At 53.0% G+C, this 50262-nt stretch carries 38 protein-coding genes, 1 tRNA gene, 1 rRNA gene, 1 other RNA gene and 1 pseudogene; 10 read left to right on the top strand and 32 right to left on the bottom strand.

What is annotated here, in order from left to right:
• Nucleotides 1-218: 218 nt before the first annotated feature.
• The 3 genes from QWY27_RS14475 to QWY27_RS14465 all read left to right on the top strand — a co-directional run bounded on the left by QWY27_RS14475 (nucleotide 219) and on the right by QWY27_RS14465 (nucleotide 5681).
• Nucleotides 219-2090 (top strand): potassium transporter Kup, encoded by a 1872-nt coding sequence (locus QWY27_RS14475; RefSeq protein WP_290199141.1) that lies wholly within the window; start codon nucleotides 219-221, stop codon nucleotides 2088-2090.
• 405 nt (nucleotides 2091-2495) lie between these two features.
• Nucleotides 2496-4346, top strand: a complete 1851-nt coding sequence (locus QWY27_RS14470; RefSeq protein ID WP_290199140.1) for a diguanylate cyclase — start codon at nucleotides 2496-2498, stop codon at nucleotides 4344-4346.
• 69 nt (nucleotides 4347-4415) lie between these two features.
• Entirely contained in the window at nucleotides 4416-5681 is a 1266-nt protein-coding gene (locus QWY27_RS14465; protein WP_290199139.1) for a sensor domain-containing diguanylate cyclase, read from the top strand.
• A gap of 69 nt (nucleotides 5682-5750) precedes the next feature.
• On the opposite strand, the gene QWY27_RS14460 is transcribed toward QWY27_RS14465, so the two are convergent.
• The 8 genes and pseudogenes from QWY27_RS14460 to QWY27_RS14425 all read right to left on the bottom strand — a co-directional run bounded on the left by QWY27_RS14460 (nucleotide 5751) and on the right by QWY27_RS14425 (nucleotide 15071).
• Nucleotides 5751-6200, bottom strand: coding sequence for a DUF1134 domain-containing protein (locus QWY27_RS14460; protein ID WP_290199137.1), 450 nt, complete (start codon nucleotides 6198-6200; stop codon nucleotides 5751-5753).
• Nucleotides 6201-6393: 193 nt separating this feature from the next.
• Nucleotides 6394-7102: pseudogene (locus QWY27_RS14455) on the bottom strand (nucleotidyl transferase AbiEii/AbiGii toxin family protein).
• Entirely contained in the window at nucleotides 7093-7698 is a 606-nt protein-coding gene (locus QWY27_RS14450) for a type IV toxin-antitoxin system AbiEi family antitoxin domain-containing protein (RefSeq protein WP_290199135.1), read from the bottom strand. The pseudogene QWY27_RS14455 and the gene QWY27_RS14450 overlap by 10 nt, the downstream one beginning before the upstream one ends.
• A gap of 273 nt (nucleotides 7699-7971) precedes the next feature.
• Nucleotides 7972-8048, bottom strand: a tRNA-Lys gene (locus QWY27_RS14445).
• Between the two features lie 45 nt (nucleotides 8049-8093).
• Nucleotides 8094-9395 (bottom strand): amidase, encoded by a 1302-nt coding sequence (locus QWY27_RS14440; protein WP_290199132.1) that lies wholly within the window; start codon nucleotides 9393-9395, stop codon nucleotides 8094-8096.
• A 66-nt stretch (nucleotides 9396-9461) separates the two neighbouring features.
• The gene (locus QWY27_RS14435) at nucleotides 9462-11630 is read right to left on the bottom strand and encodes a glycoside hydrolase family 31 protein (protein ID WP_290199130.1); all 2169 of its coding nucleotides are present in this window, start codon (nucleotides 11628-11630) and stop codon (nucleotides 9462-9464) included.
• A gap of 49 nt (nucleotides 11631-11679) precedes the next feature.
• Nucleotides 11680-13401, bottom strand: a complete 1722-nt coding sequence (gene mnmC1 / locus QWY27_RS14430) for an FAD-dependent 5-carboxymethylaminomethyl-2-thiouridine(34) oxidoreductase MnmC1 (protein ID WP_290199128.1) — start codon at nucleotides 13399-13401, stop codon at nucleotides 11680-11682.
• Nucleotides 13402-13403: 2 nt separating this feature from the next.
• Nucleotides 13404-15071: an AMP-binding protein gene (locus QWY27_RS14425; protein ID WP_290199127.1), complete on the bottom strand. Its 1668-nt coding sequence runs from the start codon at nucleotides 15069-15071 to the stop codon at nucleotides 13404-13406.
• Nucleotides 15072-15157: 86 nt separating this feature from the next.
• Between QWY27_RS14425 and QWY27_RS14420 the strand changes: the two genes are divergently transcribed.
• The 3 genes from QWY27_RS14420 (at nucleotide 15158) to mgtE (ending at nucleotide 18984) form a co-directional block, all read left to right on the top strand.
• A complete protein-coding gene (locus QWY27_RS14420; RefSeq protein ID WP_290199126.1) occupies nucleotides 15158-16354 on the top strand; it encodes a M20 aminoacylase family protein in 1197 nt (398 codons plus the stop codon).
• A 100-nt stretch (nucleotides 16355-16454) separates the two neighbouring features.
• Nucleotides 16455-17498 (top strand): YeiH family protein, encoded by a 1044-nt coding sequence (locus QWY27_RS14415; RefSeq protein WP_290199124.1) that lies wholly within the window; start codon nucleotides 16455-16457, stop codon nucleotides 17496-17498.
• A gap of 19 nt (nucleotides 17499-17517) precedes the next feature.
• Nucleotides 17518-18984, top strand: a complete 1467-nt coding sequence (mgtE, locus tag QWY27_RS14410; protein WP_290199123.1) for a magnesium transporter — start codon at nucleotides 17518-17520, stop codon at nucleotides 18982-18984.
• Here mgtE and QWY27_RS14405 read toward each other — a convergent pair.
• Nucleotides 18965-19597: a cysteine dioxygenase gene (locus QWY27_RS14405; protein WP_290199122.1), complete on the bottom strand. Its 633-nt coding sequence runs from the start codon at nucleotides 19595-19597 to the stop codon at nucleotides 18965-18967. The genes mgtE and QWY27_RS14405 overlap by 20 nt on opposite strands.
• 134 nt (nucleotides 19598-19731) lie before the next feature.
• Here QWY27_RS14405 and QWY27_RS14400 point away from each other — a divergent pair, with 134 nt between their 5' ends.
• Nucleotides 19732-20193, top strand: coding sequence for an Lrp/AsnC family transcriptional regulator (locus tag QWY27_RS14400; protein WP_290199146.1), 462 nt, complete (start codon nucleotides 19732-19734; stop codon nucleotides 20191-20193).
• A gap of 39 nt (nucleotides 20194-20232) precedes the next feature.
• Here QWY27_RS14400 and ydiK read toward each other — a convergent pair whose 3' ends face one another.
• The 3 genes from ydiK to QWY27_RS14385 all read right to left on the bottom strand — a co-directional run bounded on the left by ydiK (nucleotide 20233) and on the right by QWY27_RS14385 (nucleotide 25160).
• Nucleotides 20233-21288 (bottom strand): AI-2E family transporter YdiK, encoded by a 1056-nt coding sequence (ydiK, locus tag QWY27_RS14395; protein WP_290199121.1) that lies wholly within the window; start codon nucleotides 21286-21288, stop codon nucleotides 20233-20235.
• Between the two features lie 48 nt (nucleotides 21289-21336).
• Nucleotides 21337-24096, bottom strand: coding sequence for a preprotein translocase subunit SecA (gene secA, locus QWY27_RS14390; RefSeq protein ID WP_290199119.1), 2760 nt, complete (start codon nucleotides 24094-24096; stop codon nucleotides 21337-21339).
• Nucleotides 24097-24185: 89 nt separating this feature from the next.
• The gene (locus QWY27_RS14385) at nucleotides 24186-25160 is read right to left on the bottom strand and encodes a M23 family metallopeptidase (RefSeq protein ID WP_435433492.1); all 975 of its coding nucleotides are present in this window, start codon (nucleotides 25158-25160) and stop codon (nucleotides 24186-24188) included.
• A gap of 32 nt (nucleotides 25161-25192) precedes the next feature.
• Here QWY27_RS14385 and QWY27_RS14380 point away from each other — a divergent pair, with 32 nt between their 5' ends.
• Nucleotides 25193-25738, top strand: coding sequence for a DciA family protein (locus tag QWY27_RS14380; RefSeq protein WP_290199116.1), 546 nt, complete (start codon nucleotides 25193-25195; stop codon nucleotides 25736-25738).
• Here QWY27_RS14380 and lpxC read toward each other — a convergent pair.
• From lpxC to rnpB, 16 genes are all read right to left on the bottom strand, one after another.
• Nucleotides 25677-26600: a UDP-3-O-acyl-N-acetylglucosamine deacetylase gene (lpxC, locus tag QWY27_RS14375; protein WP_290199115.1), complete on the bottom strand. Its 924-nt coding sequence runs from the start codon at nucleotides 26598-26600 to the stop codon at nucleotides 25677-25679. The genes QWY27_RS14380 and lpxC overlap by 62 nt on opposite strands.
• 213 nt (nucleotides 26601-26813) lie before the next feature.
• Nucleotides 26814-27974, bottom strand: coding sequence for a cell division protein FtsZ (gene ftsZ / locus QWY27_RS14370; protein WP_290199145.1), 1161 nt, complete (start codon nucleotides 27972-27974; stop codon nucleotides 26814-26816).
• A 166-nt stretch (nucleotides 27975-28140) separates the two neighbouring features.
• Nucleotides 28141-29367 carry a cell division protein FtsA gene (gene ftsA, locus QWY27_RS14365; protein WP_290199113.1) on the bottom strand — a complete coding sequence of 409 codons (1227 nt, stop codon included), beginning with the start codon at nucleotides 29365-29367 and terminating at the stop codon, nucleotides 28141-28143.
• 4 nt (nucleotides 29368-29371) lie between these two features.
• Entirely contained in the window at nucleotides 29372-30178 is an 807-nt protein-coding gene (locus QWY27_RS14360) for a cell division protein FtsQ/DivIB (RefSeq protein ID WP_290199111.1), read from the bottom strand.
• Nucleotides 30179-30190: 12 nt separating this feature from the next.
• Nucleotides 30191-31147, bottom strand: a complete 957-nt coding sequence (locus QWY27_RS14355; protein WP_290199110.1) for a D-alanine--D-alanine ligase — start codon at nucleotides 31145-31147, stop codon at nucleotides 30191-30193.
• Entirely contained in the window at nucleotides 31144-32541 is a 1398-nt protein-coding gene (gene murC / locus QWY27_RS14350; RefSeq protein ID WP_290199109.1) for a UDP-N-acetylmuramate--L-alanine ligase, read from the bottom strand. Before murC ends, QWY27_RS14355 begins: the two co-directional genes overlap by 4 nt.
• A complete protein-coding gene (murG, locus tag QWY27_RS14345; protein WP_290199144.1) occupies nucleotides 32538-33611 on the bottom strand; it encodes an undecaprenyldiphospho-muramoylpentapeptide beta-N-acetylglucosaminyltransferase in 1074 nt (357 codons plus the stop codon). The genes murC and murG overlap by 4 nt, the downstream gene beginning before the upstream one ends.
• 2 nt (nucleotides 33612-33613) lie before the next feature.
• Nucleotides 33614-34804 carry a putative lipid II flippase FtsW gene (ftsW, locus tag QWY27_RS14340; protein WP_290199107.1) on the bottom strand — a complete coding sequence of 397 codons (1191 nt, stop codon included), beginning with the start codon at nucleotides 34802-34804 and terminating at the stop codon, nucleotides 33614-33616.
• Nucleotides 34801-36333 carry a UDP-N-acetylmuramoyl-L-alanine--D-glutamate ligase gene (gene murD, locus QWY27_RS14335; RefSeq protein ID WP_290199106.1) on the bottom strand — a complete coding sequence of 511 codons (1533 nt, stop codon included), beginning with the start codon at nucleotides 36331-36333 and terminating at the stop codon, nucleotides 34801-34803. The genes ftsW and murD overlap by 4 nt, the downstream gene beginning before the upstream one ends.
• Entirely contained in the window at nucleotides 36330-37502 is a 1173-nt protein-coding gene (gene mraY, locus QWY27_RS14330) for a phospho-N-acetylmuramoyl-pentapeptide-transferase (RefSeq protein WP_290199105.1), read from the bottom strand. Before mraY ends, murD begins: the two co-directional genes overlap by 4 nt.
• A complete protein-coding gene (gene murF, locus QWY27_RS14325; protein WP_290199104.1) occupies nucleotides 37492-40326 on the bottom strand; it encodes a bifunctional UDP-N-acetylmuramoyl-L-alanyl-D-glutamate--2,6-diaminopimelate ligase MurE/UDP-N-acetylmuramoyl-tripeptide--D-alanyl-D-alanine ligase MurF in 2835 nt (944 codons plus the stop codon). The genes mraY and murF overlap by 11 nt, the downstream gene beginning before the upstream one ends.
• Entirely contained in the window at nucleotides 40323-42053 is a 1731-nt protein-coding gene (locus QWY27_RS14320) for a peptidoglycan D,D-transpeptidase FtsI family protein (RefSeq protein ID WP_290199103.1), read from the bottom strand. The genes murF and QWY27_RS14320 overlap by 4 nt, the downstream gene beginning before the upstream one ends.
• A complete protein-coding gene (ftsL, locus tag QWY27_RS14315; protein WP_290199102.1) occupies nucleotides 42050-42325 on the bottom strand; it encodes a cell division protein FtsL in 276 nt (91 codons plus the stop codon). The genes QWY27_RS14320 and ftsL overlap by 4 nt, the downstream gene beginning before the upstream one ends.
• Nucleotides 42325-43392 carry a 16S rRNA (cytosine(1402)-N(4))-methyltransferase RsmH gene (rsmH, locus tag QWY27_RS14310; RefSeq protein ID WP_435433491.1) on the bottom strand — a complete coding sequence of 356 codons (1068 nt, stop codon included), beginning with the start codon at nucleotides 43390-43392 and terminating at the stop codon, nucleotides 42325-42327. Before rsmH ends, ftsL begins: the two co-directional genes overlap by 1 nt.
• Before the next feature lie 3 nt (nucleotides 43393-43395).
• A complete protein-coding gene (gene mraZ / locus QWY27_RS14305; RefSeq protein WP_290199101.1) occupies nucleotides 43396-43824 on the bottom strand; it encodes a division/cell wall cluster transcriptional repressor MraZ in 429 nt (142 codons plus the stop codon).
• 244 nt (nucleotides 43825-44068) lie between these two features.
• An RNA gene (gene rnpB / locus QWY27_RS14300) (RNase P RNA component class A) lies at nucleotides 44069-44477 on the bottom strand.
• A 90-nt stretch (nucleotides 44478-44567) separates the two neighbouring features.
• Between rnpB and QWY27_RS14295 the strand changes: the two genes are divergently transcribed.
• On the top strand, nucleotides 44568-46394 hold the full coding sequence (locus QWY27_RS14295) for an ATP-binding cassette domain-containing protein (protein ID WP_290199099.1): 1827 nt from the start codon (nucleotides 44568-44570) through the stop codon (nucleotides 46392-46394).
• 40 nt (nucleotides 46395-46434) lie between these two features.
• On the opposite strand, the gene pyrC is transcribed toward QWY27_RS14295, so the two are convergent.
• The gene (pyrC, locus tag QWY27_RS14290; RefSeq protein ID WP_435433490.1) at nucleotides 46435-47490 is read right to left on the bottom strand and encodes a dihydroorotase; all 1056 of its coding nucleotides are present in this window, start codon (nucleotides 47488-47490) and stop codon (nucleotides 46435-46437) included.
• Nucleotides 47491-47563: 73 nt separating this feature from the next.
• Nucleotides 47564-48751 (bottom strand): M20 aminoacylase family protein, encoded by a 1188-nt coding sequence (locus tag QWY27_RS14285; RefSeq protein ID WP_290199098.1) that lies wholly within the window; start codon nucleotides 48749-48751, stop codon nucleotides 47564-47566.
• 177 nt (nucleotides 48752-48928) lie between these two features.
• Between QWY27_RS14285 and QWY27_RS14280 the strand changes: the two genes are divergently transcribed.
• Nucleotides 48929-49321, top strand: a complete 393-nt coding sequence (locus QWY27_RS14280; RefSeq protein ID WP_290199097.1) for an SWIB/MDM2 domain-containing protein — start codon at nucleotides 48929-48931, stop codon at nucleotides 49319-49321.
• Nucleotides 49322-49409: 88 nt separating this feature from the next.
• Here the strand turns inward: QWY27_RS14280 and QWY27_RS14275 are convergent, their stop codons facing one another.
• Both QWY27_RS14275 and rrf read right to left on the bottom strand, forming a co-directional pair.
• A complete protein-coding gene (locus tag QWY27_RS14275) occupies nucleotides 49410-49766 on the bottom strand; it encodes a DUF4870 family protein (RefSeq protein ID WP_290199096.1) in 357 nt (118 codons plus the stop codon).
• 178 nt (nucleotides 49767-49944) lie between these two features.
• Nucleotides 49945-50057: ribosomal RNA gene (rrf, locus tag QWY27_RS14270) — 5S ribosomal RNA — on the bottom strand.
• Between the last annotated feature and the right edge of the window lie 205 nt (nucleotides 50058-50262).

Below are 50262 nucleotides of genomic sequence, written 5' to 3'. Positions count from 1 at the left end.
ATCACCAACAAGGTAAAAAACTCATACACAAAGTCTGATGGGAACATATTGAGCAATCCTTCTACCATTTATCTTCGTTAAATATTAGTACTGAAGCACTTAACCATAGAGTCTAATTTACCTAGATTACATCATTTTCAATTTGATACAGTCTATAGTTCTATTTCGTTAGTCAACACATAAGTTTTCGTTCACAGGATTGCCAAAGGGAGCGATTGTTGGATACCCAAAAAAAATCTGCGGGCCTCGGACTCGTGCTTGGTGCCTTGGGTGTCGTTTTTGGTGACATCGGCACCAGCCCCCTTTACGCCTTTGAGGCGGTCTTTGTAGATACCCTGCATCCAGTTGCCATCACGCCAGCAAATATTTATGGCGTCCTTTCGATGTTTATCTGGTCGCTGATTCTTATTGTCACGCTCAAATACGTACTCTTTATTATGCGTTTTGACAATGGCGGTGAGGGTGGCATTGTCGCGTTGATGACCCTGCTCTTGAACAAGACCGCCAAAAATAGCGGCCTGCGTCGCTGGTTCATGCCTCTTGGATTACTGGGTGCGGCACTTTTTTATGGCGATGGCATCATCACTCCAGCCATTTCCGTGGTGTCGGCTGTCGAAGGGCTCGAAACCATTTCTCCAAAGCTTAGTCCCTACGTCGTCCCAGTCTCTCTGGTCGTATTGATTTCTTTATTCCTGTTTCAAAGACAAGGAACCGACCGCATCGCCAAACTGTTTGGTCCCACTATGCTGATCTGGTTTTTAGTCATTGGGCTCATGGGTGTGCATGCGATCTTTCAGCATGCGGACATTCTCAATGCCCTCAATCCCGTCTATGCCGTAAAGTTCATTCAAACAGAATCACTGCTGAGTTTTTTTGTTCTCGGGGCTGTTGTGTTGTGCATGACGGGCGCCGAGGCACTTTACGCTGATATGGGACACTTTGGGGCGAGTCCCATCAGACGCGCCTGGATCCGTCTCGCCTTTCCAGCGCTAGTACTGAATTATCTCGGGCAGGGTGCTCTGGTTCTGCAGTCACCTGAAAATACGCATAATATTTTTTTCCGGATGGCCCCTGAATGGGCGCTACATGCACTTGTTATTCTTGCCACGTTTGCGACGGTCGTAGCCTCCCAAGCTGTGATTTCAGGCGTTTACTCGATGACACAACAACTCATGCAACTACGGGTCATCCCGCGCATGCGAGTGATTCACACCTCAGAACAAAAGTCGGGTCAGATCTATTTGCCAGCCGTCAACTGGCTAATGCTTGCGCTGGTGATTACGCTCGTACTGTACTTTCAGTCCTCTAATGCAATGGGCGCAGCCTATGGCATTGCGGTCACTGGCACCATGCTGATTACAGACTTTTTTGCGCTAGCCGTCGTCATGCATGTCCGTCGCTGGCCCTGGCTAATCGCCTCGCTCCTGATTCTTCCCTTCGTGCTGATTGACGGACTTTTCCTGGCGGCCAACACGCTAAAGTTTTTCCACGGTGGCTGGTTCACAGTCGGTTTTTCGCTGCTAGTCCTGTTCATCATCATGACATGGTTGCGCGGGGCGCGCAGCATACAGTCGCATGAAATCACGCACAGCAAGCTACTAACTGATTTCGTTCAAAGTCTGGACACTCTCAAACCCTATCGCGGAAAAGGCACAGCCGTTTGCCTGACAAGTGATGAACAGATCGCCCCGATGGCGATTGTATTAATGGCTGAACGTCTGCACGCGCTGCAATCAACAGTCATTTGTCTGAATATCAAAATCGAAGAAGTCCCAAGCGTTCCTGAAGACCAACGACAGCGGATACAAGACCTGGGGCATGGCGTCCACCTTGTTGTCCTGAAGTATGGCTACAGAGATCAAATCAATTTACCCAATGAGCTTGCTAAACTTTTTCCAACCGAAACGACCATTGACCGCTATGGCTATATCATCAACCGCTGGTCACTTGAAGTTGCACGTGGCAATGGATGGGCTGTTTGGAGAAAAAGGTTCTTCGCTCTGCTCGTACGTAACGCTACTCCTCAATCACGCATGTTCGAAATGCCGCCAGACAGAGTGATCGAAATCGGTGCGAGACTCATTTTATAGATCGTGAATCTTGTCAGTTATCGACAATAGTGATGACTATTTCGTCCGGTAGCAAAGTAATGCATGAAGCCTACTCTTCATGTTGGTTCCGCTACACCAAACACATAAATACAACATATTTCCTCAGTCTCAGACCCTCGGCGAGACCTTACAGCTGTGCTTATCGCTTTTGAAATAAGCCATTGAGCAATTATTTTCTCAAAACCCCACTCTTAAAAACTAGACACCTTAGTTCATTAGAATTAACTCCAGTAGTTACACAAAACTAACTAGAAAAAAGCTACTTATTTACTTCTGTTATTCAAAAAAAAACGTCTGTATATTGATCAGAGTTCAGTAAAACCAAAGGCTATAAATTACACGTTTGGGGGATTCCCGAACCATCCTTTTTCATCTGTACATAGTGTGAATACTGTACCTCTTACCCATCAAAAAAATCTTTCGTTTTTCTATGCCTTTGCGAACGTGGCAGTCGTGCTGATGATCGTCTCATTTGCAACAGCGATACTTTGGCAAGAAAAAAAACACAGCGAAAACGAAGCGAAGGCAACCACCCAAAAAACCGCCTCTCTACTTTCATATCAACTAAGTGGCATTTTCGATGAAGCAGAGACTTTGCTCAAAGCTGTTGACTCCCGCTACAGAGAAGACTTCAATCGAGGGGTGTTTGATCCTTCATCCTTTAATGCTTATTTAAAACAAGCCCTCTCTTGGACTGGTGCCTTCAGCAATATCGGTTTCCTGGATAGCCGAGGCATCTATCGCTATGGTGTTGACCATTTAAAACCCGTCAGCTTAGCGGAGCGTGACTTCTTTAAGGTGTTACGCGATCGACCAGAGTGGTCAGGCAGCGGTCAGACTTATTTTTCAGATCCAATCTTTACCGCGCTCAGCAATCGATGGGCAATTGTCTTGGCTAGCAGAGTGGAAAATCCTGACGGAAGCTTTGCGGGTGTTTTGTTTCTGCGCTGGGATGTCTCTCAACTCACTGAAATTCTTAAAAACATTCACCTCCCGAGTGACAAGAGCATCGCGCTTCTAACGGATAATCAGGTGTTAGTGAGTCGATATCCAAGCTCAAGAACGATTGATGCAGGGATTGGTTCACGTAACGTTTCGGAAGCTTTTGAGCAAACGCTTGAGCAGTCCCCAATAGAAGGCACTTACCGCACAGTATCTCCTCATGATCATACTGACCGAGTATTTTCATACAGCAAACTTCCTCACTACCCTTTTTATGTCTTGGTTGGCAAAGTTGCTGGTACGGGTTTACTGTCCAGTACCAATAACAAACTAGTTCTGATCCTCGCTAGTTTGATGATTCTGTTAACCACGATAGGTACTTGGCTAATTTACAGACAAATGAAAGCCCGGCTCAATGATCAACTCAATAATTATGCCAACAGGGTATTGGCCGCCTCACCTGTCGCGATGTTCATGCTGGATAAAAACAATACGATTTTGAATGCGAATCCAGCTGCCATTCAGTTGTTTGGTATGGGCAATCATTCCATGATTGGTCAGAAAGCAGACCACCTGAATGCGAACTCAGAAAATCATACGACCCCTGTGGATCTTCTAAATAGTTCAAGGGATAGCTCGCTGATTCGTGAAAATATTTTTTCACGTCCGGACGGGACAACTTTCACTGCCTTGAAATCCATTGCCGCGCTTCCTGATAGCGACAACAAAGTAGATTACTTTATAGAAACCGTCGTGGATGTCACAACACTCAAACTGACCCAAGAACAATTACGTCAAGAGGCTAATACAGACAAACTAACCGGACTGTTGAACAGGAATGCAGCGGAGTATGTGCTCAACCAACCTGTCAGAGAGTCCTTGAGCACCGACACTACTTTTTCAGTCATCATGTGCGATCTTGATCATTTCAAACGGGTTAATGATCAGTTCGGTCATGCTGCGGGTGATGTGGTGCTGAAAAATGTCGCAGCTGCGATGAAGGCTGCCGTGCGAGCAGGAGACTACTGTATCCGCTGGGGTGGAGAAGAGTTCATGATCGTGCTGCCAGGCTGCACGATCGCCATTGCCGTGAAATTAGCAGAACGCACACGGATGGACATTGAAAGCCAGGATCATGGCGAGATCGGCCAAATCACGATGTCCTTTGGTGTAGCGCAATGGGACAAGACCGAGTCCGTTGAGCAGCTCATTGCCAGGGCAGACGAGGCGCTTTATGAGGCCAAGCAGACAGGCCGTAACCGAGTTTGCGCGCATTCACACACTCACGCATGACCATCAACATCAAAAATTGCAATCCTATTTCAAGTTGATATTTTTTCAGGACTGACTAGGTGAAATGTGTTGTTAACTGATCAACAAAAATTACAAATATTGGAAGCTTCGTTTACTCAAAGCTTCAGCTCTATCGTCATTACAGATGCTGATTTTGAACAGGGAGGTCCGCATATCATTTTATGCAATGACTCTTTTTGCAAGATGACAGGCTATGACAGACATGAGCTGATCGGTCAAAATCCAAAGATATTGCAGGGACCCTTAACGGATAGGAAGGTCATTGATCGGCTCAGACAATGTCTCATTGATGGTGATTTTTTTCATGGTCGCGCGACCAACTATCGCAAAGATGGTAAGCCTTACGTCGTTGAATGGAACATCACCCCCATCAAAAACGAGCGTGGAAAAATCTGCTACTTCGTTTCGGTACAAACAAATCTTTCTTCACTCCTCATAGCAGAAAGAGAGCGGGACATTTTGGCCAAAGCTTTACAGGAAACAAGCGATTGTGTCATGGTCACTAACACTTCGGGCGATGTTATTTTTGTCAACCACGGTTTTGAAAAACTGACTTGCTATAACTCCTCAGAGATTATTGGTAAAAAACCGTTTTTCATATGCTCGGACACCTCTCAGGACGTCGATTCAGAAAAAACAACTTTCAATCTTGAAAACACCTCCTTTAAACAGAATGAGGTGATTGTCAGAAAGAGCGATGGTGAGCTGGCCTACCTCATTAAAGACGTCACGACCGTCCAGTCACAAGATGGGCTATTGACCTCTGATATTTGCATTGGCAAAGACATCACCGAGCGAGTCTTAAACAGAAAAAAACTCGAATCACTTGCTCAAACGGATCCACTGACGGGTCTACTGAATCGTCATGCGGGCGATACACTGATCGAGCATGTTCTATCTGAATCGAAGGCTAATCACGTTTTATTTAGTATGGTGATGGGCGATATCGATCACTTTAAAAAAATAAACGATCAATATGGTCATTTGACTGGAGATAAAGTTTTAATTGCAGTTTCAGCTCTCCTAAAGAAAACAGTGCGCGGGAGTGATTATTGCGTGCGCTGGGGAGGAGAAGAGTTCTTGATTGTCCTGCCAAACTGCTCAGGTGAGACCGCAGCGATTTTGGCGGAGCGTATACGCAACGACCTGACAAAGCTTGATCTTGAGCAAGTAGGCCAGATCACAATGTCCTTTGGTGTCGCCCAGTGGGACCAGACAGAGTCCGCTGAAAAACTGATTGCCCGAGCCGATGATGCGCTATACAAAGCAAAACACACAGGCCGCAATCGGGTTTGCATGGCGCATTCTGATTGACGAAAAAAAGGACTTACTGATGTAAGTCCTTTTTTCAATCTAGCTTAGTGAAACGCAATAGCGATCGAATTAATTCTCAAGCTTGACCTGAACACCGTTGGCGCTCAGATTGAATTGAAGACCCTCTTGAGTCGTATTGAGTTTCATCAAAACACCATGTTCGTTTTTCAGCACAGTGCCGCCCACGCCACCACCGATCGTGGCATTGCCATCAAGCTTGACGTAAGTACCTGGGAATTTAGAGAGATTGGGGAGGTCGTACACTTCACCGCTTGCAGAGACTTTTGATACGCCAATGTTGGCGCCTACGCTAAGCCCGCCAATCTTGAATTTGTGGGTTTTGCCTTGATAGCTCAACACACCGCCACCGATGCTACCGCCAATAATGAAGCCAAACTGTGTCTCGTCAATGGTGACCGTACCAGATGGCGCCTTATTAGTTTGCGCAGAGACTGAGCCGACTGTCACCAAACACAGTCCAAGAATAAAACTTGATAAAACTTTACGAAAACCCAACATTGCCCATCTCCATTAAGAAAAATTTAACATATTCATCTCGTTTGAGAAAAATATCATCATTTAGGTTACGTGATCTATTGGAAATGGACAAGAAAAAAATGGAAAAGCGGGATATTTATAGCGAGTGGATGTTTCGTGGAGATTTTTGCGTGGGATTACTTTTCGCATATCGTCCACTCAATTCAAAGCATCTTTAATTGAACGTAAAAGCAAATCTTTCGCGAAGATAGATCACAGTGTCCGCAAGTGATTCCGCTTTCAATTTATTTCGCCGCACGAATGCATCCCACAACGCAATACGAGTTTTGTCTTGCGCGAACTGATTACTCAATCCCGATGGAACATCGGTAGGCATCTTGGTACCTCTTCTTTTAAAAGTAGCTCGAACTGCCTGATCAAGAATTGCAGCTTCTAAAGCTGCATTACGCAGCAACACCCACAAATCAAAATAATCTTTCATACGACTGTTAGCCATACCCAACATCAACCTGAACGGTACATTTGGCACCGTCAATCGAGCCAATAAGAGTCACTCGTGTGCCTGAGTAATTTGCGTCTTTGCGGATTTCTGCTGCTTTGATGCTTGCCGGGTCAAAGTTGATTCCGTCTTCGACATTTATGGCGCATAAGTCCTCAAACACGTTGACCAAGTGTGGAATCTCTGCCATTCCAAATCCCAACAAGTCGATATCGCGTGTTGGTCGAAGTGGCACGTCATACCAGAGATCAAATAGCAGAGCACCCTTGAGCAAGAAGCTGTCACGATGCTCAGACACAGCCAATCGATACAAAATCCGTTCCAATGCGTAACGCGTTAACAAGAACTGTGTGTTGACGTTATCTACTTTGGATTTATTGCTGATCCTTGCTCGAACGGATGCGCCAATATTCTTCAACGCCATACAAGGCTCTCCAAATAGGGACGCATGACGTTTGCAACTCGGCAATGCTCCGCGGCTTGCCAAAGCTCATCCATTGTGACCTTCTTCTGCAGCCAAGCATCTCTCAGTGCATCAAGTGCAACGTCGAGTCCGATCTTGTTTCTAAACTTAAAGCAGTCTGCAATTGTCTTTGCGGCATCAGTGACAGGTATGTTGACTACGCCATCGACTGATACCGTGGTTACACCGTAGTAAATATCGCTCATACGCACGACACGCAGGGGCGGGTATTCCATACTTGGTGCACGCGCTTTCTGGCCTACAGCAACCCACACCTCATGTGGCAACTGGGTTGTCAGCCCGTGTAGCTGCAAAGCGGTCATCAAACAAAAAACTAAACGCGGATACTTAATTGCGATTGAACCTAGGTCGTCTAGTTCTGTTTGCTTTCGATCTGCTGGGACGTAGACCCCACGCCCGACTCTGACCAAACCACCAGTTTTGAGCAGTTGTTGAAGCGTACCGCCTGCGGCACCGATTAGCGCCAGCTCACGTGCGCGTACAAGCCCCCGCTTATTTGCAAGTTCGAGTGCTAGGTGCTGAGCTTTAGATTGCATGTGTTTATTTTACGTTTTCGTATGTACTTGTCAATAAGTACATACAATTTCGTAAACCATCATTTAGATTTTCAAACTTTCTCATGCCAATAAGCACAAATGTTGTGCGTCGCGGTTAAACGCTGGGTCAGATATGACTGATTTTTTCGTGTTGTTTTAAATAGCCTATATGGGCTAAAAAAGCACAATCAGTGTGTAAGCGGTGTGTAGGTAGAATTCGAGGCAAAAAAAAGGACTTACTTTTTCGTAAGTCCTTGATTTTACTATCTAAACTGGTGGGTCGGGCGAGACTCGAACTCGCGACCAACGGATTAAAAGTCCGCTGCTCTAACCAACTGAGCTACCGACCCCCAAGCCCGACATTATGACTTTTTCAGTATCGGCTGTCAAACGGACTAGCCCTTCGCCAACAAGGCCTCGATTTTTCCGCCCAAAGCAAGCAACTGATGGTCTTGGCCCTCGGCCGCAACGAGCTGCACAGCAAGCGGGAGTCCCTGATCGCCTTTGCCAAAAGGCAAGCCCAGGCAAGGCACGCCAATTGTTGTCCAGATACGGTTAAACATGGGCGAGCCTGTTCCCTGCTCCGTCAAAGGCGCTTCACCTGGAGAGGCTAGGGTCAAGACTGCATCCAGGCCTTTGGCTGCCTGAGCAAACATTTGACGGCAACGCTCGGCATGTTCGCGTTCGGCATTGAATTGCGCGGCAGTGATTTGGAGCCCGGACTCAATCATTGCGACCGTCAGATTACCCAGTGGTGCCTTATTGCGATAGAGTTTTTCGTAAAAATGTCCCGCTTCGTAATTCATGATGATACGGTTGGACTCTCCCAAAGCAATGATGTCTTTGGCTGGCAGCTCAAGGTCTACGAGCTCGACGCCGTTACGCCGCAGCACTTCTTTGGCTCGCTCAAGTGCTTCGCGCGCATCTGCATCCGCCAGCTGCGCCTCTGGACCTGGATACCAGCCCAGGCGAATCAGACCTGCCCTTTCACCCGCAGGCGTTGGTCCAAGCAGTACCGAGGCCAACAGCTTCACATCCTCCACCGAACGGCCAAACCAGCCCATCGTATCCAGCGTGGACGCTAGAGGATTGACACCTTCAAGAGAGATTTTTCCGCGTGTGGCTTTAAAACCCACAATGCCGCAATACGCCGCAGGCCGAATCGTCGATCCCGCTGTCTGCGTGCCCAAGGCCAGGCCGACCATGCCATCGGCCACGGCTGCAGCCGATCCACTCGATGATCCGCCTGGTGTGTGTGCAAAATTATGGGGATTGACTGTCGGGCCGGCAAACTGACTGGCAAACTCGGTTGTGACTGTCTTGCCCATCATCAGTGCGCCAGCGGCCTTGAGTTGCGTGACGATCGCGGCATCCTTGGCAGGACGATTGCCCACGAAAGCAGCCGAGCCATATTCTGTTGGCATGTCTGCTGTATCGATAATGTCTTTAATACCAATCGCGATACCCGCAAGTGGTAATTTTCCGGGACGAGCGGATACGGCAGCCAACTGTGCCCTGACGTTGTCCGCATCATGCCATTTGAAAGCGTGGACTGAGGGCTCGCGCGCAGCGATTCGACCGAGTTGCGACTCTAGCACCTGCTCGTGTGTTACCTCGCCACGCGCGATGCGTGCCGAAGTCTCTGTCACGGTTTGTGCGTACAGTGCGTGTGGATCTGCGCTGGGAATAGTCGACATGTCGTTAGGCTCCAATGAAAAATATTGAAACCCATCAGACACCAAGAAAGCGGTTATGGCAAGAGATTAGCGTGCGCGGGAGATTCGAACTTCGGCGCCTCGACGCTTGACCTCAAGACCTTCGGAGGGCGAAATCCGCAAACCTTCTAGGCCTTTGATGTAGCTCGAACCCTGCATTTGCATCACGCGTATCTTGTTGCGCATCACGACAGGGTTGTGGACAGGCATCCCAAACATCCAGACTTCGTCCAAAATTCTGGCGGAGTTGAACTCACCCGTGTGGTTGGCGGTCGGTCCCAGACAAAGCATGTGACCCTCACGCCCAAATACTGGAAGGGTGCCCAAGCCACAGGTGACGGTCAATACCGAACCACCTTCGTAGCGCCAGCCAGTATTGAGATCCCACCATGCCTCACCCTCAGGGAGGTAGACCTGGATATCCTCGCCAGGCTGCATCGCAGGTGCGACAAGTAAAGCGGGACCGAGCAAGTATTGTGTATCCCAGCGATGCGCTTGGCGATCAGCCGGAAAAGACAGCGCCATGGAACGCTGAACAGGAAGTCCTGTGCGCGCGGCGTCTTCAATGGCGCCGAGCACATAGGGAATCAAACGATAACGCCACTGCAGCCATGTCTGGACATGCGCTCGCGTTTGTTCATCAAACGCGGTGGGGACCAATTGTGGATGCGCCTGAAATGCGAAGTTGCCCGAAAAAACAGCCATACCCAGCCAACGCAGATACAACTCCGGCGTCATTGTTTCAACGGGAGCCAGTGCGTTGCCCAGCGCATGCATCTGAACAGGCAGGCCACTTGCACCAATCGCTAGCGCACTACGTAATGTCTGCTGTAAACCGGCCCAGGTATTGGGTACGCGTGGCGCGCTTTGCCAAAGTAGGCGCTGAGCGCCTGGAAACAAGTCCGAACTGAATACAACACCTTCTGGGGGGACTTTATGGCCTGCCGCAGCCTCAAAGAGCGCACGACGTGCCAAGGCGGGATAAAGCGCGCGCAACACGGCGCCACTTTCGCCGCCACGCGCCACGACGTTGTCGGGAATGTCGAACTGAACGTCACAGGCTGTGGCGCCTACTCCTTCTTCTGCAAGATGGCGATGTCGTTCAGACCAGGTATTGAGCACATCACGATGCGTCAGGTCGAGCAAAGCGAACGGCTTACCGGCAGTTGCTGGAACGCCTGGAAACACATGGGCTTCGCCCGTTTCGTTGCATAACAGCCAGCCGCGATCCTCAAGCTCGGAAAAAGTCGTCGTGTCAATCGCAACAGCAGGTAGGGTATGCATCCCAAGATGCGTCGCATGTTTCACGAAAGAATCGATGGCCTGCTTTGGACTGGGGAAGCGCTCGGCATCCCACTCGGGTAGAAGTTTGGAATCCTGGTAAGACCATGCAGACGGTGGCAACAACAGGACGCCATCGACTGCGATATTTTGTTTACGAAACTCAGCGATCAACTCAGCTGTTTGTGCGGCACTATGCGTATCGTGCTGCTCCACCCAAACCCCCATCGACCAGAGCGATGGCTGTCCCGCACGACCCGTCAGCTGCGTGTACTGATTGAGTATTTCCGCGGGCTCGGCTGCAAACAGGAACAGATCGAGCGTCTTGTCTTCTATGGCAATCAAATACTGAGAGGCGGACTCTGCACCCAGATCGTGCTCGACGCGTGCGAGCGTGTTGACGTAAACGCCCCAGCCCGACGGTCCCCAGGCTAAGGGCAACGCCCTGTGATCAGGGGCATCGGAAATAATCGTTTCTTTCCGGCGATCCAGATCGCCAGAGGTCTCGCCCAAACCAAAAATCTGTTCCTCTTGGGCCAGATCAAAACCAACCGTCCACAAAGCATCCACCAGCGCAATGCCACCCTCACAAAGGGACAGGGCTTTTTTACCTAAGCGATGCAACTGGAGTCTGAAGGGGTTGATCGTAATGTCGAGGGCGGTATCACCCTGCACTAAACGCCAACCTTTTGCAGGTCCAGATAGAGGCTCAAGAATCGCCTCACCAATCGCCTCAGGTCGCGCCAGCAAGACCTCTGCATGCGCACGCGCGCGAACGCCGGGCAAGATATCAGCAGCAACGGCCTCGGGCAGACCACAACGGATTCGGAATACACCGGGGGCATGAGGCTCGACGACCAATTTCATGCCCGCACCCGCGTCGAATACGATCCTCGAAGGTAACGTGTCGACAAGTTTTAGCGATTCTAGGTGCATGTTCAGCGCGAAGGGAAAAAGCGACTAAGGGCGCTATTTTGGATTTTGTCTAGGTTTGACTAATTTTGTCCATTATATCCCGTTCCAAAGGCAAGGGCTCGGCATTCAAGGCTGCAGCGATCAGATCCCCGGCCAAACTGGACCAAGTCAGGCCTCTCGAAGCAAAGCCGGCGGCTATCCAAAGCCCCTCCTGAGAGGTGACGGGCCCAATACCGGGCAGGCGTCCAGGCAATACGGCGCGCCAGCCTGCCCAACCCTTCAAGTCACCCGACCGAAAATTGTCAAACCGCTCCGGTAGATCAGCCTGTCCCAGCAAATTGGCTGCACGGCTCAAGTTCCCCGAAAGTCCCGCCAAACTGGGTTCAACCTGCTGGGCGCCATGAATATAGCTGCTACCCACCACACACAGCCCCCCAACTGACGGTAAAACATAGCCATCACCAGAGACTATGCAGCGGGGCCCGCCTGCCAAGGTCTGCGAGGGCAACAACGAAATTTCTCCTCCCAGCTGGTGCATCAAAGATATTCTTTCGCAAGGATCCAGTAGCGCACTGCGAAGTAAGAGCTCCTGAGTGCCTTGGGCAGCCGCCAAAATTAACTGGGGGGCTTCGCCAATGACCTCTCCAGTCGCATCGATGACCTCCCACTGTCCTCCAGTCTTTCTCACGCGTTCAACATGCGCATCCACTCGCTCAATGCCAGGCACGGTCAGTAGCGTGTCAATCAGTCTTTCAGGCTGAATGCGCGCCGCACCGGGAAAATACAACCCCCCTCGCGTCAACGGCATACCTGCGATCTCGCTCGCTTCGACTTCAGTGACATAGCGGACCCACTCTTGCGGAAAACGAAGCCCCTCGAGCACCCCTTTGAGATCCACAATTCGGCCACTCACCCGCTGAAGCTGGAGCGCTCCGCAACGCCAAACAATATCTCGACTCACCTGTGACCAACGGCTTTGGGCGCGCAAGCTTCCCGCTCGAGACAGTCGCGCGCGGATATCATCGTCACGTGTCACCATCGGTGTCAGTGCCGCAGCAAGGTGATCACCATGGGCTTGCTGGCGACGTTGTTGCACATCCAGCACCCGCACCTGCCAACCGCGCAAAGCAAGCGCATGCGCAACCCCCGCCCCCGCAATCCCCGCACCAATCACCAGAGCCCGCTTGGTGACTGACTCACCGAGTGCGTAACGGACCATCCGACTTGTGGGATCCAGTACGTCCCGATTATTGAGAGCCGCTGTGCCCGCAGTAGAGGGCAAACAGCCTTTTATGTACAGCCCTTCTTTAAAAGCTAAACGTATACCAGCCGGATCACGCGCGAGGCGGGGAAGCGACTCTTGCCACAGGTTGGTAAGCTCGTGTTGGGATTGTGCTTGCGATCCGCTAAACAACACAGCATCCAACGCTACAGCGAGACGGGGAATAGTCACTTCAACTGGACCAACCACTAGAGTCAGCGTCAGGGCGAGCGCTTCAAAATCCAGCCGGTGTGTCCCTGGCAAGTTGAGTGGCCATTGAGACGCCAATTGGTCGACCAGTCCATGCAGAGCTGCTGGCGTTTGCGCACGCAACCGAGTGCTGATCGTCTGCGACTCAACCACCGCAGTCATTAAGGCCACAACGTGCAGACGCTTGGGGCGCGCCGCATCTTTCCTCCAGCACTCCCAGAGCTTGACAAAGTTTAGGCCCTCGCCAAAGTCAGCCTCCAGCAAGGTGTACTGATTCAGGCCTCGCCATTGCTCTGGCAGCCCCAAACTGGCAAAAAGCATGGTCAAGCATCCCTCAACGCACGTCTTAAAATTTTCCCGACAGTGCTTTTGGGGAGCTCTTCTTTAAACTCAATGAGTTTCGGACACTTGTAGCGGCTCAAGTGCGTCTGACACCATGCATGGATTGCCACCTCATCCAATTGCGGGTCTCGTCGTACAACAAATAATTTCACCACTTCGCCAGACTGGGCGTCAGGCACCCCCACTGCGGCACACTCAAGCACGCCGGGGAGCTCACTCACAACAGCCTCGATTTCGTTGGGGTAAACATTAAAGCCAGAGACCAGAATCATGTCTTTTTTGCGGTCAACAATAAAGATATAGCCTCGCTCATCCATACGGCCGATATCACCCGTCTTTAAAAACCGCTCGGCGGTCATCACTGCGGCAGTCTCTGCCGGTGCATGCCAATATCCTTTCATAACCTGCGGCCCGCGCACTGCAACCTCGCCCTCCTGACCCTGACTCACCGGCTGTCCTTGGTCATCCACAATACACACTTCAGTAGAAGGCAAAGGCAGTCCAACGCTCCCAGAGTACTGGCTGGCATTGGTTGGGTTGGCGGCGACTACGGGCGAGGTTTCAGACAATCCATACCCTTCGATCAAGGGTCGGCCCGTGACACGCAGCCATTGTTCAGCCACTGCGCGCTGGATCGCCATGCCCCCACCAAAGGCTAAGCGCAAGTCCGAAAAATCAAGCTTCGCAAAACGCTCATCGTGGGCCAACGCATTAAACAACGTGTTGATACCCGGGAATACGTGTGGCGGCTCTTTACGTATTGCATAAATCAAGGACGCACGGTCTCTGGGGTTAATGACCAACACGCTTTTCATGCCCGCATGCATGGCGTAAAAACCGCAGACTGTCATGGCAAACACGTGATAAAGCGGAAGCGCCGTGAGCATCGTCAGCGGTTGTGCAAGCAGATCTTCCAGAGCAGGTCTGGCGACGGCTTCCACCTGCAAGACATTGGCCACCAAATTGCCATGCGTCAACATCGCCCCTTTTGGCTGACCTGTTGTGCCGCCGGTGTATTGCAAAACAGCCAGATCTTCCAAAGAAAGCTTCGGAGCCACCCAAGGATGGTGATGCCCTTGTTTAAGGACTGCACCCCACGACCAAGCATCGGGAATGGGTTTTTTAGGCCCAAGCTTGCGGACGTAACGCGCCCCCATATTGACTAAGCAACCCTTTATTGCACCTAACATCTCTCCCGGCGCGACCACCACGCGATGCCTGAGCTCAGGACAGTCCGTCACTTGCTCAAGGGTATGTGCGACACTTTCAAGCACCACGATGGTGCATGCTCCGCTATCACGCAACTGTACAGACAGCTCTCTGGGCGTGCAAAGAGGGTTGACATTGACAATGACATGTCCGGCACGAAGCGTGCCAAGTAACGCCACCAAATAAGGCAAGACATTGGGCATCATCAAGGCCACCCGCGACCCTTTTGGTAGAACAAGCGACTGCAGCCAGCCCGCAAACGCCTGCGCATTTCGATCGAGAGCCTGAAAACTCAAGGCTTCCCCGAACGAACTTGCAACAGTGCGCTGTGTATACTTTTCGCATGCGCGGTCGAGCAAATCCACAAGCGATACGTAGTCGTGGGCCGGAATATCGGCTGGAACGCCCGCCGGGTATTGATTGGTCCAAGGATATTGCATAATCGGGTTGCTGGTGAGGGTTATTCTTTAGTGGCAACTATTTAGATCCATAATACCGTTAGACATTATCTTTTAGAGTGATTTGCATGAAACTTCTAGAGCCCTTTCTCAATTGGCAGTCCGAAATTCAAGCAATTCGCCGAGATCTGCACGCCCATCCGGAACTGTGTTACGAAGAACTACGCACCGCGGATGTTGTCGCCAATGCCCTCCAAAAGTGGGGTATCCCGATCCACCGGGGTTTAGGCGGAACAGGCGTGGTGGGAATTATTGAAGGACGCACACCAGGCAGCCGAGCAATTGGTTTGCGCGCGGATCTGGATGCGCTCCCCATGCAGGAGCTCAATAATTTTGAGCACGCCAGCCGGCATCCCGGCAAAATGCACGGTTGCGGACATGACGGCCACACCGCGATGTTGTTGAGCGCCGCGCGTTATCTTGCCGAGCATAAAAACTTCGACGGTACGGTTTATGCCATTTTTCAACCCGCCGAGGAAGGTGGCGCAGGCGCCAAGCGCATGATGGAAGACGGCCTATTTGCCAAGTTTCCCATGCAAGCGGTGTTTGGCATGCACAACTGGCCAGGTCTGCCCGTTGGTCATTTTGGTCTGACTGCCGGACCGATCATGGCCTCAAGCAACCAGTTTCACATCACGGTGCGCGGCAAAGGCGCGCACGGCGGCATGCCTCATCTGGGCGTGGATCCAGTGATGACAGCCGTGCACATCGCCCAGGCCTTACAAAGCATCGTGACCCGCAACCGCCATCCCCTCGAGGCAGCGGTGTTGAGTATTACGCAGATTCATACTGGCAGCGCGGACAACGTCATTCCTACCGAAGCCGAGATGCGCGGTACGGTCAGAACGTTTACGGTCGAAACGCTGGACATGATTGAACAGCGCATGCGCGAAATCATCCAGCACTCTGCAGCCGCCATGGGTGCCGAAGCGGATTTTACGTTTGCGCGCAAATACCCACCAACAATCAATCATCCTAAAGAATCGGCCTTTTGTGCGGAGGTCATGCGTGAAATCGTGGGGGACAAACACGTCAACGACCACGTCACTCCCACCATGGGCGCCGAGGACTTTGCCTTCATGCTCGAAGAAGTGCCAGGTTGCTATGTGTGGATTGGCAACGGTTCGGGAGAACATCGTGAGTCTGGACATGGGTTGGGGCCATGCATGCTGCACAACGGCTCTTACGACTTTAACGATGATCTGCTCCCCCTTGGTGCCACGTACTGGGTCAAACTCGCTGAAAACTGGTTTAAACGCACCTAAACCACTATTTTGAAAATTGACGTAGCAAAACGATCACTTGGATTGGGTGGATGTTTCGGGTTAGTATCTCGGTCACTTTCAACCAGCTGACCGAATAGATATGTCTCACCCCGCAAGTGCTGTTGTTTCTCCCTGGCGTGACAGGATCAATGGCGTTCTTTTTGTCGGTCTGCTCGCCGCTGCAGTCACACAACTCGCAGGAGTGGCTTTTGTTAAGACACTCGGGTTCAGTCCTCTGGTCGTCGGTATTGTTTGCGGGATGCTGTATGGCAACTTCCTGCGCGGAACGATGCCGGCGGAATGGGGCGTGGGCGTGCACTTTACCGCCAGACGCATGTTGCGCGTCGCCGTGGCCTTCTATGGGCTGAACATCAGCATCCAGCAAATCATCGAAGTCGGACTACCCGGCCTGGTTGTCTCGGTTGGCATCGTTCTGGGCGTGTTGATCCTGGGCACCTTGATCGGAACCAAACTTCTCAAGCTCGATCGCGATACAGCAATGCTGACCTCAGCTGGCAGCGCCGTATGTGGTGCAGCCGCTGTGCTGGCGTTTGAATCCACACTGAAAGCCGCGCCTCATAAAGCGGCAGTCGCCGTGGCAACGGTTGTTCTTTTTGGCACGATTTCAATGTTCCTCTATCCTATCCTTTATCAGGCAGGCTGGTTTGGGATGGATCCACGCGCCTTCGGTATTTTTCTGGGTGGCTCTGTCCACGAGGTCGCGCAGGTTGTCGCTTCCGCTAGCAACATCGATGCCGCAACCACAGAAGTCGCCACGATCGTGAAAATGACACGCGTCGCCCTACTCGTGCCTGTACTGATCATTCTGGGTATCTGGCTACGACACACTGCCATCGCCAAAGCCGAGGCTGGCGCTCCCCGTCCAAAACTACCGATCCCCTGGTTTGCGATCGGCTTTTTAGTCCTTGCGCTGATCAACTCTGCAAACGTCATTCCGCCCAATGTGCTGCAGGCCTTGAGAACTCTGGATATTTTCGTCTTAACCATGGCGATGACTGCCTTGGGAATCGAAACACGCTTCACACAAATTCGTCAGGCCGGCCCCCGTGTCGTAGCTTTAGGCGTGATCCTGTTTATACTGCTTGCATTCGGCGGCTACGCATTAGTGAAGCTTGTCACCTGAACAACCATGGCGTACTCACATGACGCAAACACCTGTCGAGCCCAAAGCATCTGTCAGGCGCCTTGATCCCGAGGACGCCCAGCTCGCGCTCGCCAGAGTTCAGGAGTTGCTGCATCGTCATGAGTTAGTTGAAAACCTCGTGCACCGTCAAGAGGATGGCGATCAACGCGCCGAGTTAGTCGAAAACCTCTTACACCGCCAACACGAAGCCGAATTGACCGAACTGGTCAATGATCTGCATCCGGCTGATATCGCGTTCATCCTGGGATCGGTTCCCAATATCGAACGCCAGATGATCTGGCGTCTGGTGAGTGCCGAACACGATGCCGATGTACTGCTTGAGGTCGATGACTGGGTCCGTGAATCACTCATCAAGACCATGGATCGCGAAGATCTCGTGGCCGCGACGGAGAACATGGATGCAGACGAGCTCGCGGACTTGGCGCCCGACTTGCCTCCGGATGTGGTGGCCGAGGTGCAAAAGGGACTCACTGTCGAAGAGCGCGCCCGACTTATCGAGGCAATGGGCTACCCCGAAGACAGCGTGGGCGGCATCATGGACTTCGAGATGGTGCGCGTTCGAGAGGACGTGTCCCTTGAAGTGGTCTTGCGTTACCTGAGACGTTTGCCCGAACTCCCGGATCATACGGATCAGATTTTTGTCGTCAACCGTCAAGAAAAACTTCTCGGCACGCTCAGCCTGTCCTCGTTATTGGTCAACGAGCCAGACGCGCAAGTGAGCGATGTCATGAAAACTGACTACCTCTCGCTCAGCCCGCTGGATGCTGACGCTGAGGCTGCGGGCGCATTCGAGCGCTACGATTTGGTGTCTGCGCCCGTAGTGGATGATCTGGGTCGTCTGATTGGACGCGTCACAATCGCCGAGGTGGTGGACGTGATCCGCGAAGACTCGGATGAGCAGGCGCTGTCCCGTGCCGGTATGCAAGACGAGGATATTTTTGCGCCTGTCACCCGCGCACTGCGTAACCGTGCGCCCTGGTTGCTTTTAAACCTCTGCACTGCCGCAACCGCCTCTTTTATCGCTTCGCGTTTCGAGGACACCGTCAGCACGATCGTCGTATTGGCTTTCCTCATGTCGATTGTCGCGGGCATTGGTGGCAACTCTGGCAATCAGACCATGACGCTGATTATTCGTGCCTTGGCAGTCGGTCGCATTACCAACAAAAACGTGTGGCAGCTTTTTCAGCGTGAGTTGCTGGTGACCTTTATGGTGGGCTTTGTCGGCAGTGCGATTGCCGCAGTATTTGCTTGGGCGATTTCGAGTTCCATTGCCATTGCACTGGTCATGATGGCTGCCATGATCTGCAATATGCTGGTTGGCGCGATGATTGGCGTGCTTGTCCCGATCGTACGCAATCGCTTTGGAAAAGATCCCGCCATGGGATCCTCCGTGTTGCTGACGTTCGCAACGGACTCCCTGGGATTCTTTATCTTTTTGGGACTGGCTACGCTTTTTCTGCTCTAACGTGCGTCACTGCCAGTATGCGGTTGACGTGGCTGCTGATGCGCGTTGAATCAATGCCATAGACATGAATTGAAACCGCGGTGCGATCACCTTCGTTACTCAAGCGGTGAATAAAATCCATGCCGCCATGCCCACAGACACTTTGACCGGCCGCACGCGGAACACGATTGAACAAATACGCTTGTTCGACTGAGCGATCCCACTCAAAGTGGCTTTCAGTCAAGTCGCCAGTCAACACGCGATAGGCACACCACGTGTAGTGTGCATGCACAGGGCTACCTTGGCGTGGATCCCAGCGCAGCGCCACGACGGTAAACATTCCGGCAGGATCCGCATACAAAATATGGCGGGTGTAGGTTTGCTCGGAATAAGGCATGGACATCACCTGTTTGACCAGTCGCTCTGTCGACACAGGATCAAAAGCCTGATTCAAGGCCTGGCGCACACGGTAGGGGACCAAATCCGCCTCACCTAAACAAGCCTGACGGATGCTTGCGGACAAACCTGTGACTTCTCGATCGAGCAGCGACTCAGGCGAATCTGTGTGTCCAAGTGTTGCAGAAGCCATTGATGGCTGGATAGATGATGACTGAACCGAAGACAAGGTCTGCATAGATGAACACCCGGCGCGAAAGATCCCTCATCATAAAACCCTACATATAGAAAGTATTTGCAATTTATCTGTTCATCCATTAAAAAATAGTAATATTTTCTAATAATCAAAAGAAATATAGATTTTTCATGCAAATAGATAAAAAAGACCGCGAAATACTCAGGCTGATGCAAGAAGATGCCAGCCTGTCTCTGGCCGAGCTCGCAAGTGCTGTGAACCTGACTCCGACACCTTGCTGGAGGCGTTTACAAAAACTGCGAGAAGATGGCATCATCAAAAAGCAAGTCGCGCTCTGCGATGCGCGCAAGCTAAACCTGGGCTTGACCACCTTTGTGACCATTCGCACCAGTCAGCACAATGAAAAGTGGATGAAGCGCTTTGTGGATGGCGCCACAAGCATCCCGGAAATCGTGGAGATCTACCGCCTGAGCGGCGATGCGGACTATCTGCTCAAAATTGTTGTGCCGGATATCGATCGCTATGACAGCGTTTACAAGCGACTGATCCGCTCGGTAGAACTACTCGACGTGAGTTCCGCGTTTGCGATGGAGACCATCAAGTGCACGACGGCACTGCCCTTGGACTACGCGCAGTAAATCCCCAACCAGCGCAAACCCTGCCGCTCGCATGGCGTGTTAAGAGGACTGGTCTTCAGGAATCTCGGAGACCCAGGCCTGCGCAAGGGTGTAGGTCACGGCCAACGCGACGGGACCAACAAAGATCCCAATCAGCCCAAAACTGAGCAAACCGCCAATCACGCCCACAAAGATCAATAAAAGCGGCAAATCCGCCCCCCGCTTAATCAACATGGGTCGCACGAAATTATCCATCGTGCTGACGACGATGCTCCAGACCAACAAAAAGGTCGCCCAGCTGTTGTCACCTTGCCAATACATCCACGCAACAGCGGGAAACATCACCAGACTTGGGCCTGCCTGCGCAATACACAACATCAGCATGAGCGCGGACAACACCGCAGCAAACGGAACGCCAGCAATCACCAGACCCAAACCACCCAAGCTCGTCTGCAAAACAGCTGTCACGCCGACTCCCAGCGCAACCGCACGAATCGCCTGTCCCGCCAGCACGATCGATCCCTCGCCGCGATCACCCGCCAAGCGGCGCCCCAGACGACGCACCATCTTTGCGGCCTCTTCACCGGAACTATAAAAAATCGCGGCTATCAAGACGACCAGGAAAAATTGCAATAGCATTCCGCCAATGCCACCAAACTGCGAGAGTAGCCATTTACCCGTAGAGCTGGCGTATGGCGTCAGATACTCCACAAAACTATTAAAACCGCCCGAGCTCAGCTTTAACCAGAAATCAGAAATTTTTTCACCAATCAAAGGGATGCTCTTGACCCAGTCTGGCGGCGCAGGGACTCCTTTGCTGACCAAGCCCTGCCCGAAGCTCATCAGATCGTGAGAGCGTTCTGCAATCGTGCTGATCGCCCACCACAAGGGCAACACCAGAAGCAGCAGCATCCCAAGCGTCATCACAAACACCGCAGGGGCTCGACGATTACCAAAGGCACGCTCGAGCCCTTTCAACCAGGGCCAGGTCGCCACCACGATCATCGTGGCCCAGACGGATGCGGCCAAGAAAGGCCTCAGCACCCAAAAGCAGAGTGCGATCAGACCCACAACCAAAATGGCCGCCAGAGTGTTGCGTGTCAGATCATGCTGCATCAATACTCACCCTGGGATTGAAATCTGTCGGTGGAAATCGTGTAGGAATCAGGTCAACTGACCGTGGCAGTGCTTGTACTTTTTACCGCTCCCGCATGGGCATGGATCGTTACGACCAATTTTGGGTGCAGCGTTACGCAGCGTTCCGGGATGTTCTTCGGCAACGGCTTTGCGCGAGGGTTGATTTTCCTCAGGAACACTTTCATCGTAATCAGTGTGCTGATATTGGACATTTTGCATCTGCGCAGCACGCGCGGCTTCGAGCTCAGCCTGTTCGACTTCCTCTTGTGTCTGAATGCGAACAGTCATCAACACTTTCATCACATCATCACGCACACGATCGAGCATGCCTGAAAACAGCTCGAAGGCTTCGCGTTTGTATTCCTGCTTGGGATTCTTTTGTGCGTAACCACGCAAATGAATTCCCTGACGCAAGTGATCCAAGGCGGAGAGATGTTCGCGCCATTGCGTATCGATGACTTGCAACATGATCGAGCGCTCAAACCCTGACCAGGACTCCGCGCCCACCGCTTCGACTTTCTGCTGATATGAGGCTTGCGCTGCCTGCAGGACGGCTTCGAGAATGTCTTCTTCGGAAATGCTTTTTGATTCCCGCAACATATCCTTGAGTGGCACCTGAATTTGCCAGTCAGACTCAAGAGCCATTTGCAAGGCATCAATGTCCCACTGCTCTTCGACAGAGCCTGCAGGAACATATTTAGCCACTAAATCCGTAAAGGTGCCGTTGCGAAGATTGTTAATCGTTTCCGCAATCGATGGTGACTCGAGCACCTCGTTACGCTGCGCGTAAAGAACCTTGCGCTGATCGTTGGAGACATCATCGTACTCAAGCAACTGTTTACGCACGTCAAAATTCCGGCCCTCGACTTTGCGCTGAGCCGTCTCAATCGAACGCGACACCATACCTGCCTCAATGGGCTCGCCCTCAGGAAGTTTCAGGCGCTCCATGATGGCGCGCACGCGATCGCCCGCAAAAATACGCATCAAGGGGTCTTCAAGAGACAAATAGAAACGCGAGGAGCCAGGATCGCCCTGGCGGCCGGCACGACCACGCAGTTGGTTATCAATCCGTCGGGACTCATGACGCTCAGTACCAATAATGCGCAAGCCTCCAGCCGCTTTGACCTGCGCGTTCAGCGGCAGCCACTGGGCACGAATCGCTTCAATCTGCGCTGTTTTCTCCGTTTCGCTTAATGCTTCGTTTTCACGAACGTTCTCGATGAGTTTCTCGATGCTGCCACCGAGCACAATGTCGGTACCCCGACCTGCCATGTTGGTCGCAATCGTAATATGGCCAGGCTTACCTGCCTGAGCCACGATCTCCGCTTCGCGAGCATGTTGTTTAGCGTTCAACACCTCGTGACGCAAACCTGCTTTGGTCAGTAAACCAGACAACAACTCCGAGTTTTCAATGCTGGTTGTGCCGACCAGCACAGGCTGTCCACGCTCTTGGCAATCGCGGATATCCGCAAGAATGGCATTGAATTTTTCAGTGGCTGTTTTGAAAATCTGATCGTTCTGGTCGGCGCGTATCATCGGCCGATTGGTTGGAACGATCACCGTTTCAAGACCATAGATTTCTTGAAACTCGTAGGCTTCTGTATCGGCCGTACCCGTCATACCGCCAAGCTTTTCATACATCCGGAAATAGTTTTGAAACGTAATCGACGCCATGGTCTGATTTTCGTTTTGAATCGCCACGCCTTCTTTGGCCTCAACCGCCTGATGCAAGCCATCGGACCAACGGCGACCTGACATCAAGCGTCCGGTGAACTCATCAACAATGACCACCTCACCTTCTTGCACCACATAGTGCTGATCACGATGAAAAAGATTGTGCGCGCGCAAAGCCGCCATCAGGTGATGCATCAGTGTGATATTGCGCGCCTCATAGAGAGACTGGCCAGCCGGCAACAGTCCGAGCTCCGTCAGGATTTCCTCTGAGCGCTCGTGTCCAGACTCTGATAAATAAACTTGATGATTTTTTTCATCGACCCAGAAATGACCTTCCGGTTCGGGCTCTTGAGGTTTAGGCTCTGAGGCCATACGTTGCAACATCGCGGGAACGACGTTGACGCGCATGTACATTTCAGTGTGGTCTTCGGCCTGACCGGAAATAATCAAAGGCGTCCGAGCCTCGTCGATCAAGATCGAGTCCACTTCGTCAACGATGGCAAAGACCAAGCCACGCTGTCGACGATCTTCGGCGCGATGTTCCATGTTGTCACGCAGATAATCAAAGCCAAATTCATTGTTCGTACCGTAAGTAATATCGGCACGATAGGCTGAAATTTTCTCTTCGTTGCTTTGCTGTGGCACCACCACACCGACGGACAATCCGAGGAAGTTATAGAGACGCCCCATCCAGCCCGCATCGCGACGTGCGAGGTAATCGTTCACTGTCACCACGTGCACGCCGCGCTCGGTCAACGCATTCAAATAGACAGGCAAAGTCGCCATCAAGGTCTTGCCTTCACCGGTACGCATCTCGGCGATTTTGCCGCTGTGCAAGACCATGCCACCGATCAACTGGACATCGAAGTGTCGCATCCCGAATACGCGCACGCTAGCCTCGCGAACCACTGCAAAAGCTTCGGGTAACAACGCATCAAGGGAAGTACCGGACTTGATGCGCTCGCGGAAAGCATCAGTTTTGGCACGCAACTCAGCGTCTGACAAAGCCTGCATCTGAGGCTCTAGCGCATTGATTTGCTCAACCTGTCGTTTCAACTGTTTGAGCGTGCGATCGTTACGGCTACCGAAGATTTTTTTAAGCAAAGAAAACATGCGTTTAGAACCTGTTCGGACCGACGCGTCAGAACGCGCGTCCAGCTAAGAAATTGTTAGGGCAATATTTGCCGAATAAGCCATTGAGTTTAACGCACGCGTGGCCGCCATGTAATCGAGGATGACCCTGTAACGGGTCTTGCACTCGCAACAGGGGTGGGAATTGGCTGTCCAGCCAAAAATGCGCGCGGATCGAGGGGTTTGTCGTCCTGCCTGACCTCAAAATGCAGATGGGGTCCGGTCGATAGGCCTGTTGAACCTACGCGGGCAATCAGCTGCCCCCGCGTGACCACCTCACCCTCCTTCACCAAAATACTTTTTGCGTGCGCATAACGGGTCATCAAGCCTTCGCCATGATCAATTTCCACCATATTCCCGTAGCCACGGTGCACAGTAACCGTTCTGACCACCCCGCCAGCTGCCGAACGGATCGGCGTGCCATCCGGGGCGCTAAAGTCCAGCCCCTCATGCATGCTCATCTGGCCGTTAAAGGGATTGCGACGCCAGCCGTAAGAGGAACTGAGATATGGGTAGGACTCGATCGGCATCGCGGTAGGTAAACGCGCAACTGTCGCTTTCTGTTGCGTGACAGCCATATCCAGCAAGGACAAGTAATCTCCCTGCCTGGAGAGATTTTTTTGCAGCCAGCCCAGCTCACCCTCGAGTTGCGCCAAAGGCGGTGTGTTTGAGTCTGTTGCGGGCACCCAGAGGTCGTCGAGCACAACGGTAGCCTCGGGCAACTCAGGCACGATGGTGACATCTTTATCGGGTAGTCCGGCGACTTTGGCGACACGCTGACCCAAGCCATCGAGTCGCGCTACTGTTGCTTGTAGCTCACCCACCTTGGCGGCGAGCGCACGCATAGCCTGTGCATCTGACACTGAAGACGCCGTGGTAGTAGGCGCCAAAGCTTGCAACGGTTGATTGTGGGGCTGCACTGTCCATACCAGCCTCTGGAGTGCCGCACCCGCAACGAGTGCCCCCACGAGTAAAAGACCAACGATCAGGATCAGTCGGCTTACACTTACCGTGATGGGCGCATACTTCCCCTGCCTCGAAGGCATAATCACTAACTTCATCTGACAATCCTTTACCTATGGTCGCTCCCCCTCCTCGCCGATCGCGCACATCTGGGCAATCTGGCAGCACCCATTTAATTGGGTGGCTGGGTCACGACTCGCAGTCAGCCAATGTACTGGCGACTGCTCAAATGCATCTAAAAATGCGTAGTGCCGTAGTCAGTGCGCTACCAATCAATATGCGCAGTGCTTTCGAAGTCGTTAAGCTCGAAAACCAAGTCCTGACGCTCATGGTTTCGAGTGCTGCATTTGCTGCAAAGTTCCGTCAATTAGCCCCGCGTGTGACAACACACATGCAAACAGCTGGCTGGAACATCGCAGAGATCAAACTAAAGGTCCAAGGTGGACTTGGACTGCCAGAGGTGGTCAAACCGCCAAGAGAGGCGCGAACACTTGATCAAAACGACCTGAAAGCGTTTGAAAAGCTGCAGACATCATTGCGTCCGGGGCCGCTTGCAGATGCCGTGGCCAAACTGCTCAGACACCATCAAGGCAACACAACTACGCCAGCTTCCACTCCTGACGAAACGCAGCAGGGGCCTCAGACTGAGAACCATACGTGACAATTTCCCAAGCGTCTGGTTGGGCCAGCAAGCTCAGAGCGAGTTGATTATTGAGTGCATGGCCTGATTTGCACGCCACATAGCGCGCAACCAAAGGCTTGCCAATCAGGTACAAATCGCCAACGGCATCGAGTATTTTGTGTTTCACAAACTCGTCGTCGTAACGCAAACCGTCTGTGTTCAACACACGGTATTCATCCATCACGATTGCGTTATCCAGACTTCCGCCCCGGGCTAACCCCATGGAGCGCAAGGCTTCTACTTCGTTAACAAAACCAAATGTACGGGCACGCGCGATTTCTTTGACGTAGGACTGTGTCGCGAAATCTATTTCAGCAAAACTTGCAGTCGAGTTGATCGCCGGATGGCGAAAATCAATCGAAAACGCGAGGGCGAAACCGTCATGAGGCTCGAGTCGAGCCCATTTGGCCTGATCTCCCTCACCTTCGCTGACCTCGACAGTTTTCAGCACACGCAAGAACTTTTTGGGCGCATTCTGCTCCTCGATACCAGCCGAGCGCAGCAAATAAATAAAGGTCGCTGCGCTGCCGTCCATGATCGGCACTTCTTCGGCCGTCAGGTCAATATGCAGGTTATCGATACCCAAACCGGCCAATGCAGACATCAAGTGCTCGACGGTTGAAACGCGACCCACACCCTCTCCGAGCACGGAAGCCATACGCGTGTCTCTGACCATCGCCGCTTGCGCAGGGATATCGACCACCTCGGGCAAATCCACCCGGTGAAATACGATGCCTGTATCCGGTGCTGCGGGACGCAGCGTCAACTCCACGCGCCGGCCAGAATGCAGGCCGACACCAGTGGTCTTGACGAGGCTTTTAAGGGTACGTTGACGAAACATATATCGGAGCTAATTCCTTGAAATCTTAGGCTATTGTACCGCTTTTAGTGTTTATTGCACTGGTAATTAGAGACGACAACGCACCCGGACTGGGGAAGCCCGGATGCGAACCCGGAAACCTCATGGAAGGCTTCCGGACAGGGAGTCAGTCAGTGCTCTTCGCAGGCAACTCAGTTGCCCGTTTGAACGAGGCTTTCCAGCCTCTTTGACTGATTAATCTGCCTGGCGGCGCAAAAATGCGGGAATGTCGTAGTGCTCCATTCCGGCCGTTTCGAGTGCACGGACTTGTGCGCTCGCCTGCGTACGCGGATTGCGCAACACCGAAGGCACGCCAAGGTCCTGACCGTTGCCAACTGGCATGTTGTCAGTGCCTGTGCGCTGCAGCTCCAAGGGCTCAGGTACGATTTGTGGGCGGCTCTGCGCACGTCCCAAACCGGTTGCCACAACAGTCACACGCAGATTGTCGCCCATCGAGTCGTCATAAGCCGTACCAAAGATCACTGTGGCTTCAGGGGAGGCAAAACCACTGATGTGATCCATGATGGCGCGTGTCTCTTTCATCTTCAGCGAGCTGCTCGCTGTGATGTTGACCAGCACGCCGCGCGCGCCATTCAGATTCACGCCCTCAAGCAACGGACATGCGACAGCTTGCTCTGCGGCAATCTTGGCACGATCCGGACCGGAGGCCATCGCTGTGCCGAGCATTGCCTGGCCTTGCTCACCCATGATGGTCTTGACGTCTTCAAAGTCAACGTTGACGTTACCCTCTACGTTGATGATTTCAGCAATGCCTGCGCAGGCATTGTGCAAGACATCGTCCGCGGCTTTAAAGCAATCTGCCTGCGTAGCGTCTTCGTCCATTAACTCATACAGGTTTTCATTCAACACCACGATCAGCGAATGCACGTACTTTGACAATTCGTTGATGCCGTCTTCCGACATCTTCATGCGCTTGGCGCCTTCGAAAGAAAAAGGCTTGGTGACGACGCCGACGGTCAAAATACCCAGTTCCTTGGCCACTTCGGCCACAACCGGACCTGCTCCTGTACCGGTGCCACCACCCATACCCGCGGTAATGAACACCATGTTCGCGCCACTGAGTGCCGAACGAATTTCTTCGCGTGCCAACTCGGCAGCTGCACGTCCCTGGTCAGGCTTGGCGCCCGCGCCCAAACCGGTGCGGCCCAGACGAATCTGAACAGGCGCATTTGTGGCAGCCAATGCTTGCGCATCAGTATTGCAACAAATGAAATCCACGCCCTGCACACCGGAACGAATCATATGCGAGACGGCATTGCCGCCCGCTCCACCGACACCAACGACCTTGATCACTGTGCCTTTATTTGCGTTATCTAACATTTCAAACATCATGATTGACTCCCTCAAGTCTTAAACTAAAAAGTTTCTAAATTCCCCAAACTACTTTTAGAAACCGTTTCAAACTCGGCGCCGACGGTGTCCGCACCGGGCTTGAAACGTCTCTACCTCAAGCCGCTTCGCAACATGCTGGCGACTTGTTTGGCGTCCGAAGACCCCAAATTCATTGCATAAACCACTCTTTCATTCTCGCCAAAATGGCCTTGAAACTTCCTGACTGCTGTGTGAATTTGCGACCGCGCAAGCGCTGCATGCGCGCCTCGCCCAACAAACCCATGACAGTCGAGAATCTCGGACTGCGCATCACATCGGCCAAACTACCATCGTAATCAGGCACTGCCACACGCACGGGTTTTAAAAACACATCTTCGGCCAACTCGACCATGCCTGGCATCATCGACGCGCCACCTGTCAGCACCACACCCGAAGACAACAAGTCCTCGTAGCCGGATTCGCGAATCACTTGCTGCACCAAACCAAACAGTTCTTCCACACGCGGTTCGATCACGGCGCCAAGAGCCTGGCGCTTGACCTGACGGGGACCACGGTCGCCCAGACCTGGGACTTCAACCACCTCATCGGGGCTGGCAAGAACTTGTTTAGCGACACCAAAACGCAACTTGATATCTTCTGCATCAGGGGTCGGCGTGCGCAACATCGCTGCGATATCGCTGGTGATTTGATCGCCGGCAATCGGCAGCACGGCGGTGTGACGAATCGCTCCACCGGTGTAAATTGCCACGTCGGTTGTTCCGCCACCGATATCAATCAGCACAACGCCCAGTTCTTTTTCGTCAGCGGTCAGACATGCCAGACTCGAAGCGAGAGGCTGCAAAATCAAGTCCTGAACTTCCAGTCCGCAGCGACGCACGCATTTCACAATATTCTGTGCCGCACTCACGGCGCCCGTCACGATGTGAACCTTGACTTCAAGGCGCAGACCGCTCATGCCAATCGGCTCGCGAATATCTTCCTGACCATCCACGATGAACTCTTGCGTCAGTACGTGCAACACTTGTTGATCGGTCGGGATATTGACTGCTTTCGCAGTTTCAATCACGCGTGCGACATCGGTTGCGGTCACCTCTTTGTCTTTCACCGCGACCATACCACTGGAGTTAAAGCTGCGAATATGGCTGCCCGCGATACCTGTATAGACATCGCGGATTTTGCAGTCCGCCATGAGTTCAGCTTCTTCGAGGGCGCGCTGGATAGAATTGACGGTGGTCTCGATATTGACCACAACGCCTTTGCGCATGCCTCTGGACTCATGCTGGCCAAGACCAAGCACTTCAAAACGTCCCTCGGGCAAGATCTCGGCAACAACAGCAACCACTTTACTGGTGCCGATATCGAGGGCGACGATCAGATCCTTGATGTCACGGGTCATAGCGTTATCGTTTCTTTTTGAGTTGAGGGTTTTCGGGTAGGGCGGCAAGCGTTAACGCAAAGCCATTGGGATAGCGCAGATCGGCGTGCGTCACCACCCGATCTCCAATTTTCTGTGTGGCCTGAGGTAAAGCTTGGACAAAACGCTGGATGCGTGCCGCAAAAGGCAACGCACCGGGAATGCCGCCTTGAGGATCCGGCGCCTCTGCACCAGGATCGCGTCCAAGCGCAAGCGTCATCCCGTTTGAAAGAGTGACTTGCCAAGCCAGGCGATCGCTGAGGGAAAGTTTGCGAACAGTCACGCCCAAGGGAGCAAACCAGCGCTCGAGCTCGGCATAGCGATTGACCACCAAACCTTCCTTGCCTTCCGGTCCGTCGAATTGCGGCAAGCTCACATCGTCGTCGAGTTCGCCCTGGTTCGCCGTGAATACTTGACCCCAGGTATTGATCATCTGGCTGTCGTTCCAGAGCGCGAGAGGTTGCTGCTCCTCGATCGTGACCCGGATGGCGTTGGGCCAAATCCGTCGCACCGAGGCCGAGCGTACCCAAGGCACGTCTTCGAAGACGCTCTGAGCGTCGGCCAGATTGATCGTAAAGAAATTGCCCGTCAGATGACCAGCAATCGCGTTTTGAACGCTGGCGGGTGTCACATAGTGCAAGGTGGTGTTGGGTGCAGGTTCGATTTCGATCGCCTGCAATTCGAACTGTGGTCGTTGAATCAGCCAATAGATCCCCCCGGCCAGCATGGCCAGCACTGCCAGCACCGCAAGGGTGTTGGCGAGTCGGTTGATCGTACGGGCTTCGTTCCACACGTATAACTCCGCTTATCCTTGAACCTGACTGAGATGCCCAACTTTGCAACGGGCGTCTTTCAAAATGTGCATACACAACTCGGGATAATCCATTCCAATCGCTTTGGCTGCCATTGGGACTAACGAGTGTCCTGTCATGCCCGGCGACGTATTCATTTCAATCAACCAAGGGCGATCCTGCGCGTCGAGAATCACATCGGCTCGTCCCCACCCTTCGCAACCGAGTGCGCGAAAGGCGCGTACGCTCAGCTCGGCAATGTGACTGGCCAACTCTGGCGCAACCGGTGCGGGACACAAGTACTGCGTATCGTCTGAAAAATATTTGTTCTGATAGTCGTAATTACCACCTGGCGCCACAATCTCTATTAGCGGCAGCGCGCGAGCCTGTGCGCCTCGCCCGAGCAACGCCACGGTTAACTCGCGCCCTTTGATGAACTGCTCGGCCAACACCACTTCGTCGTAACGCGCGGCATGACGATATCCCTCTGACAATGCAGAAGCTTCACTCACTTTCACAATCCCCAGCGTCGAACCCTCGTGCGGAGGTTTCATCATGAGAGGCAGGCCTAATTTGCCAGCGGCGGCCGCCACCTCGCCTTCGTTCAACAACTCCGCATAACCCGGCGTCGGTAAACCAGCCTCCAGCCAGATTCGCTTGGTCATGATTTTGTCCATCGCGAGACTCGACGCCATGGGACCACTTCCTGTGTAAGGAATGCCTAACAACTCCAGCGCACCTTGCAAGGTCCCGTCTTCGCCATAACGTCCATGCAAGGCGATAAACACCCGATCAAAGCCTTGTTGGGCAAGCTCTGACAAGCTGTGCTTGCCCGTATCAAAGAGATGGGCATCCACACCTTGACTACGTAGCGCCGCGTGAACGCCTGTACCGGACATGATCGATACCTCGCGCTCAGCAGACTTGCCACCGAACAGCACGCCAACTTTGCCAAAGTCTTGACGAGTCATCGCACACCTCCCAATTGCTCAGGGACTTTGCTGATCGAACCTGCACCCATGACAATCACAACATCTCCAGCCTGAGCGAAATTTTTAATCGCCTCAGGCATTGCGGCAACATCCTCGACAAATATCGGCTCGACTTTGCCCGCCACCCGAACGCCTCGCGCCAGGGCGCGACCATCGGCGGCCACCAGGGCAGGCTCACCAGCTGCATAGACCTCTGTGAGCAGGACGGCGTCGGCAGAACTCAGCACTTTGACAAAGTCTTCGAAACAATCTCTTGTGCGCGTATATCGATGGGGCTGAAACGCGAGCACAATACGTCTTTCCGGCCATGCACCCCGGGCCGCAGCCAAGGTCGCTGCCATCTCGACAGGATGATGACCGTAATCATCGATGACGCTAAACACGCCACCAGCCTTCGCCTTGAAATCTCCGACCTGCGTAAATCGTCTGCCCACACCGCCAAACTTAGAGAGCGCAGCCACAATATCGGCGTCTTTTACACCAAGCTCCGTCGCAACCGCAATCGCTGCTAACGCATTCAACACATTGTGCAGGCCAGGCAAGTTCAATTCGACCGAAATCAAAGGTAATTGACCATCACGGGTGTGTCGCTCCACATCGAACAACATGCGCGTACCTGTCGCGCGGACATTCTTCGCACGCACTTGCGCATCGCTGTTGATGCCATAGGTTGTCACAGGACGCGACACAAAGGGCAAAATCTCTCGCACATTCGCATCATCAGCGCACACGATCGCACTGCCGTAAAAAGGCAATCTCTGTGTGAACTCGACAAAAGCGCTCTTGAGTTTTGCAACATCGTGGCCATATGTATCCATATGATCAGCATCGATGTTGGTGATGATCGCCATCACCGGTAGCAAATTCAAAAATGAAGCGTCTGATTCGTCTGCTTCAACTACGATGAAGTCACCCTGACCCAGGCCTGCATTGGCTCCTGCGGAGTTCAGTCGACCACCGATGACAAATGTTGGGTCGAGTCCGCCTGCCGCCAAAACGCTCGCCACCAAGCTGGTGGTGGTAGTCTTACCATGCGTGCCAGCCACTGCGATACCGCGCTTTAAACGCATCAATTCGGCCAGCATGACCGCACGAGGCACCACAGGGATGCGCGCTTCGCGGGCCGCAATGACTTCGGGATTATTATTTGCGACTGCTGTCGAGGTCACGATGGCATCCGCACCTTTTACGTGGCTGGCCTCATGCCCGACGGAGATCGTTGCGCCCAACTCTTTCAGGCGTTGCGTCACAGCGGATTGTGAAAGATCTGAACCTGAAATCTTGTATCCCAGATTAAGCAAGACCTCGGCGATGCCGCTCATCCCGGATCCGCCAATGCCCACGAAGTGGATGTGTTCAATACGATGCTTCATTTCACCACTCCGGCTAACTCTTCACAAATATCGGCGATCCGCTGGGCAGCCAAAGGACGTGCATGGGCACGCGCGCGTTGCGCCACAACCCCAAGCGATTCTCTCGAATGAGATAACAGCCACGCTGATAAATCCGCCGCAGTCAGACTGTCTTGCTGCATCAACCAGGCAGAACCATCCGCGCTCAAAAACTTGGCGTTGGCTGTCTGATGATCATCCACGGCATACGGATACGGCACAAACATCGCAGCCACTCCAGCAGCGGCGACCTCGGCGACTGTCATCGCGCCAGCGCGACAAATCAGCACATCCGCCTGCCCAAGTGCGCCCGCCATATCATCAACAAAAGCGACACAGTCCGCCCGCACACCCGCCTTCTGATAGTCAGCCTTGAGAGTGTCAAGATTCTGGGCACCCGACTGGTGGACCACCACGGGGCGATCCTGTTCAGGAATCAGTGCGAGTGCCTGCGGCATCAAAGTATTCAGAGCCGTGGCGCCAAGACTACCCCCCACAACCAATACGCGCAGAGGTCCCGTGCGCATCGCATACCGCTTTGCTGGCTCGGGAAGCGCGGCAACATCCTGACGCACTGGATTACCCACAACTTCGGCCTGAGGCAAAGCACCTGGGAACCCTGCCAGCGTTCGCTTGGCCATGCGAGCAAGCACCTTATTCGCCATGCCGGCCACTGCATTCTGTTCATGCAGAACCAAGGGGCGCGCCCGCAGAACGCTGACCAATCCGCCCGGGAAAGAAACATAACCACCCATACCCAAGACGACGCTTGGGCGAATAGTGGAAAAGTGTTGCCACGCTTGCCAGCAGGCGCGTATCAACAAGAACGGCGCAACGAGCTTTGCACGCAAACCTCGCCCTCTCAGTCCCGCGAAGCGAAGCGGAGCCAATTCATAGCCGCGGGCAGGAACGATTTGGCCTTCCATTTTTTCGGGATGACCCAACCAGCGCACTGTCCATCCACGGGCACGCAAAACATCTGCAACAGCGAGCCCCGGCATGATATGCCCACCTGTGCCGCCAGCCATAATCAAGATTGTTGGAGAGGTCAGCGTCATGTGCGGACCCCTCTCATCAAGTTTCGATTTTCGAAGTCCACGCGCAAGACGATCGCGATCGCAACCATGTTCATCAACAGTCCCGAACCACCATAGCTGACGAGAGGGAGTGTAAGGCCTTTGGTCGGCAGTACACCCAGACACACGCCAATATTGATGAACGACTGGACGCCAAACCACAGACCGACACCTTGGGCAACCAAGCCGCCAAAGACGCGTTCCATGGCGATCGCTTGCCGACCGATTTCAAAACAACGCTGAACCACAATCGCAAAGAGAACCAGGACCAGCATAATCCCGACAAAACCCAACTCTTCCCCGATCACGGCCACAATAAAGTCAGTATGCGCTTCTGGCAAATAGTTAAGTTTTTCTACACTCCCTCCCAGACCCACCCCGGTCCACTCTCCGCGTCCGACTGCCATCAAGGAATGTGACAATTGATATGCAGTTGACTGTGCGTATTCAGGATTCCAGGGATCCAAGTAAGCAAATACACGCTCACGTCGCCAGGGTGAAAGCCAGATGATGAGTGAAAAGCCTGCTAATAAAACACCAGCGAGAGAGGAAAAAATCCTCGCGTTAATTCCGCCTAAGAATAGAATGCCCATGGAAATCGCAACGATCACCATCAGTGCGCCCAAATCTGGCTCTTTGAGGAGCAAATAGGCGACAACAGCCAAAATCAATGCAATCGGCAGAAAGCCTCTAATAAAGCTTTGCAAATATTCTTTTTTACGTATGACGTAATCAGCTGTGAAAAGAATCACTGCAAATTTCATTAATTCAGAAGGCTGGAACGTGACAGGTCCGATCGGCAACCAACGCATCGCATTGTTTACTTTTCTGCCAATCCCGGGAATGATCACCAACACGAGCAATAAGATGGCGAACAAAAACAAGCCGATCGTCATGCGTCGCCATGCCTGCATAGGTACGGTCAGGACCATCGTCCCGACGAACATTCCCACGCCAAAAAAAGCCGCTTGTCGCAACACAAAAGAGAATCGTCCGTAATTCGCGCGGGGACCATCGGCCAAAGCAATCGCAGCCGAATACACCATCAAAATACCCAGCCCCACCAGGATGCTTGTCGCGATCACAAGCGGCAAATCGTAGTTACGCATGGTCGTGCGACCAGGCGAAACCGCATTGACGCTACCAGTGAGTTCGGCGAAGAGACTCATACGATCTCCCCCTGGTCAAGTGCAAGATCCGTCACTGCTCCCATAAATACCTGACCGCGATGGGGGTAGTTCTTGAACATGTCAAAGCTCGCGCAAGCCGGAGACAGCACAATGGCATCGCCTTCTTGGGCATGCTCAAAGGCTAACTCGACAGCCTCTTTCATATCTTTTGCAAACACTGAGGTCACACCGGACGGAGCAAGTACTTGAGACATGATCGTCGCATCCTGTCCAATCAGTACCATCGCAGAAACATGCCGTTTCACTACCGGAATCAACGGTTCAAAATCTTGACCTTTACCCACACCACCGGCGATCAACACAATCCTGCGTCCCAGCCCCTCAAGTCCGGCAGCCGTGGCGCCAACGTTCGTACCCTTGCTGTCATTAAAAAAGTCTATGCCGCGGACACTACGGACAAACTCCATACGATGGGGTTCGCCAACATACTCGGAGGCCGCACGCAACATTGGCGCCCATGTCGCACCGCAGGCACGACCCAGGAGCAGCGCGGCCTGACAATTCAGGGCGTTATGCAAACCCTTGATGCCAAGCGCATCGACCGGCATCAAGCGCACCATACGACCTGCGGAGCGAGTGGGTGCTGGGGCATTTTTCTTACGACGGACGGGTACGGGCAAATCGTCCTCAAACTCCGTCGCCTCGGATGAACATAACCACATGACATCGTGGCTGGTTTCAATCCCCACATCACCCGTCAACATCGGCGTATCGCGACCGAAGCTTCTTGCTTGCATGGCGCTCACTGACTCGACCAATGCCATCACGTTCGGATCATCGCGATTCAAGATCCATTGGTCGGCCATGCTGAAAATACGCGCCTTGGCCGCGCTATAAGCTTGCATCGTGACATGCCAGTCAAGATGGTCCTGGGTCAAATTCAGAACGGTCGCGGCCGTCATGTGCAAACTGCGCGTAGTCTCCAGCTGAAAGCTCGATAGCTCGAGCACCCAGACATCAGGCAGATCATTTTGATCCAGCGCATCCATCAATGCATGCAACGCGGCAGGACTGATGTTACCGGCGGCACGGGCCCGCAGCCCGGCAGACTCAAGCATGCGGCGGGTCAACGCAGTGACCGTTGTTTTGCCATTCGTACCTGTGACGCCCAACACCTTGGGTGTGTAGTCGCGCGAGGTTTTCAAGTCAGTCAACGCACGGGCAAACAGCTCGATCTCACCAATAATTTCAATTTGACGAGTCGTTGCGGCCTCAAGTAACTCACGCACAGGTGACAGACCGGGCACTAAACCAGGGCTCAGGATAAGCTGATCGATTCCATCAAGCAACGACTCGTCAAAGACTTCGCAGCCCAGATGCCATGCCACGCTTTCAGGCGCCAGCATTTCTTTCAGTTCATTGAGCCCGGCGGGATGGGCGCGTGTGTCTGCAACGCGCAGCAATGCCCCATTGCGCGCGCACCATCGTGCTGCGGCAATGCCTGTCTCGCCAAGCCCCAGAATCAGGACTCGCGCGGGAAAGTTAGAGGCTAAAGCTGTTTCGCTCATCGAATCTTCAAGGAAGACAAACCAATTAACACCAGCATCATGCTGATGATCCAAAACCTGATCACGACCTGGGTTTCTTTCCAGCCACCAACTTCGAAATGGTGATGCAGGGGCGCCATACGCAGGACCCGTCTACCCTCTCCATATTTTCGTTTGGTGTACTTGAACCAAAACACCTGAACCATCACCGACACAGTCTCGGCGACAAAAACTCCACCCATAATGAAGAGCACAATTTCCTGGCGCACAATGATGGCGATCGTCCCGAGCATGCCGCCCAAAGCAAGCGCGCCGACATCCCCCATGAACACCTGGGCGGGATGCGCGTTGAACCATAAAAACGCAAGGCCAGCACCTGCCAGAGCCGCGCAAAGCACCATCAACTCACCAGCACCCGGCACATAAGGGAACAACAGATATTTTGAATAGTCGACACGACCCACGACATAGGCAAATATTCCAAGTGCGGAACCCACCATGACTGTCGGCATAATCGCCAAGCCATCTAAGCCATCTGTCAGATTGACCGCGTTACTTGTTCCAACAATCACAAACCAGCTCAGTGCGACAAATCCAAATACGCCCAAGGGGTACGTAATCGTTTTGAAAAAAGGCACCATCAAATCCGTGCGTGTGGGCAAATCGATCGTGAAGCCGCTCATCACCCAATCACGCATCAGCGGCCAGATGTTTGCGGTAGCAGGCGCAGAAACGGCGAAAGTGAGATAAACCGCCGCGATCAGACCAATCAAGGCTTGCCAGAAGAATTTCTTGCGGGCGGGCATTCCCTCAGGATCGCGATACACCACTTTACGGTAATCATCCACCCAGCCGATCCAACCATAACCAAAGGTCACAAGCAAAACGACCCAAACAAAACGATTTGTCCAGTCGGCCCAAAGCAAGGTACTGACGCCGATCGAAATCAGAATCAACGCGCCTCCCATCGTGGGAGTCCCTGTCTTGATGAGGTGTGTTTGCGGTCCATTGGCACGCACAGCCTGTCCGATCTTCAGCGAGGTTAAGCGTCCGATCACATAAGGGCCCGCGATCAAACCGATCAGCAATGAGGTCGCACACGCAAGCACAGCTCGCAAGGTGATGTATTCAAACACCGCAAAGCTGCGTATGTGATTGTCTGCTATCCAGCCGAACAGTTCATACAGCATGCTTCACCACTTCCCCGGGATTGACCCCTGTTGCTTTTAGATATTCTTTCACGATGCGCTCCATGCGCATGAATCGTGACCCCTTTACCAGCACGCTCCTGACCGGTAATGCGAGTAAATACTCGCACAACTCCTCGGCCGATGCGCCAATCACGGCCTGCGTACCAAAGGCCTGCGCACTCTCGCGTGTCGCCTCTCCTAAGGTCAGCAGATATTCCACGCCGCGCGCGCGGGCATACTCGCCGACTTCACGATGCATGGCAGGACCGTTATCGCCAACCTCTCCCATATCACCTAAAACAAGCACGCGCGGAGCAGGCAAGCTTGCCAACACATCAATCGCGGCACGTACAGAGTCTGGATTGGCGTTGTATGTATCGTCGATCAGTACCCGCTGCCCCTCCAGGCGGTGCGTTTGCATACGACCAGACACGGCTTGAAAACCATTCAAGCCCTCGATGATCGCATCCACCGGCGCACCTGCCGACCAGGCGCATGCGGCCGCGGCCAGGGCATTGCGCACGTTATGCATACCAGGTACGGGCAAGGCGATTTGACACGTCCGACCCGCTGGAAGATTGAGCGTAAAGCGTGAGCCCAAAGCATCCGATTCGATATTGCTCGACCAAACATCTGCGTGCTCGGTCATACCGAAACGCAGCGAAGGATGCTCAACAGCCAAGCTTGCCCAAAGCGCAGTAAACTCTTCGTCCGCCGGAAAGACCTTGACGCCATCCGCGCGCAGGCATGAAAAAACCGCCGCATTCTCGCGCGCAACGGCCTCAACACTTGCCATAAATTCCTGGTGCTCTCTCTGTGCGTTATTCACAAGCGCCACAGTTGGCTCAACCATTTCAGCCAGCACCTCGATCTCACCGGGATGATTCATGCCCAGCTCGATCACAGCCGCCTGATGGACTGCACGCAATCTCATCAAGGTCAGCGGCACGCCCAGCTCATTATTTAAATTACCAATTGTTGCCAGTCGGCGCTCGGCACCCAGCCAAGCAGCCAGAATTGCAGCAATCATTTCCTTGGTTGTGGTTTTGCCATTGCTGCCAGTGACAGCGATCATGGGGATTGCGAATCGCTGCCGCCATGCATGCCCCAATGCGCCAAGCGCCACGCGGGTATCACCCAGCTCAATCTGCGGCAAAGCGACTGTCGGATCGGCCTTTTCCACCAAGGCCGCGCAAGCGCCAAGCTCGGCGACTTGCTTTAAATAAGCATGTCCATCAAAATTTTCACCACGCAAAGCGACAAACACTGCGCCAACATCCAGTTTGCGCGAGTCCGTTTGCACGGGTCGCTCTTGCAGCAGCATATATGCTGCCTGCGCCCAATGACGGTCATCAAAGTCTTGTCTAACTCCGCGAACTTCCTGATAGGTCTCGTGGCCTTTGCCTGCGATCAAGATCACATCCTTGGTCTCTGCGCCAAGCACTGCATGAAGGATCGCCTGAGCACGCGACTGAATCATTTGGACGTTGTTTACTTGACCCGGGATACCACCGATGATTGCAGCCATGATCGTCGCAGGATCTTCATCGCGCGGATTATCACTCGTCACAATCACTTGGTCAGCGAGACGTTGCGCCACAGCGCCCATGATGGGACGTTTTCCCGCATCTCTGTTGCCGCCACATCCGAATACGCACCAAAGACGTCCCGCGCGAGACTGTGCCATCGTACGCAAGGTTCTGAGCACGCGCTCCAGTGCGTCGGGGGTATGCGCATAATCAACAACCACGGCAGGTACGGCAACATCCATCAACAGCGGCGACACGCGCTCGAGCCTGCCATCTACAGGCTCCAGTTGCGCGATCGCCCGACTGATTTTGGAAAGATCCCAACCAAGCGAGCAAAGCAGACCGGCAACACACAAAAGATTGGACACATTATGTCTGCCCAGCGCACGGCTCTGCACCTGCACCTGCTTACCCTCGGCTTTCAGGATAAAGGCCTTGCCAGCGGGTGTAGCGAGGACATCGCTGGCAATGAGTGTCGCACTATCCGCTTGATTGGAGATGCTGTAGGTCAAGCGCTGGACTGTCACGCTGTGAGACAGTCGAACACCCACAGGATCATCGAGGTTCAACACCGCGCATTTCAAACCCGGCCAGGCGAACAACTTTGACTTTGCAGCCTCATAGGCTTGCATCGTCTGATGATAATCAAGATGATCTCGCGACAAATTCGTGAAACCTGCCATACGGATGCGCACACCCTCGAGGCGCCCCTGATCAATACCGATAGAAGAGGCCTCCATCGCGACGTATACAGCACCTGCTTCGCGCAACATTGCCAAGAGGCGATGAACGGAAATCACATCAGGCGTTGTCAGTTGTCCGGGCACCAGACGACCATCCGGATACGTCACGCCCAAGGTGCCAATCACACCCACTTTCTGACCATCACCTTTCAAAGCTTGCGACAACCAGTCCACACAACTTGTTTTACCGTTTGTACCTGTCACCGCAATGACGGTCAGATAAGCTGACGGCGTGTCGTACCAGAGATCGGCCAGCGCACCCAATCGCGATTTGAGTCCCAGCACAGAAAAAACTGGTACGGGGTAGTCAACAGCCTGCCAACTTTGCGCGTCATCCACATGCAGCAACACTGCGCTAGCGCCGCGTGCAATCGCTGAGTCGACAAAATCACGACCGTCGCCTTGTTTACCCGGATAGGCAACGAACACATCGCCTTGCGATATCACCCGCGAATCGGCGAACCAATGCGCGCCACATTCGATGGCGCTTCGCAAAAGAGCGATCAGATTTTCGTCGGAGGTACGGTCATCGATCAGCACTGAGCGCGTCATCGTGCACCTCCCGGACTCGCAGCGACGACCGATGAAGCAAACGGGGCATCAGGCTTCACACCCATGATTCTGAGAGTGCTTCCAACAATCGAGGAAAATACTGGTGCCGCAACCAAGCCACCATAATAGGCTCCCGCACCGGGCTCATCAATTGTGACGGCTACGACAATCCGTGGATCAGAGACCGGGGCAAAACCTACGAACGAGCCACGATAACGACTCGTGCTGTATTTGCCGTCTACAATTTTTCGCGCGGTGCCGCTCTTGCCGGCTACACGATACCCCTGCACGGCAGCCGCTTTGGAGCCATCGGGTCCTGCGGATGCTTCGAGCATCAAACGAACCCGTCTCGCGACATCAGGTGAATATATCTGAGTCGAGGCCAAGGCGTGATCGCGTTTAAGCAATGACAATCCGACCATGTCACCATCGCGCGCAAAAGCCGTATAAGCCCGTGCCATCTGCAACAAAGAAACAGACAAGCCATAGCCGTATGACATCGTGGCCTTTTCAATCAAACGCCAACGTTCCCAGGGTCTCAGGCGACCGGCTGCCGCTCCGGGAAAACCCGTTTGCGGGACCTGGCCTAAACCCAGTTCATTAAAGCGCGCCCACATTTCACGTGACTCAAGCTTTTCTGAAATCAAGGTCATCCCGATATTGCTCGACTTGAGCAAGATGCCGCCGGTATCGAGCACACCATTAGGTTTGACATCACTAATGGTTGAACCCTGGTAGTAAAACTTCCCGTTTCCTGTTTTGAATTGCGTAGTAGGGGTAATGCGCTTGAGATCCAGTGCCAGCGCGACCGTGAACGGTTTCATGATCGATCCAGGCTCGAACGTATCCGTCAACGCCTGATTTCTCATGTTTCCGCTTCGAAAGGACTCCCGCTTATTTGGATCATAGGTAGGCATATTGCCAAGCGCGAGAATTTCTCCAGTTTTGACATCAATCACGACCGCCGCAGCGCCTTTCGCTTTCGTCGTGATCATCGCCTCTTGAAGTGCGCGATAGACTTGAAACTGAATCCGGGTATCGATGGAAAGCTTGATGTCGCGACCATCCTCAGGCGTATCAATCTCACGCACGTCATCGATATTACGACCCATCCGGTCTTTCATCACGCGGCGACTGCCTGCGCGGCCGGCAAGCTGATCATTGAAGGCAAGCTCGACACCCTCTTGCCCTTTATCATCGAGGTTATTGAGCCCGACAATATTTCCGGTTACTTCACCTTCGGGGTAAAAACGACGATTGTCCGGATGCAAGCTAATGCCGGAGATACGAAGTTTGTCAATTTTCTTGGCAACATCAATTGGAACCTGGCGTTTGAGATAGATGAAATTTCTTTTTTCATCTGCCATCCTCTTGCGTAATTCACCAATCGGCATATCGAGCAACTCTGCCAGGCTCTGCATTTTCGCTGCAGACGTTTCACGATGCTGACGAGGTTGAAACGCAATCGCATTAGCCGGAATACTCGCGGCCAATACAACACCATGGCGGTCGAGGATTTTCCCGCGACTGGCATGCAGCGTCAGCGTGTGCTCATATCGTTTTACACCCTGTTGCTGCAAAAATTCAGTCGTGATGCCTTGCAAATAAATTGCGCGCCCAGCCAACACCAAAAACCCCAAGCCAAACAAGATCAGCAACAAGCGACCACGCCACATCGGATAGCTCATGTGCAGCACTGGGTTTTTAAAGAAAGGCATGCGTTTCATCGCGCACCTTCCTGCTGAGTGATGTAAACCGTGCGATCAGGCACGATCCCTGTCATCTTGAGCTCATCGCGAGCTAGGCGATCGACCTTTGCGTTGCTGGACTCAGCAGCCCGCTCAAGCTGAAGCCTTCTCCAATCTATTTCGAGTTCATGCGATTTTGCTTTATAACGATCAAGCTGGTCGTAAAGTTGCCGTGCCTGATAACGCGCTGTCACAAGCGAAAGCGCGGACATCATCAAAATCATCGCAACGAAGACGCAGACTCGACCCATCAGCGACTCCCTTTTTTATGCCGGGAGGAGGATGCGACGGGTGCAGGCATATAAGAAGCTGCACCGTCAGCGGGCAAGCGCGTTGCCGTACGCTCCGCCACGCGCAGGACAGCCGAGCGCGCGCGCGGATTCTCACTGATTTCATGATCCGAGGGGAGTACACGCGCCAACGCCAATAAAACGGGCTGGGGCATTTCGCTTTCACGCAGAGGGAGGCGGGCATACGCAGCTTCCGGACGGGATGCTGCGGTAATGAACTGCTTGACAACGCGATCTTCCAACGAGTGGAAGCTAATCACGGCCATACGTCCGCCTGTTTTTAATAAAGTCAGAGTTGCCTGGAGGGCGCTCTCGAGCTCTTGGAGCTCACGATTGATGTAAATCCGTAAAGCTTGAAAGGTGCGTGTAGCCGGATGCTGGCCCTTTTCGCGCGTGCGGACGGTGCTTGACACGAGCTCGGCGAGGTCGAGCGTGGTAAGCAGCGGACTTGTTGCGCGGCGAGCAGCAATCGCCTTTGCAATCTGAAAAGCAAACCGTTCTTCGCCATATCTAACTATGACCTCCCGCATCTCATCAATACTAGCCAGCGCCAACCATTGCGCCACTGTCTCACCGCGTGTCGTATCCATTCTCATATCGAGAGGACCTTCACGCATAAAAGAAAAACCTCTGGCGGCATCGTCAATCTGTGGTGATGACACCCCAAGATCCAACATCACGCCATCCACTTCACTGACACCCAGATCCGACAACGCACCCAACATGTCGCCAAAACCCGCGTGGATCACCATTACTCGGCTGTCCTCTCGAGCTAACTCTTGCGCCACCTCAATGGCCTGCGGATCCTTGTCAAACACAAATAACTTTGCGTCTGATGACAACTTTTCCAACAACAATCTCGAATGTCCGCCCCGTCCAAACGTTGCATCAACAAAGACACCGGATAGCCGGGCCGTCTGGACATCAGTGTTAGCCGATGTCTTGGAGGCACGCTTGCCATAGTCTGGCTGTACCAACGCTTCGACAGTCGGCTCGAGCAACACGGGCCGATGGCTGAACACTGTCACGGACTAAAACGAAAATTGATTTAAAACATCACCCATGCCTTGCGACAAATCGGCAGCCTCTCGGCGCGTCAATGCTGCGGCATCCCATAATTCGAAGTGCGCACCCATTCCTAAAAGCATCAAATCCCGGGTCATACCCGCCGCCAGCCTCAGTTCCGGCGCGACAAGCACACGACCCGAGCCATCTATCTCAACATCCTGGGCATTGCCCAATAACAAGCGCTGGAGTGCTCGCGCCTGCATTGGAAAAGCAGCGATCTGCTCGCGCTTTTGCTCCCATTCCGGACGGGGATAAACCAGCAGGCAGCCATCGGGGTGTCGCGTAATCGTCAGACAGCCTTGCGCCTGCTCAATCAGAGCGTCGCGATGCCGAGTCGGAATGTTGATCCGTCCCTTTGCATCCAGCGTGAGCGCACTACTTCCTTGAAACACCGATTTACCCCACTTAGTTGCACAAATATGCACTTTTCACCACTCTAAGTGAAGGATTAAATCTGGTCAAGCTGGAAATTGGATTTTTTTCAATGGAGACAAGGACTTAGAAGCGTTTTTGCATATGTTACAAAAACGAAATAATCAAATAAATCAGGGGATTGGCACAGCTAGTAAATGTTGAATATCAACACTTAATACAGGGATAACCCTAGTATCGAACGACGTGTACCGTGAGCATGAAGTGCAAGACAGATCTATAGGCCGGATTCTGTAAACCCATTCGCATGGGTTGGCAATCATTCCTCTGGGCATTTCATTGCTGAAATGCTCTAGCCACCTACCCGCATACTTGGACGGAGCCGCCCGTCATGGCCGAAACCACACGCATGCCTATTTGGTGTTGCTCCGGATAGAGGTTGCCGCGTTTCACCCTGCAGTGCCCGATCCGCACGCGGACCCTGCACCACGGCTATACCGTGGCGGAGTGCGCCTTGCGGCACACCCTCACTGCAGACTCGTCTCTGTGGCCCTAGTCCTCGCCGCCTTCGCGCTTGCACGCGAGACGACGGACGGTCGTTAACCGTTATCCTGCCCGATGGAGTCCGGACCTTCCTCGATGCCTGACGCACCGCGATTGCCCAATCTGCCTTGCATACGCATTGTAAAGCCATACGGGCAAAGCCAACTCCTGCGACAATAGCGGACTTAACTTCTTATTGCTTCCGCATCAAACATCCAACATGTCCAGTCAAGCCCTGATCACCCTCAACGACGTTCACCTCGCATATGGACATCACCCCCTTCTTGATGGCGCAGACCTGACCATTCATGCCCACGAACGCATAGGCTTGATTGGACGCAACGGCGCAGGCAAATCCTCCTTGCTACGTTTGTTGGACGGACGCACGCAACCCGATGATGGCGCAATCAACATTGCAGGACACGTCAAGGTAGCGACCGTCGAGCAAGAGCCTCAGATCGACGAGACGCTCACCATCGAACAAGCAGTGTTTGGCGAGTACGACCCAGATAGCGAAGACTGGAACAGAGCCTCTCGTGTGCGTGCCCTGATCGACAAACTCGGCCTGCCGCCAGATGCCATTGTCGGCACACTCTCGGGCGGAATGCGCAAGCGTGTCGCCCTTATTAGTGCCATGGCCAATGAGCCCAGCTTGCTTTTGCTGGATGAGCCTACCAACCATCTGGATCTCGATGGCATTGCCTGGCTGGAAAGCACCTTGAAGCAATGGCCTGGCAGCGCGATTGTCATCACGCACGATCGCCGCTTTCTCGATGCAATCGCCACGCGCATTGTCGAACTCGATCGCGGTGCATTACTGAGCTTTCCAGGAAACTTCTCTGAGTGGCAGGTACGAAAGGCGCAATGGCTTGAGTCACAGCGACTTGAAAACGCGCGCTTTGACAAGTTGCTCGCCCAAGAGGAAATATGGATACGCAAAGGTGTCGAAGCGCGCCGCACACGCAACGAAGGTCGCGTGCGCAGGCTTGAACAACTGCGCCGCGAACGCGCGGACAGACGTGATCGCCAAGGCAATGTCAATCTCGCAATCGACTCAGGGCAGCGTTCAGGCAAACTCGTTGCCGAGCTCGAACAGGTCAGCAAGTCCTTCGGTGATCGCTGTGTCGTCAAAGACTATTCCACCACCATCATGCGCGGTGATCGCATCGGCTTGATCGGCCCGAACGGTGCCGGAAAATCCACTCTCCTCAAGCTGATCCTCGGCACTCTAGCTCCTGATACGGGCACCGTTAAATTAGGCACGAATTTAAGCGTGGCTTATTTTGATCAGATGCGTAGCCAGCTCGATGAAAATGCCACGCTCGCGGATGTCATCAACCCCGGCAGTGAATGGATTGAGATAGGCGGGACGCGCAAACATGTCATGAGTTATCTGGGAGATTTTTTATTCGCACCCGCCCGTGCGCACTCTCCTGTCAAAAGCCTATCGGGCGGCGAACGGGCGCGATTGCTTTTGGCACGCTTGTTTGCTCGCCCCGCCAACATTCTGGTGCTCGACGAACCCACCAACGATCTCGACATCGAAACGCTCGAACTACTCGAAGAGCTATTACAAGACTATCCAGGCACCGTTTTGCTCGTCAGTCACGACCGGACATTTCTGGATAATGTTGTGACACAGACCATCGCAAGCGAAGGCAATGGACACTGGAAAGACTATGTGGGTGGCTATGCAGACTGGGAAAGACAACGCAAAGCAACCAAGGGCCCATCCGCAATCGATCAACTCAAGCCCAGCACCCAGACATCGAGCTCGACTGTCTCTGGCGTTCAAGCACAAACCACCACAAAGCCTCGCGCTGCCAAGCTCGCACCCTGGGAAATAAAAGAGCTTGAACAACTCCCGCTCGACATTCAAAAACTCGAGCAAGAGCAGGAGACACTTGTTGCGGAAATGGGTAATGGCGAGCTTTACAAAAATGATCCAGCCAAACTCACGACGATTCAGGCCAGACTCACCGAAATCGATGGACTATTGCTCAAGCACTTTGCACGCTGGGAAGCACTCGAGGCAAGACAGTCCTAATACGCAACAGCCCTTTGATGCCTATCGGGATCAGAGGGCGTTAATAGCGTACACGCCACTTGAGCGTTTCACCTGCAGCCAAGGGCACAATCGTCTCTTTACCAAACGGCAGCTCCGCGGGGATCGCAAAGTCTCCGCGTTCCAGCGTCAAGGTTCCGGTATTACGCGGCAAACCATAAAAATCCGGGCCACGGAAGCTGGCAAATGCCTCGAGCTGATGGATCTTGCCAACACCATCAAAAGCGGTGGCATACAGCTCTAACGCGTGAAGCGCCGTATAGCACCCTGCACAACCACAAGCATGCTCTTTGAGACCTTTTGAGTGTGGCGCACTGTCGGTCCCCAAAAAGAAGCGCGGACTATCGCTCGTGGCCGCCTCAACGAGTGCCAGTCGATGCGTTTCACGTTTCAGTATCGGCAAACAATAGTAATGTGGCCGCACGCCACCCTGAAAAATTGCATTCCGGTTGTACAGCAGGTGTTGCGCGGTAATGGTCGCTGCGATCGGACCCTCTGCGTCACGCACATACTCAGCGCCCTGCTTGGTGGTGATGTGTTCGAAGACAACTTTCAGAGCCGGAAACGCTTTGCGCAAAGGAATCATCACGCGATCGATAAACAGCGCCTCACGATCAAACACATCAACCGCTGGATCCGTCACCTCGCCATGCACTAACAATGGCATCCCGATGCGCTGCATTGCTTCAAGCACTGCACTACAACGAGCCAATAGATCCGTAACGCCCGCATCAGAGTTGGTCGTAGCGCCCGCTGGATAGAGTTTGTATGCCACGGCTGCGCCAGACTCATACGCATGCACGGCATCTGCTGGTTGTGTATTGTCAGTCAGATACAAGGTCATCAAAGGCTTGAAACTTCCTGCAGGCACACCAGCAAAGGCCAGCGCTTGCTCGATCCGCTCTCGATACGCATTAGCCAACGCCGCGGTCGTCACGGGAGGTTTCAAGTTGGGCATCACAATCGCACGGGCAAACTGCCGAGCAGTGTCACCCACGACTGCCTTGAGTGCTTCGGCGTCGCGCAAATGCAAGTGCCAGTCGTCTGGACGGGTAATCGTGAGCGTAGTCTGTGTCATGCTTGCCTGATGGATGCTAATAGTTTGTGGTTGAAAGAACTCAAAGAACGAACTGGAATAAAACGATGCGGCGTTAGAGTGGCATGCTCCGCTCTACAAGGGCTGCAAAGGTTGCGCTCCCTACCGGAATCACCTCGTCATTGAAATCAAATTTCGGATTGTGTAAAAATCTGCCCTGCTCTGCTCCACCCTGTCCGAGTCGGAAATAAGCGCCAGGGATTTTTTTAAGCATAAAAGAAAAATCCTCGGAGCCCATCGAGGGCGTCATATCTCTTACAACTTTATCTGCACCGAATAACTCAGTTGCAACATCAGCCACAAAATGCGCATTCGCTGCGGTGTTGACCGTTGCGGGGTAGTTGCGCAGGTAGTTGAATTCGACCGAAGCGCCATACGCCTGCGCGATCGAGTCGATAATCACCTGCATACGTGCTTGAACAAGTTGTTGAACAGTATCGCTAAAGGTTCTAACCGTTCCCACTAACTTGGCCTGACCGGGAATGACACTCGCCGCTGTTGCTGCCCCTGCATGGATGTGTCCAAAGGACAACACGGCAGCTTCAAGAGGATGCACATTGCGAGACACGACGGTCTGCAACGCTGTCACCATATTTGCAGCCACTACAATCGGATCGATGGTCTGATAAGGGTGCGCACCATGGCCTCCCCGACCTTGAATGTTGATTTCAAACTTGTCAGAGGCAGCCATCATCGGTCCTGGATTGATACCAACCACACCAGCGGGCAATCCTGGCCAATTGTGCAAGGCATAAATTGCGTCGCAAGGGAACCGCTCAAACAGCCCATCATCGACCATTGCCTTGGCACCACCCAAGCCTTCTTCAGCCGGCTGAAAGATCAACACCGCAGTGCCATTGAAGTTTCTATTCTGCATCAGGTACTTAGCAGTACCGAGCAGGATAGTGGTATGGCCATCGTGACCACAAGCATGCATCATGCCCGGAACGGTCGAACAATATTCTGCGGAACTCTCTTCATTCATTGGAAGTGCGTCCATGTCCGCCCGCAGTCCAATCATCTTTCCAGAGTCAGTCCGTTGTCCCCGGATCACTCCCACTACACCAGTTTTACCAATACCGCGATGCACCTCAACGCCAAGCGCAGTCAGCGCTCCAGCCACAATTCCGGATGTCCTGATTTCCTGAAAGCCGATCTCGGGATTGGCATGTAAATCTCGGCGAACTGCCACCAATTCTTGGTGAAACTGTTGAATTGCAGCAAGTGGGGATCTTGGTTGCATAGTTTTGAGGATGTCGAAATTAGGGTTGATTAGTTTTAAGAGTTTACCTTTCCCGCACAAAAACGAATGAATTGAGACAATTTCGCTACGTTCTCTATAAATTCTTTGTCTTTCATCCTAAGAAGCGTTATGCTGCGCCCGTTGTGCACATTAATCTGTTCCACTAGGAGAGCCCATATGGCCACCGCCAAGAAACCAGCTGCAAAGAAAGTCGCTGTCAAAAAAGTTGCTGCAAAAAAAGTCGCTGCCAAGGCACCTGCAGCGAAAAAAGTTGCGGTAAAGAAAACTGCTGCAGCAAAACCAGCTGCCAAGAAAGTTGCGCGCACACCTAATGCCGCTTTCATGAAGGCATTGACGCCAAGCGCTGTTCTGGCTGCTGTGATCGGCGCTGCCGCTGTGCCACGCACGGAAGTCACCAAGAAAATCTGGGACTACATTAAAAAGCACGACCTCCAGGACCCAAAGAATCGTCGCAACATCAATGCTGACGAAAAACTCAAGCCTCTGTTTGGCAAAGCTCAAGTCTCAATGTTCGAACTGACCAAAATCGTCAGCGGCCATCTGAAATAAGCTTTCTGATCAGACTGTCTTGCATGTCAAAAGGGCGCTTTCAGCGCCCTTTTTGTTTAACCGCTCCCGCCACGCAATGATCAAATCATCAATTGGGTGCGCTTGATTCGAGCAGCGCAAGCCACCCCTTGATTAACCGGTACAAAATCCAGATACCTGTAGCAACAACACCTATCCAACCAATGTAGATATACGTCGCGATACCGCTGATAATCAAGGCAAGAAGTCCCCACCAGAAAGTCTGCATGAGCCAGTCAAAATGCGCAGCATAGAATGTGCCTGCTGCATCGGGTCGCTTGACGTAAAGCAAGACCATCGCTGCAATCGTCGCGACGCCAAACATTCCGCCACTTAATAATCCAATTGCGAAAAGTCCATAGGCGACATGCGTGAGCGTGCGCAAATCAATAGGCGACTTGCCCTCAGAATTTTGTTCGTTCGACATATGCAGCACTCCTTGGTTAATTCGTCCATGAGGTGAACTGGCTCAACTGGACACGCTAATAATCTTACCTGAATGAATGACAAACTGAACTGAATGAATGACGACCTGCATGTAAAAATATTCGAAATCCACAAAGACAAAACCCCTCAGGCGGACCTGAGGGGTTTTGAGGGTAAGAGCTTGACGATGACCTACTTTCACAGACGTACGTCCACTATCATCGGCGCTAAGGTGTTTCACGGTCCTGTTCGGGATGGGAAGGGGTGGGACCACCTCGCTATGGTCGTCAAGCGTAGCTTGTTGAATGCTCAGAGGCACAGCGCCGACCTCAAGGGTCTGCTCGCGTGCGCTTTGCGCATTCCAATCTGAGAAGAAGCATGACGTGTTTTCGTTTGAACACGGGTTGGATGTTTTGACTACCTTACATATCTTAATATGTACATAATTATTTGAACGGCACTTTAACTCTACAACAATCAGGTCTTTAACCTGTAGG

It is taken from the genome of Zwartia vadi (assembly GCF_030410375.1).
Lineage (GTDB): Bacteria > Pseudomonadota > Gammaproteobacteria > Burkholderiales > Burkholderiaceae_B > Zwartia > Zwartia vadi.
Note: the sequence above shows the minus strand (reverse complement) of the source record. Positions and strands in the feature narration are given on the sequence as shown.

Bases quoted from the DNA above. Each gene is read 5' to 3' on its own strand.
- QWY27_RS14460 (WP_290199137.1), bottom strand. From the start codon at position 6,200: ATGTTGGGTTTTCGTAAAGTTTTATCAAGTTTTATTCTTGGACTGTGT.
- QWY27_RS14450 (WP_290199135.1), bottom strand. From the start codon at position 7,698: ATGCAATCTAAAGCTCAGCACCTAGCACTCGAACTTGCAAATAAGCGG.
- QWY27_RS14440 (WP_290199132.1), bottom strand. From the start codon at position 9,395: ATGTCGACTATTCCCAGCGCAGATCCACACGCACTGTACGCACAAACC.
- QWY27_RS14435 (WP_290199130.1), bottom strand. From the start codon at position 11,630: ATGCACCTAGAATCGCTAAAACTTGTCGACACGTTACCTTCGAGGATC.
- mnmC1 (WP_290199128.1), bottom strand. From the start codon at position 13,401: ATGCTTTTTGCCAGTTTGGGGCTGCCAGAGCAATGGCGAGGCCTGAAT.
- QWY27_RS14425 (WP_290199127.1), bottom strand. From the start codon at position 15,071: ATGCAATATCCTTGGACCAATCAATACCCGGCGGGCGTTCCAGCCGAT.
- QWY27_RS14420 (WP_290199126.1), top strand. From the start codon at position 15,158: ATGAAACTTCTAGAGCCCTTTCTCAATTGGCAGTCCGAAATTCAAGCA.
- QWY27_RS14415 (WP_290199124.1), top strand. From the start codon at position 16,455: ATGTCTCACCCCGCAAGTGCTGTTGTTTCTCCCTGGCGTGACAGGATC.
- mgtE (WP_290199123.1), top strand. From the start codon at position 17,518: ATGACGCAAACACCTGTCGAGCCCAAAGCATCTGTCAGGCGCCTTGAT.
- QWY27_RS14405 (WP_290199122.1), bottom strand. From the start codon at position 19,597: ATGCAGACCTTGTCTTCGGTTCAGTCATCATCTATCCAGCCATCAATG.
- ydiK (WP_290199121.1), bottom strand. From the start codon at position 21,288: ATGCAGCATGATCTGACACGCAACACTCTGGCGGCCATTTTGGTTGTG.
- secA (WP_290199119.1), bottom strand. From the start codon at position 24,096: ATGTTTTCTTTGCTTAAAAAAATCTTCGGTAGCCGTAACGATCGCACG.
- QWY27_RS14385 (WP_435433492.1), bottom strand. From the start codon at position 25,160: ATGCCTTCGAGGCAGGGGAAGTATGCGCCCATCACGGTAAGTGTAAGC.
- QWY27_RS14380 (WP_290199116.1), top strand. From the start codon at position 25,193: ATGGTCGCTCCCCCTCCTCGCCGATCGCGCACATCTGGGCAATCTGGC.
- lpxC (WP_290199115.1), bottom strand. From the start codon at position 26,600: ATGTTTCGTCAACGTACCCTTAAAAGCCTCGTCAAGACCACTGGTGTC.
- ftsA (WP_290199113.1), bottom strand. From the start codon at position 29,367: ATGACCCGTGACATCAAGGATCTGATCGTCGCCCTCGATATCGGCACC.
- QWY27_RS14355 (WP_290199110.1), bottom strand. From the start codon at position 31,147: ATGACTCGTCAAGACTTTGGCAAAGTTGGCGTGCTGTTCGGTGGCAAG.
- murC (WP_290199109.1), bottom strand. From the start codon at position 32,541: ATGAAGCATCGTATTGAACACATCCACTTCGTGGGCATTGGCGGATCC.
- ftsW (WP_290199107.1), bottom strand. From the start codon at position 34,804: ATGAGTCTCTTCGCCGAACTCACTGGTAGCGTCAATGCGGTTTCGCCT.
- murD (WP_290199106.1), bottom strand. From the start codon at position 36,333: ATGAGCGAAACAGCTTTAGCCTCTAACTTTCCCGCGCGAGTCCTGATT.
- mraY (WP_290199105.1), bottom strand. From the start codon at position 37,502: ATGCTGTATGAACTGTTCGGCTGGATAGCAGACAATCACATACGCAGC.
- murF (WP_290199104.1), bottom strand. From the start codon at position 40,326: ATGACGCGCTCAGTGCTGATCGATGACCGTACCTCCGACGAAAATCTG.
- QWY27_RS14320 (WP_290199103.1), bottom strand. From the start codon at position 42,053: ATGAAACGCATGCCTTTCTTTAAAAACCCAGTGCTGCACATGAGCTAT.
- ftsL (WP_290199102.1), bottom strand. From the start codon at position 42,325: ATGGGTCGAGTCTGCGTCTTCGTTGCGATGATTTTGATGATGTCCGCG.
- QWY27_RS14295 (WP_290199099.1), top strand. From the start codon at position 44,568: ATGTCCAGTCAAGCCCTGATCACCCTCAACGACGTTCACCTCGCATAT.
- pyrC (WP_435433490.1), bottom strand. From the start codon at position 47,490: ATGACACAGACTACGCTCACGATTACCCGTCCAGACGACTGGCACTTG.
- QWY27_RS14285 (WP_290199098.1), bottom strand. From the start codon at position 48,751: ATGCAACCAAGATCCCCACTTGCTGCAATTCAACAGTTTCACCAAGAA.
- QWY27_RS14280 (WP_290199097.1), top strand. From the start codon at position 48,929: ATGGCCACCGCCAAGAAACCAGCTGCAAAGAAAGTCGCTGTCAAAAAA.
- QWY27_RS14275 (WP_290199096.1), bottom strand. From the start codon at position 49,766: ATGTCGAACGAACAAAATTCTGAGGGCAAGTCGCCTATTGATTTGCGC.